Annotated in this window: 51 protein-coding genes and 1 tRNA gene (2 of these 52 only partly in view); 36 read left to right on the forward strand and 16 right to left on the reverse strand. The window is 66.4% G+C overall.

Features of this window, described 5'->3' with window-relative positions; all coding sequences use genetic code 11:
• The 3 genes in view from ACAM54_RS10760 to dusA are tightly spaced (at most 51 nt apart) and all read left to right on the forward strand, a layout consistent with a single transcriptional unit that may run on beyond the window.
• On the forward strand, positions 1–50 hold the 3' end of the coding sequence (locus ACAM54_RS10760) for a PhnE/PtxC family ABC transporter permease (protein ID WP_369650672.1). It extends 790 nt beyond the left edge of the window; the window shows 50 of its 840 coding nt (coding positions 791–840); its start codon lies beyond the left edge, outside the window; its stop codon occupies positions 48–50.
• 10 nt (positions 51–60) lie between these two features.
• On the forward strand, positions 61–900 hold the full coding sequence (gene phnE / locus ACAM54_RS10765) for a phosphonate ABC transporter, permease protein PhnE (protein WP_369650673.1): 840 nt from the start codon (positions 61–63) through the stop codon (positions 898–900).
• A gap of 51 nt (positions 901–951) precedes the next feature.
• A complete protein-coding gene (gene dusA / locus ACAM54_RS10770) occupies positions 952–1,953 on the forward strand; it encodes a tRNA dihydrouridine(20/20a) synthase DusA (protein WP_369650674.1) in 1,002 nt (333 codons plus the stop codon).
• Positions 1,954–1,965: 12 nt separating this feature from the next.
• Here dusA and ACAM54_RS10775 read toward each other — a convergent pair whose 3' ends face one another.
• Both ACAM54_RS10775 and ACAM54_RS10780 read right to left on the reverse strand, forming a co-directional pair.
• Positions 1,966–2,844, reverse strand: a complete 879-nt coding sequence (locus tag ACAM54_RS10775) for a TauD/TfdA dioxygenase family protein (protein WP_369650675.1) — start codon at positions 2,842–2,844, stop codon at positions 1,966–1,968.
• Positions 2,845–2,881: 37 nt separating this feature from the next.
• On the reverse strand, positions 2,882–3,886 hold the full coding sequence (locus ACAM54_RS10780; protein ID WP_369650676.1) for a tripartite tricarboxylate transporter substrate binding protein: 1,005 nt from the start codon (positions 3,884–3,886) through the stop codon (positions 2,882–2,884).
• Positions 3,887–4,018: 132 nt separating this feature from the next.
• Here ACAM54_RS10780 and ACAM54_RS10785 point away from each other — a divergent pair, with 132 nt between their 5' ends.
• The gene (locus ACAM54_RS10785; RefSeq protein ID WP_209502986.1) at positions 4,019–4,804 is read left to right on the forward strand and encodes an IclR family transcriptional regulator; all 786 of its coding nucleotides are present in this window, start codon (positions 4,019–4,021) and stop codon (positions 4,802–4,804) included.
• A 130-nt stretch (positions 4,805–4,934) separates the two neighbouring features.
• On the opposite strand, the gene ACAM54_RS10790 is transcribed toward ACAM54_RS10785, so the two are convergent.
• Positions 4,935–5,582 carry a GntR family transcriptional regulator gene (locus ACAM54_RS10790; protein ID WP_145743340.1) on the reverse strand — a complete coding sequence of 216 codons (648 nt, stop codon included), beginning with the start codon at positions 5,580–5,582 and terminating at the stop codon, positions 4,935–4,937.
• A 126-nt stretch (positions 5,583–5,708) separates the two neighbouring features.
• Between ACAM54_RS10790 and scpA the strand changes: the two genes are divergently transcribed.
• The 8 genes from scpA to ACAM54_RS10830 all read left to right on the forward strand — a co-directional run bounded on the left by scpA (position 5,709) and on the right by ACAM54_RS10830 (position 15,271).
• Positions 5,709–7,871, forward strand: a complete 2,163-nt coding sequence (scpA, locus tag ACAM54_RS10795; protein ID WP_369650677.1) for a methylmalonyl-CoA mutase — start codon at positions 5,709–5,711, stop codon at positions 7,869–7,871.
• A 10-nt stretch (positions 7,872–7,881) separates the two neighbouring features.
• The gene (locus ACAM54_RS10800; protein ID WP_369650678.1) at positions 7,882–8,358 is read left to right on the forward strand and encodes a GNAT family N-acetyltransferase; all 477 of its coding nucleotides are present in this window, start codon (positions 7,882–7,884) and stop codon (positions 8,356–8,358) included.
• A gap of 47 nt (positions 8,359–8,405) precedes the next feature.
• On the forward strand, positions 8,406–9,404 hold the full coding sequence (gene meaB, locus ACAM54_RS10805; RefSeq protein WP_369650966.1) for a methylmalonyl Co-A mutase-associated GTPase MeaB: 999 nt from the start codon (positions 8,406–8,408) through the stop codon (positions 9,402–9,404).
• Between the two features lie 46 nt (positions 9,405–9,450).
• Entirely contained in the window at positions 9,451–10,995 is a 1,545-nt protein-coding gene (locus tag ACAM54_RS10810) for an acyl-CoA carboxylase subunit beta (protein WP_145743348.1), read from the forward strand.
• 128 nt (positions 10,996–11,123) lie between these two features.
• Positions 11,124–11,687, forward strand: a complete 564-nt coding sequence (locus ACAM54_RS10815) for a hypothetical protein (protein WP_369650679.1) — start codon at positions 11,124–11,126, stop codon at positions 11,685–11,687.
• A gap of 19 nt (positions 11,688–11,706) precedes the next feature.
• Complete coding sequence (accC, locus tag ACAM54_RS10820) at positions 11,707–13,755, forward strand: acetyl-CoA carboxylase biotin carboxylase subunit (RefSeq protein ID WP_369650680.1); 2,049 nt, start codon at positions 11,707–11,709, stop codon at positions 13,753–13,755.
• Positions 13,755–14,783: a biotin synthase BioB gene (gene bioB / locus ACAM54_RS10825; RefSeq protein ID WP_369650681.1), complete on the forward strand. Its 1,029-nt coding sequence runs from the start codon at positions 13,755–13,757 to the stop codon at positions 14,781–14,783. Before accC ends, bioB begins: the two co-directional genes overlap by 1 nt.
• A complete protein-coding gene (locus ACAM54_RS10830; protein ID WP_369650682.1) occupies positions 14,780–15,271 on the forward strand; it encodes a VOC family protein in 492 nt (163 codons plus the stop codon). The genes bioB and ACAM54_RS10830 overlap by 4 nt, the downstream gene beginning before the upstream one ends.
• On the opposite strand, the gene ACAM54_RS10835 is transcribed toward ACAM54_RS10830, so the two are convergent.
• Positions 15,261–15,758 (reverse strand): Lrp/AsnC family transcriptional regulator, encoded by a 498-nt coding sequence (locus ACAM54_RS10835; RefSeq protein WP_145743357.1) that lies wholly within the window; start codon positions 15,756–15,758, stop codon positions 15,261–15,263. The two genes, ACAM54_RS10830 and ACAM54_RS10835, sit on opposite strands and share 11 nt — an antisense overlap.
• Positions 15,759–15,873: 115 nt before the next feature.
• Between ACAM54_RS10835 and yedA the strand changes: the two genes are divergently transcribed.
• Positions 15,874–16,800: a drug/metabolite exporter YedA gene (yedA, locus tag ACAM54_RS10840; RefSeq protein WP_145743359.1), complete on the forward strand. Its 927-nt coding sequence runs from the start codon at positions 15,874–15,876 to the stop codon at positions 16,798–16,800.
• A 12-nt stretch (positions 16,801–16,812) separates the two neighbouring features.
• Here yedA and ACAM54_RS10845 read toward each other — a convergent pair whose 3' ends face one another.
• The 4 genes from ACAM54_RS10845 to ACAM54_RS10860 form a co-directional block, all read right to left on the reverse strand.
• A complete protein-coding gene (locus ACAM54_RS10845; protein WP_369650683.1) occupies positions 16,813–17,451 on the reverse strand; it encodes a LysE family translocator in 639 nt (212 codons plus the stop codon).
• Positions 17,448–18,086: an RnfABCDGE type electron transport complex subunit B gene (locus ACAM54_RS10850; protein ID WP_192327643.1), complete on the reverse strand. Its 639-nt coding sequence runs from the start codon at positions 18,084–18,086 to the stop codon at positions 17,448–17,450. The genes ACAM54_RS10845 and ACAM54_RS10850 overlap by 4 nt, the downstream gene beginning before the upstream one ends.
• On the reverse strand, positions 18,083–19,498 hold the full coding sequence (locus tag ACAM54_RS10855) for a polyhydroxyalkanoate depolymerase (protein ID WP_192327640.1): 1,416 nt from the start codon (positions 19,496–19,498) through the stop codon (positions 18,083–18,085). The genes ACAM54_RS10850 and ACAM54_RS10855 overlap by 4 nt, the downstream gene beginning before the upstream one ends.
• A 157-nt stretch (positions 19,499–19,655) precedes the next feature.
• Positions 19,656–20,852 (reverse strand): amino acid aminotransferase, encoded by a 1,197-nt coding sequence (locus ACAM54_RS10860; protein WP_369650684.1) that lies wholly within the window; start codon positions 20,850–20,852, stop codon positions 19,656–19,658.
• A gap of 105 nt (positions 20,853–20,957) precedes the next feature.
• On the opposite strand from ACAM54_RS10860, the gene uvrB reads away from it, so the two are divergent.
• From uvrB to ACAM54_RS10930, 14 genes are all read left to right on the forward strand, one after another.
• The gene (gene uvrB, locus ACAM54_RS10865; protein WP_369650685.1) at positions 20,958–23,075 is read left to right on the forward strand and encodes an excinuclease ABC subunit UvrB; all 2,118 of its coding nucleotides are present in this window, start codon (positions 20,958–20,960) and stop codon (positions 23,073–23,075) included.
• 231 nt (positions 23,076–23,306) lie between these two features.
• Complete coding sequence (iscR, locus tag ACAM54_RS10870) at positions 23,307–23,843, forward strand: Fe-S cluster assembly transcriptional regulator IscR (RefSeq protein ID WP_007828186.1); 537 nt, start codon at positions 23,307–23,309, stop codon at positions 23,841–23,843.
• A 78-nt stretch (positions 23,844–23,921) separates the two neighbouring features.
• Positions 23,922–25,142 carry an IscS subfamily cysteine desulfurase gene (locus tag ACAM54_RS10875; RefSeq protein ID WP_369650686.1) on the forward strand — a complete coding sequence of 407 codons (1,221 nt, stop codon included), beginning with the start codon at positions 23,922–23,924 and terminating at the stop codon, positions 25,140–25,142.
• Between the two features lie 29 nt (positions 25,143–25,171).
• Positions 25,172–25,591: a Fe-S cluster assembly scaffold IscU gene (gene iscU / locus ACAM54_RS10880; RefSeq protein ID WP_012747262.1), complete on the forward strand. Its 420-nt coding sequence runs from the start codon at positions 25,172–25,174 to the stop codon at positions 25,589–25,591.
• 1 nt (position 25,592) lies between these two features.
• On the forward strand, positions 25,593–25,916 hold the full coding sequence (iscA, locus tag ACAM54_RS10885; protein ID WP_012747263.1) for an iron-sulfur cluster assembly protein IscA: 324 nt from the start codon (positions 25,593–25,595) through the stop codon (positions 25,914–25,916).
• 90 nt (positions 25,917–26,006) lie between these two features.
• The gene (hscB, locus tag ACAM54_RS10890) at positions 26,007–26,525 is read left to right on the forward strand and encodes a Fe-S protein assembly co-chaperone HscB (protein WP_369650687.1); all 519 of its coding nucleotides are present in this window, start codon (positions 26,007–26,009) and stop codon (positions 26,523–26,525) included.
• A 92-nt stretch (positions 26,526–26,617) separates the two neighbouring features.
• Positions 26,618–28,474: a Fe-S protein assembly chaperone HscA gene (hscA, locus tag ACAM54_RS10895; protein ID WP_369650688.1), complete on the forward strand. Its 1,857-nt coding sequence runs from the start codon at positions 26,618–26,620 to the stop codon at positions 28,472–28,474.
• 7 nt (positions 28,475–28,481) lie between these two features.
• Positions 28,482–28,820 carry an ISC system 2Fe-2S type ferredoxin gene (gene fdx / locus ACAM54_RS10900; RefSeq protein WP_124957638.1) on the forward strand — a complete coding sequence of 113 codons (339 nt, stop codon included), beginning with the start codon at positions 28,482–28,484 and terminating at the stop codon, positions 28,818–28,820.
• A 12-nt stretch (positions 28,821–28,832) separates the two neighbouring features.
• Entirely contained in the window at positions 28,833–29,540 is a 708-nt protein-coding gene (dnaQ, locus tag ACAM54_RS10905) for a DNA polymerase III subunit epsilon (RefSeq protein ID WP_012747267.1), read from the forward strand.
• Between the two features lie 69 nt (positions 29,541–29,609).
• Positions 29,610–29,684, forward strand: a tRNA-Val gene (locus ACAM54_RS10910).
• A 148-nt stretch (positions 29,685–29,832) separates the two neighbouring features.
• Complete coding sequence (locus ACAM54_RS10915) at positions 29,833–29,955, forward strand: hypothetical protein (RefSeq protein ID WP_012747270.1); 123 nt, start codon at positions 29,833–29,835, stop codon at positions 29,953–29,955.
• A gap of 35 nt (positions 29,956–29,990) precedes the next feature.
• Entirely contained in the window at positions 29,991–31,094 is a 1,104-nt protein-coding gene (locus tag ACAM54_RS10920) for an NAD(P)/FAD-dependent oxidoreductase (RefSeq protein WP_369650689.1), read from the forward strand.
• Positions 31,095–31,243: 149 nt separating this feature from the next.
• On the forward strand, positions 31,244–31,540 hold the full coding sequence (locus ACAM54_RS10925) for a DUF883 family protein (RefSeq protein ID WP_012747272.1): 297 nt from the start codon (positions 31,244–31,246) through the stop codon (positions 31,538–31,540).
• A gap of 48 nt (positions 31,541–31,588) precedes the next feature.
• Positions 31,589–32,311, forward strand: a complete 723-nt coding sequence (locus tag ACAM54_RS10930; RefSeq protein WP_369650690.1) for a phage holin family protein — start codon at positions 31,589–31,591, stop codon at positions 32,309–32,311.
• A gap of 24 nt (positions 32,312–32,335) precedes the next feature.
• Here ACAM54_RS10930 and ACAM54_RS10935 read toward each other — a convergent pair whose 3' ends face one another.
• Positions 32,336–33,409, reverse strand: coding sequence for a quinone-dependent dihydroorotate dehydrogenase (locus ACAM54_RS10935; RefSeq protein WP_369650691.1), 1,074 nt, complete (start codon positions 33,407–33,409; stop codon positions 32,336–32,338).
• A 40-nt stretch (positions 33,410–33,449) separates the two neighbouring features.
• On the opposite strand from ACAM54_RS10935, the gene rpiA reads away from it, so the two are divergent.
• Positions 33,450–34,181: a ribose-5-phosphate isomerase RpiA gene (gene rpiA / locus ACAM54_RS10940; RefSeq protein ID WP_145743379.1), complete on the forward strand. Its 732-nt coding sequence runs from the start codon at positions 33,450–33,452 to the stop codon at positions 34,179–34,181.
• 42 nt (positions 34,182–34,223) lie between these two features.
• On the opposite strand, the gene ACAM54_RS10945 is transcribed toward rpiA, so the two are convergent.
• The 5 genes from ACAM54_RS10945 to ACAM54_RS10965 all read right to left on the reverse strand — a co-directional run bounded on the left by ACAM54_RS10945 (position 34,224) and on the right by ACAM54_RS10965 (position 41,062).
• Positions 34,224–34,871 (reverse strand): glutaredoxin family protein, encoded by a 648-nt coding sequence (locus ACAM54_RS10945; RefSeq protein ID WP_369650692.1) that lies wholly within the window; start codon positions 34,869–34,871, stop codon positions 34,224–34,226.
• A gap of 30 nt (positions 34,872–34,901) precedes the next feature.
• Entirely contained in the window at positions 34,902–36,959 is a 2,058-nt protein-coding gene (locus tag ACAM54_RS10950) for a M3 family metallopeptidase (protein WP_369650693.1), read from the reverse strand.
• Positions 36,960–36,964: 5 nt separating this feature from the next.
• A complete protein-coding gene (folD, locus tag ACAM54_RS10955) occupies positions 36,965–37,816 on the reverse strand; it encodes a bifunctional methylenetetrahydrofolate dehydrogenase/methenyltetrahydrofolate cyclohydrolase FolD (protein ID WP_369650694.1) in 852 nt (283 codons plus the stop codon).
• A gap of 76 nt (positions 37,817–37,892) precedes the next feature.
• Complete coding sequence (locus ACAM54_RS10960) at positions 37,893–38,525, reverse strand: response regulator transcription factor (RefSeq protein WP_012747279.1); 633 nt, start codon at positions 38,523–38,525, stop codon at positions 37,893–37,895.
• Complete coding sequence (locus ACAM54_RS10965; RefSeq protein ID WP_145743387.1) at positions 38,522–41,062, reverse strand: PAS domain S-box protein; 2,541 nt, start codon at positions 41,060–41,062, stop codon at positions 38,522–38,524. The genes ACAM54_RS10960 and ACAM54_RS10965 overlap by 4 nt, the downstream gene beginning before the upstream one ends.
• A 205-nt stretch (positions 41,063–41,267) precedes the next feature.
• Between ACAM54_RS10965 and aceE the strand changes: the two genes are divergently transcribed.
• The 4 genes from aceE to lpdA are packed head-to-tail and all read left to right on the forward strand — an operon-like array spanning position 41,268 to position 48,118.
• Complete coding sequence (gene aceE / locus ACAM54_RS10970; RefSeq protein WP_369650695.1) at positions 41,268–43,982, forward strand: pyruvate dehydrogenase (acetyl-transferring), homodimeric type; 2,715 nt, start codon at positions 41,268–41,270, stop codon at positions 43,980–43,982.
• Positions 43,983–44,031: 49 nt separating this feature from the next.
• A complete protein-coding gene (gene aceF, locus ACAM54_RS10975; RefSeq protein WP_369650696.1) occupies positions 44,032–45,705 on the forward strand; it encodes a dihydrolipoyllysine-residue acetyltransferase in 1,674 nt (557 codons plus the stop codon).
• Positions 45,702–46,295: an MFS transporter gene (locus tag ACAM54_RS10980; protein WP_124957650.1), complete on the forward strand. Its 594-nt coding sequence runs from the start codon at positions 45,702–45,704 to the stop codon at positions 46,293–46,295. Before aceF ends, ACAM54_RS10980 begins: the two co-directional genes overlap by 4 nt.
• On the forward strand, positions 46,292–48,118 hold the full coding sequence (gene lpdA, locus ACAM54_RS10985) for a dihydrolipoyl dehydrogenase (protein ID WP_369650697.1): 1,827 nt from the start codon (positions 46,292–46,294) through the stop codon (positions 48,116–48,118). The genes ACAM54_RS10980 and lpdA overlap by 4 nt, the downstream gene beginning before the upstream one ends.
• Before the next feature lie 85 nt (positions 48,119–48,203).
• On the opposite strand, the gene ACAM54_RS10990 is transcribed toward lpdA, so the two are convergent.
• The gene (locus ACAM54_RS10990) at positions 48,204–48,788 is read right to left on the reverse strand and encodes a C40 family peptidase (protein ID WP_012747285.1); all 585 of its coding nucleotides are present in this window, start codon (positions 48,786–48,788) and stop codon (positions 48,204–48,206) included.
• A 241-nt stretch (positions 48,789–49,029) separates the two neighbouring features.
• Between ACAM54_RS10990 and ACAM54_RS10995 the strand changes: the two genes are divergently transcribed.
• Entirely contained in the window at positions 49,030–50,163 is a 1,134-nt protein-coding gene (locus ACAM54_RS10995; protein ID WP_369650698.1) for a PQQ-dependent sugar dehydrogenase, read from the forward strand.
• 16 nt (positions 50,164–50,179) lie between these two features.
• Here the strand turns inward: ACAM54_RS10995 and ACAM54_RS11000 are convergent, their stop codons facing one another.
• Positions 50,180–50,977 (reverse strand): alpha/beta hydrolase, encoded by a 798-nt coding sequence (locus ACAM54_RS11000; protein WP_369650699.1) that lies wholly within the window; start codon positions 50,975–50,977, stop codon positions 50,180–50,182.
• 83 nt (positions 50,978–51,060) lie between these two features.
• On the opposite strand from ACAM54_RS11000, the gene ACAM54_RS11005 reads away from it, so the two are divergent.
• The 3 genes from ACAM54_RS11005 to ACAM54_RS11015 all read left to right on the forward strand — a co-directional run.
• Entirely contained in the window at positions 51,061–51,663 is a 603-nt protein-coding gene (locus tag ACAM54_RS11005) for an isochorismatase family protein (protein WP_369650700.1), read from the forward strand.
• A gap of 137 nt (positions 51,664–51,800) precedes the next feature.
• Positions 51,801–53,714, forward strand: a complete 1,914-nt coding sequence (locus ACAM54_RS11010; protein ID WP_369650701.1) for a propionate--CoA ligase — start codon at positions 51,801–51,803, stop codon at positions 53,712–53,714.
• A 178-nt stretch (positions 53,715–53,892) separates the two neighbouring features.
• A protein-coding gene (locus ACAM54_RS11015; protein WP_369650702.1) for a 2-oxoglutarate dehydrogenase E1 component crosses the window boundary here: on the forward strand, positions 53,893–56,554 show its 5' portion. The gene runs 215 nt beyond the window's last position; only the first 2,662 of its 2,877 coding nucleotides appear in the window; the start codon lies at positions 53,893–53,895; its stop codon lies off the right edge, out of view.

Genomic DNA, 56,554 nt, shown 5'->3' on the forward strand with positions numbered 1-56,554 from the left:
TCGCCGCCACCGACCGGTTGAGCGCCTGGCTGCGGCGCGCCCTGGCCTGAGAGTCTCGCCATGCCGGAGATCGAATCGAAACCACGCGCGGCCAACGAGGTCTACCGGCTGCCGCCGCCGCTGTTCGACGCGCGCTGCCGCGCCTGCTGGATGGTCGTTGCCATGGTGGCACTGGTTGTCGCGAGCTTCTGGTCGCTCGACCTGCAGTGGGCGCGTTTCTTCTCGATCGATTCGATGGCCCGCATGGGCCGCTTTGCCGGCGAACTCGCGAAGCCGGCCCTTGGCGCGGCCTTCCTGCAGAAGCTGCTGCCGGCCGCGCTCGAGACGCTGGCGATGTCGGTCGTCGGCACCTTGCTGGCCGTGGCGGCCGGCCTGCTGCTCGCACTGCCCGCGAGCAAGCTGCACGCCGGCGATCCGGCGCGCTGGCGCGGCCCGACACGGCTGCTGCTCAATGCCTTGCGCAGCGTGCCGGAACTGATGTGGGCCGCGCTGCTGCTGATCGCCGCCGGTCTCGGGCCCTTCGCGGGCACGCTGGCGCTGGCGGTGCACACCTCTGGCGTGCTGGGCCGCCTGTTCGCCGAGAGCATCGAGAACGCGGCGCAGGGCCCCGCCTTTGCGCTGCGCGTGCGCGGCGTGCCGGAAGGGCGGGTGTTCCTTTATGCGACGCTGCCGCAGGTGCTGCCGCAGCTGATGAGCTATGCGCTCTACCGGTGGGAGAACAACATCCGCGCCGCGGCCGTGCTGGGCGTGGTCGGCGCCGGCGGGCTGGGCCAGATGCTGGCCTTCCACCTCGGGCTGTTCCAGATGCGCGAGACCAGCGCGGTGCTGCTCGCAATGATCGTGCTGGTCGCCCTGGTGGATGCCGCGAGCTACGTCGCGCGGCGCCTGATGGGTCGGTGAGCCGCGCCCGGGCGGCCGCTGCATGAGAAACTACAGCGGAAGGCCCTCTGTATGAACGAAAGCGCCAAGCTGTTGAACTTGAAAGAAAAAGTCGTTTCGGTTGCGCCGATGATGGATTGGACGGATCGCCATTGCCGTTACTTCCATCGCCTGATGTCGCGCCACGCGCTGCTCTACACCGAGATGGTGACCACCGGCGCGCTGGTGCATGGCGACGTTCCCCGGCACCTGCGCTTCAACGAGGAAGAGCACCCCGTGGCCCTGCAGCTGGGCGGCAGCGAGCCGGCCGACCTCGCGCATTGCGCCAGGCTTGGCGAGGAGTGGGGCTACGACGAGATCAACCTCAACTGCGGCTGCCCCAGCGAGCGCGTGCAGCGCGGCGCCTTCGGCGCCTGCCTGATGAACGAGCCGCAGCTGGTGGCCGACTGCGTGAAAGCGATGGTCGATGTGGTGAGCGTGCCCGTCACGGTCAAGCACCGCATCGGCATCGACAAGATCGAGAGCTACGAGTTCGTGCGCGACTTTGTCGGTGCGGTGAGCGAGGCCGGCTGCAGGACGTTCATCGTGCATGCACGCAACGCGTGGCTGCAGGGCCTGAGTCCCAAGCAGAACCGCGAGATTCCGCCGCTGCGCTACGAGCTCGTGCACCGCCTGAAGCACGAATTTCCGGAGCTGGACTTCTCGATCAATGGCGGCATTTCGGCCAACGCGCAGGTGCATGAGCACCTGCGGCTGCTCGACGGCGTGATGGTAGGCCGCGAGGCCTACCACAACCCCTGGTGGCTGGCCGAATGGGACGCGGAGTTCTACGGCGCTGCGCCGCAGCCGCTCACGCGCGAGGACGTGGAATCGCTGATGTGCGACTACATGGTGCGCGAAGCGGCCGAACACGGCACGCAGTGGTCGTCGATTGCGCGGCACATGCTGGGCCTGCGCAACGGCCTGCCCGGCGCGCGCCGCTGGCGCCAGGTCTGGAGCGACCATCGGCTCAAGACGCGTCCGCCGCACGAGGTGATGGCGCTGGCGCACGAGCCCGCCGCGCAGGAGGCCTGAAGCGCGGCCGCGTCAAGCGGCCATCAGCGTGGCTCCGGGCACGTCCTCGATGGTGGTGCGGCGCAGCTCGCGGCGCTCGCCGATGTCGTAGCGACGGCCGCGGTGCAGGGTGCTGCGGTTGTCCCACATCACGAGGTCGCCCACCTGCCATTCGTGCGTGTAGACGAACTCGCGGCGGGTTGCGTGCTCGAGCAGGTCCGAAAGGAACATGCGCCCCTCGGCCACCGGCCAGCCGATGATCTCGCGTGCATGCACGCCCACGAACAGCAGCTTGCGCCCCGAGCCCGGATGTGTCTGCGCGAGTGGCCACACGGCGGGTGGAATGGCTTTCTTCTGGTCGTCGGTGTAGGCCTCGTCGCCCAGCAGGATGCGGGTATGCAGCGCATAGTGCTCGGCGCACAGGCCTTCGATCTCCGACCGGGTGCGCTCGGGCAGCGCGTCGTAGGCGGCGCGAAGATCCGCGAACTCGGTGTTGCCGCCCCAGCTCGGCAGCACCAGCGCATGCAGCATCGAATAGGCGGCGCGCGGATTCTGGAAGGAGCTGTCGCTGTGCCAGAGCTGGTTGGCGAAGTTCGACAGGTTCTTGGGCGAATCGCGGCGAGCCACCTTGCCTTCTGCATCGACGTTCGAGATGTCGATCAGCCGTTCGTCCTCCAGCCGCTCGGGGCGTTTGAAGACCTTCTTCAGGCCCAGGTCGAGCGGGCCGAACGACTTGGCGAAATCGATCTGCTGCCGGCCCGTGAGCGGCTGTCCGCGCCACACCAGCACGGCATATCGGTTCATGGCCGCGTTGATCTGCTTCACCTCGGAGGGCGACAGCGGCTGCGTGATGTCGATGCCGCGCGCCTCGGCGGCGAAGAGCGGGTGCAAGGGGGTGAGTTCAAGGGACATGAGCGGTCTTGCCAATGACGATGGGAAATGGCGAGGCCTATTCGGCCTGGATGCCGGCTTCGGCGATCACGCGCGACCAGCGCTTCATCTCGCTCTGGACGAACGCGTCGAACTGTGCGGGCGTGGAAGCCACCACTTCCATGCCCTGTTCCTCGACACGGCGGCGCATCTCGGGCTCGCGCAGCACTTTTGCGGTGTCGGCGTGGATCTTCGCGACCACCGCAGGCGGCGTGGCGCGCGGCGCGACGAAGCCGAGCAGCGCGCTCACATGGAATCCCGGCAGGATTTCGGCCACGGTCGGATAGCCGTAGCCCGGAACCCGCTTCTCGCCGAGCGTGGCGATCATCTTCATCCGGCCCGCCTTGACGTACGGCAGTACCGAGAGAAAGGGGTCGAACACGAGGTCGAGGCGCCCGCCCAACAGTTCGGTGTGCGCCGGCGCGCTGCCCTTGAAGGGCGCGTGCAGCATGTCGAAACCCGCTTCGCGCTTGAGCAGTTCGGCACCCAGGTGCGTGGTGCTGCCGGCGCCGGGCGTGCCGTAGCTGAGCTTGCCCGGGTTCCTCTTCGCGTAGGCGATGAGTTCGGCCAGCGTGCTGAAGGGCGCGTCGGGCCGCGCGACGATCGCGAGCTGCAGGTTGGCGATCTGCGTGATGCCCGCCAGGTCTTTCACCGTGTCGTAGGGCAAGCTCTTGCGCAGCGACGGATTGACCGCGAAGGACGAGTTCACCATGCCGAAGGTCAGCCCGTCGGCCGGGGCCTTGGCGACGAAGTCGACGCCGATGGCCGTGCCGGCCCCCGGCTTGTAGTCGACGAGCACCGGCTGGCCCCACATCTCCTGCAGCTTGAGCGAGATCAGGCGCGCGACCGTGTCGGTGGGCCCGCCGGGCGCAAAGGGGACGATGAGCTTGACGGGGGCCTTGGGATAGTCGCCCGCGCCACCCGCGCTTGCAGATGGGGCGGCGGCCGCAAACCCCGACAGCGCCAGGCCGCTTCCCGCCAGCAGCAGCAGGCGGCGGTCCTGCGATGGGAGAAGGGGCTTCATCCCGGATGCATCGTGCCTTGTTCTTCTATATAAATGAAACATTGTTCCGAAATAATGATTCCCGAGCACCGGCACGTCAACCGTTTTTTGCTGAAGAATGAACGAACATCAAAAAAATAAGGGTTTGGATACATGAATGACGCGATTGGCGGCAAAGAAGAAGTCAGCGCGCTTGCCAGGGGGCTGGCCTTGCTCAAGGTCATCGGAATGGCAGCCGCACCCATCAGCAATCGCGACCTCGCCGAGACCACCGGCATCCCCAAGGCCACCGTGTCCCGCCTCACGGCCACGCTCGTCGGCGCGGGCTACCTGAAGCAGTCGCAGGACAGCGACCGCTTCAGCCTCGGGCCGGCGCTGCTCGACATGAGCAGCCGCTACCTTCGCCATTTCGATTTGCGGACGGTGGCCCGGCCGCATCTTGCGGAACTGTCCGAATTTGCCGGGGCCAGCGTCCACATGGGCGTTCGCGACGAACTCGACATGCTCATCATCGATTCGCTGCGCCCCCGCTCCGCGCTGATCAGTTCGCGCATCGAAGTGGGCTCGCGCATGACCATCGCCACCTCGGCCGCAGGCCGCGCCTACCTCGGCGCGCTACCCGCTGCCGAGCAGGCCGAGGTGCTCGACCAGATCCGCCTGGAGAGCGGCGAGAACTGGCCCTCGATCGAACCGCGCCTGACGGCCGGGCTCGACGAATACGCGCGCCTGGGCTATTGCAGCTCGTTCGGCGAGTGGCATCCGCACATCCACGCCCTGGGCTTCGCGCTCAAGGGCCCGCGCGGCGAGCGCTACGGCGTGAGCTGCGGCGGCCCCGCCTACCTGCTGCCCAAGGACGTCATGCTCGGCCGCGTGGCCCCCAGGCTGCTGGAAATCGCCCAGCGAATCTCCCGGGAAACCGGAACCGTCAGCACCGACTGACGCCGCAGCGCCCCGAATCCCCGGATTTGTTCGTGAAACACCGGGGATCCGGCTCCGCCGGTCCCCTGGTGTTGCCCCCGGAAGGGGGAAGGCGCGCGCGACACGAAGTGCGCGAAGACTGGGGGAGAGCCTAATTAGCGGCCTCAAGGCCGTTCTTGAAGTGCTCGCGCATCCGCGCCATCGCGGCCGCGGCATCCCGCGCCTCGATGGCCGCCATCACCGACCGGTGCTCCGCGAGCGATTCCGCGATGCGCCCCGCCTTCAGCAGCGAGTTGTGCCGGTTGAGCTTCATCACCTTGCGCAGGTCGGCCACCATCTGGTCGCGCCATTTGTTGTTCGCAATGGCCAGGAGGCGCATGTGGAAGCGCTCGTTGACCGCAAAGAAATGCTCGCGGTCTTCCTTGCCGGGGGCGCCTGCCGCTTCGAGTTCGGCATGCAGCGCCTTGAGTTCCGCGCGCTGGGCCTCGCTCGCGCGCTCGGCCACCACGCCGGCCGCATCGCTTTCCAGCAGCGAAAGCAGGTGGTAGACATCCGCCAGGTCCTGCTCGGACACCTCGGTGACGTAGGCGCCGCGCCGCACTTTCATGGTCACCAGGCCTTCGGCCGCCAGCACCTTCAGGGCTTCGCGCAGCGGCGTGCGGCTGATGCCGTATTCCTCGGCCAGCTTGAGTTCGTCGATCCAGCTGCCCGGCTCGAGCTCGCGGCGGAAGATCCGCTGGCGCAGCAGTTCGGCCACTTCTTCATAGAGGGCGCGCGGGGTGAGGGTGAGGGCGGACATGGGGCGGACTGTACCGCAAAAACGGGTTTGAATTAATAATTATGGATCGGTTAGACTCGCGGCCGGCTTGCAAATCCCTGCAGGCGAATTTGCGACTACCCTGCAAGACACTGCGAAAAGCCCCTCATGAGCAGCACACCCGAACCCACCTTCAAGCCGGCCAACCTCGACGACTGGGCCAAGGCCGCCGCCAAGTCGGCGCCGGGCGGCGACCTGGGCGCACTCAACTGGCTCACGCCGGACGGCATCACCGTGAAGCCGCTCTACACCGCGGCCGACCTGCAGGGCCTGAAGTACACCGACACGCTGCCCGGCTTCGAGCCCTACCTGCGCGGGCCGCAGGCCACCATGTACGCGGTGCGCCCCTGGACCATCCGACAGTACGCGGGCTTCTCGACCGCCGAGGAATCCAACGCCTTCTATCGCAAGGCGCTGGCCGCCGGCGGGCAGGGCGTGAGCGTGGCCTTCGACCTGGCCACCCACCGCGGCTACGACAGCGACCATCCGCGCGTGACGGGCGACGTCGGCAAGGCCGGCGTGGCCATCGATTCGGTCGAGGACATGAAGATCCTGTTCGACCAGATCCCGCTCGACAAGGTCAGCGTGTCCATGACGATGAACGGCGCCGTGCTGCCGGTGCTCGCGGGCTACGTGGTCGCGGCCGAAGAGCAGGGCGTGAGCCAGGACCAATTGAGCGGAACCATCCAGAACGACATTCTCAAGGAGTTCATGGTCCGCAACACCTACATCTTCCCGCCCGCGCCGAGCATGCGGATCATCGGCGACATCATCGAGTACACGGCGCAGAAGATGCCCAAGTTCAACTCGATCTCGATCAGCGGCTACCACATGCAGGAAGCCGGCGCCAACCAGGCGCTGGAACTGGCCTTCACGCTGGCCGACGGCAAGGAGTACGTGAAGACCGCGCTGGCCAAGGGCCTGGACGTCGACGGCTTTGCGGGGCGCCTGTCCTTCTTCTGGGCCATCGGCATGAACTTCTATCTCGAAGTGGCCAAGATGCGCGCGGCGCGCCTGCTGTGGTGCCGCATCATGAAGGAGTTCAACCCGAAGAACCCCAAGAGCCTGATGCTGCGCACGCATTGCCAGACCTCGGGCTGGTCGCTCACCGAGCAGGACCCGTACAACAACATCGTGCGCACCACCATCGAGGCCATGGCCGCGGTGTTCGGCGGCACGCAGAGCCTGCACACCAACGCGCTCGACGAAGCGATCGCGCTGCCCACGGAGTTCAGCTCGCGCATCGCGCGCAACACGCAGCTCATCATCCAGGAAGAGACGCACATCACGAACGTGGTCGACCCCTGGGCCGGCAGCTACATGATGGAGAAGCTCACGCAGGACATGGCCGATGCGGCCTGGGCCATCATCGAAGAGGTCGAGGCCATGGGCGGAATGACCAAGGCGGTGGACAGCGGCTGGGCCAAGCTCAAGATCGAGGCGGCCGCCGCCGAGAAGCAGGCGCGCATCGACTCGGGCAGGGACGTGATCGTGGGCGTCAACAAGTACAAGCTCAAGAGCGAGGATGCGATCGACAGCCTCTCCATCGACAACGTGATGGTGCGCGAGCAGCAGGTGGCGCGGCTGCAGAAGATCCGCGCCTCGCGCGACGGCGCCAAGGTGCAGGCCGCGCTCGACGCGCTGACCGAAGCCGCGCAGAACGGCACCGGCAACCTGCTCGCACTCAGCATCGATGCGGTGCGCCTGCGCGCCACGGTGGGCGAGATTTCGGATGCACTCGAAAAATCATTCGGCCGCCATCGGGCCGACACGCAAAAAGTGACCGGTGTGTACGCAGCTGCCTACGACTCGGCCGAAGGCTGGGAAGCCCTCAAGACCGAAATCAACGCCTTCGCCGAGGAACAGGGCCGACGCCCGCGCGTGATGATCTCCAAGCTTGGGCAGGACGGGCACGACCGCGGCGCCAAGGTGGTGGCCACTGCATTTGCCGACCTGGGCTTCGACGTCGACATGGGGCCGCTGTTCCAGACCCCCGAGGAATGCGCGCGCCAAGCCATCGAGAACGACGTGCATGCCGTCGGTGTGAGCACGCTCGCGGCCGGCCACAAGACGCTGGTGCCTGCCATCATCAACGAACTGAAGAAGCAGGGCGCGGACGACATCATCGTGTTCGTCGGCGGCGTGATTCCGCGGCAGGACTACGACTTTCTCTACGAAGCCGGCGTCAAGGGCATCTACGGTCCGGGCACGCCCATTCCGGCCAGCGCCAAGGACGTGCTGGAACAGATCCGCGCGGCGGTCTCGGCCTGAGAAGCAGAGCGTGGGCGATCTCTTGTCGCGGCTGTCGCTGCAGCCGGTGGAATCCAGCGATTTCGAGGCCATGCTGGCCCTGCGCGTCGATGCGATGCGCCCCAGCCTGGAGCGCGTGGGGCGCTTCGATCCCGCGCGCTCGCGCGAACGGCTGCAGGCCGGTTTCGTCGTGCCCTTCATGCATCACATCGTGCTCGACGGCGAGCTGCGCGTCGGCTTCGTCACGCTCAAGCCCGAGGGCACCGACGCCCTTCGGCTCGACCACCTTTACCTGCGCACGGGCTTCCAGGGCCTGGGCATCGGCGAATGGGTGCTCGAGTGGGCCAAGGCGCAGGCGCGCCAGCAGCAACTGGACATCAAGCTCACCGCGCTCGTGCAGAGCGACGCCAACCGCTTCTACCTGCGCCATGGCTTCGTGCTCGAAGGCGAGGAGGGCGTCGACCTGCACTACCGCTGGCGCGTGTCGTCCCCGGAGGGCGCGTGCTGAACAAGCCGGCCGCCGCACTGGAGCGCGCAATTGCCGAATCGGACGGCATGGTGCAGCGCCGCGCCATCGCCAAGGCGATCACGCTGCTCGAATCGACCCGTGCCGATCACCGCGCGCAGGCCGACGAGCTGCTCACCGCGCTGCTGCCGCGCACCGGCAAATCGTTTCGCCTGGGCATCTCGGGCGTGCCGGGCGTCGGCAAGTCGACCTTCATCGAAACGCTGGGCCTGCTGCTGATCGGCAAGGGTCACCGCGTCGCGGTGCTCACCATCGACCCGTCGTCCACCGTGTCGGGCGGCTCCATCCTCGGCGACAAGACGCGCATGGAGCACCTCTCGGTGCACGAGCGCGCCTACATCCGGCCCAGCCCGTCGAGCGGCACGCTCGGCGGCGTGGCCGAGAAGACGCGCGAGGCGATGCTGGTGTGCGAGGCCGCGGGCTACGACATCGTGATCGTCGAGACCGTGGGCGTGGGCCAGAGCGAAACGGCGGTGGCTGGCATGACCGACATGTTCGTGCTGATGCAGCTGCCCAACGCGGGCGACGACCTGCAGGCCATCAAGAAGGGCGTGATGGAGCTCGCTGACCTTGTCGTCATCAACAAGGCCGACATCGACAAGGACGCCGCCACGCGCGCGCAGGCGCAGATCACCTCGGCGCTGCGCCTTTTCGGCCACCAGGGCAACCCGGACCACGCGCATGCGGTGCATGACGTGCACAGCGGCACGGAGGTGCGCTTCTGGCTGCCGAGGGTGCTGCAGCTCAGCGCGTTGGCAGGCACGGGCGTCGACGCGTTCTGGGACGCCGTCACACAATTCAGGCAACTGCAGACGGCCAACGGCAAGCTCGCCAGGCGCCGCGAGAAGCAGGCCACCGCGTGGATGTGGGAGCGCATCGACGCCGGGCTCAAGCACGCCTTCAGGCATCACCCGCAGGTGCGCGAGCTGCTGCCGCAGCTCACGCAGCAGGTGGCCGAGGGCGCGCTGCCTGCATCGACGGCAGCGCGCCAGCTGCTTGCAGCGGCCGCCATCACCGCCAGGCCATGACCAAGACCACAAACGAAATTCAGGACCACAGCTTCGGAAGCACACCATGCAAGAACTGATCGAACAACTCGAAAAGCGCCGCGCCCAGGCGCGCCTCGGCGGCGGGCAGAAGCGCATCGACGCGCAGCACGCCAAGGGCAAGCTCACGGCGCGTGAGCGCATCGAGCTACTGCTGGACGACGGCACTTTTGAAGAATGGGACATGTTCGTCGAGCACCGTTCGGTCGACTTCGGCATGGCCGAGCAGAAGATCCCCGGCGACGGCGTGGTCACAGGCTACGGGATGATCAACGGCCGCCTGGTGTTCGTGTTCAGCCAGGACTTCACCGTGTTCGGCGGCGCGCTCAGCGAAGCGCATGCCGAAAAGATCTGCAAGGTGATGGACCAGGCCATGAAGGTCGGCGCCCCCGTCATCGGCCTCAACGACTCGGGCGGCGCGCGCATCCAGGAAGGCGTGGCCTCGCTCGGCGGCTATGCCGACGTGTTCCAGCGCAACGTGATGGCCTCGGGCGTGGTGCCGCAAATCAGCCTGATCATGGGCCCGTGCGCGGGCGGCGCGGTGTATTCGCCGGCCATGACCGACTTCATCTTCATGGTGAAGGACTCCAGCTACATGTTCGTCACCGGCCCCGAGGTGGTGAAGACCGTGACGCACGAGAGCGTCACCGCCGAGGAGCTCGGCGGCGCCGTCACCCACACCACGCGCAGCGGCGTGGCCGACATGGCGTTCGAGAACGACGTCGAGGCGCTGATGATGCTGCGCCGCCTGTACAACTACCTGCCGCTCAACAACCGCGAGAAGCCGCCGGTGCGCCTGGGCAACAACGGCCAGGGCGATCCGGCCGACCGGCCCGACTATTCGCTCGACACGCTGGTGCCTGACAACCCGAACAAGCCCTACGACATCAAGGAGCTGATCCTGAAGGTGGTGGACGATGGCGATTTCTTCGAGCTGCAGCCCGACTATGCGAAGAACATCGTGATCGGCTTCGCCCGCATGGAAGGCCAGACCATCGGCATCGTGGCCAACCAGCCGCTGGTGCTGGCGGGCTGCCTGGACATCAAGAGCAGCATCAAGGCCGCGCGCTTCGTGCGCTTCTGCGATGCCTTCAACATCCCGGTCGTCACCTTCGTCGACGTGCCCGGCTTCATGCCCGGCACGGGGCAGGAGTACGGCGGCATCATCAAGCACGGCGCCAAGCTGCTCTATGCGTATGCGGAGTGCACGGTGCCGAAGATCACCGTCATCACGCGCAAGGCCTACGGCGGCGCCTACGACGTGATGGCCTCCAAGCACCTGCGCGGCGACGTCAACCTGGCCTGGCCGCGCGCCGAGATCGCGGTGATGGGCGCCAAGGGCGCGGTGGAAATCATCTTCCGCGAGGACAAGAACGATCCCGAGAAGCTCGCAGCGCGCGAGGCCGAGTACAAGGCGCGCTTCGCCAACCCGTACGTGGCGGGTGCGCGCGGCTACATCGACGACGTGATCCTGCCGCACGAAACGCGCAAGCGCATCTGCCGCTCGCTCGTGATGCTGCGCGAGAAGAAGCTCGAGAACCCGTGGCGCAAGCACGGCAACATTCCGCTCTGAGCCGTATGCGCAGCCACTACCCCCAGTTCCGCGAGGGTGCGGAACCTGGACTGGTGCCCAAGCTGGGCGGTCCGCCCTGGGGACTGCCCCGTCGTTTGTGGCCGGTCTGCCGCGAATGCAATCGCGCCATGAGCCACCTCGCGCAGCTGCCCGCGGATGGCGACGCGCTGCCGCTCGCAGATGGCGAGGTGCTGTTCCTGTTCAAGTGCGAGTGGGACAGCATCTGCAGTTTCTGGGAGCCCGACGGAGGCGCGAACGCCGCGTTCGTCGTGCAGCGCGCCGAGCTGGGGACCGGGCCCACTGCGCCGCCTTCGGATCCTGTCGAAGGATCGCCCGCCTTGCTGCGCGAAATCGCCATCACGGGATGGCGTGCCGACGACGATGGCGCGCCTTCGGAACTCGAAGAGGCCTTCTACGACTACCAGGCCCATTCCGAACTGCCGGAGGAGATCGCGCACCCCCACGACTGGGCGAGCGCATGGCGTACCAAGAGCGGCGGTGTGCCGTACTGGACGGCCAACGGCGCGCAGCAGATGCCCGCCGGGCGCCTGTTCCTGCAGATCGACAACTGGGTCGATCTCGCCGATGGCGGCGGTGCCGAAGTGGCGAACTTCTGCTCCGACGGTACGGCCTACGTGTTCGTCGACCGCGCGCAGGCGCCGCCGGTGTATTCGATGTTTATCAACCGCTGAGACCCCGCGGAGACCCTAGATGTTCAAGAAAATACTCATTGCCAACCGCGGGGAAATCGCCTGCCGCGTGATCCAGACCGCGAAGAAGATGGGCATCCTCACCGTCGCCGTCTACTCCGACGCCGACAGGGAAGCCCGCCACGTCGAGCTCGCCGACGAGGCCGTGCACATCGGCGCCGCGCCCAGCCGCGAGAGCTACCTGCAGGCCGACCGCATCATCGCGGCATGCAAGAAGACCGGCGCCGAGGCCGTGCATCCGGGCTACGGCTTCCTGTCGGAGAACGAAGCCTTCGCGCGCAAGGTCGAGGAAGAAGGCATCGCCTTCATTGGCCCGAAGCACTATTCGATCGCCGCCATGGGCGACAAGATCGCCTCCAAGAAGCTCGCGAACGAGGCCAAGGTCAACACCATTCCGGGCTGGAACGATGCCATCGAGACGGCCGAGCGCGCGGTCGAGATCGCGAAGGACATCGGCTATCCCGTGATGATCAAGGCTTCGGCCGGGGGCGGCGGCAAGGGCCTGCGCGTGGCCTACAACGACAAGGAAGCTTTCGAGGGTTTCACCTCGTGCCGCAACGAGGCGCTCGCCAGCTTCGGCGACGACCGCGTGTTCATCGAGAAGTTCGTCGAGGAGCCGCGCCACATCGAGATCCAGGTGCTGGGCGACTCGCACGGCAACGTGATCTACCTGAACGAGCGCGAATGCTCGATCCAGCGCCGCCATCAGAAGGTGATCGAGGAAGCGCCTTCCCCCTTCATCAGCGATGCCACGCGCCGCGCGATGGGCGAGCAGGCGGTGCAGCTGGCCAAGGCCGTGAAGTACCGGAGCGCGGGCACGGTGGAGTTCGTGGTCGGCAAGGACCAGAGCTTCTACTTCCTGGAAATGAACACGCGGCTGCAGGTGGAGCACCCGGTCACGGAGTGCATCACCGGCCTCGACCTGGTGGAGCTGATGATCCGCGTGGCGGCCGGTGAGCAGCTGCCGCTCACGCAGGAGCAGGTGAAGCGCAACGGCTGGGCCATCGAGTGCCGCATCAATGCCGAGGACCCGTTCCGCAGCTTCCTGCCTTCGACCGGCCGCCTGGTGAAGTTCCAGCCGCCGGCCGAGACCATGTTCGCCGCCGACACCGAGCACCTGAACGGCGTGCGCGTGGACACCGGCGTGTATGACGGCGGCGAGATCCCGATGTACTACGACTCGATGATCGCCAAGCTCATCGTGCACGGCAAGGATCGGCAGCACGCGATTGCACGCATGCGCGAGGCGCTCAACGGCTTCGTGATTCGCGGCATCAGCAGCAACATCCCGTTCCAGGCCGCGCTGCTCGCGCATCCGAAATTCGTGGCGGGCGACTTCAACACAGGCTTCATCGCCGAGCACTACGGCAAGGGCTTCCACGCCGAGGACGTGCCGCATGCCGATCCTTCGTTCCTGATTGCGCTCGCAGCCTATGTGCACCGCCGCTATCGCGCGCGCGCTTCGGGCATCAGCGGGCAGCTCGAAGGCCACGGCGTGAAGGTGGGCGAGCAGTTCGTGGTGGTGGAGCTGGGGCCGGAGGGCAAGCATGTGCACCATCCGGTGTCGGTCACCGATTTCCATGGCAAGACCGGCGCCAGCGCCGTGGCCGTGGGCGGCAAGAGCTACAAGATCGACAGCGGCTTTGCGCTCGGCGCCATCCGCGTGCAGGGCATGGTCAACGACCGGCCCTTCACCGCGCAGGTGGAGCGCGGGGCCGGCAAGAACCCGCTGGCGCTGCGCGTGTCGCACGACGGCACGCAGATCGAGGCGATGGTGCTGTCGCCCCTGGGGGCGCGCCTGCTCGAACTGATGCCCTACAAGGCGCCGCCGGACCTGAGCAAGTTCCTGATGTCGCCGATGCCGGGCCTGCTGGTCGAGGTATCGGTGCAGCCGGGGCAGCAGGTGCGCGCCGGCGAGAAGCTGGCCGTGATCGAGGCCATGAAGATGGAAAACGTGCTGTTCGCTTCGCAGGACGGCGTGGTGGGCAAGATTTCGGCGGAAAAGGGCGAGTCGCTCGCCGTCGATCAGATCATTCTGGAGTTCAACTGATGGGTGCCAACGACCTGCAACAAACGATCACGCTGCACCGGCCTGCGAAGGCCGCGGCGCCGCAAGGGCCATGGACGGTCGAAGCGATACAGGCGCTGCTCGACAAGCCGCTGATGGACCTGCTGTTCGAGGCGCAGACCGTGCACCGCCAGCACTTCCCGGAAGGCGACATCGAACTGGCGACGCTGCTCTCGGTCAAGACCGGTGGCTGTCCCGAGAACTGCGGCTACTGCCCGCAGTCGGCCGAGTTCGACACCGGCGTGAAGGCGCAGAAGCTCATGGAAGTCGACGAGGTGGTGCGCGCCGCGCAGGCCGCCAAGGACGCCGGCGCCACGCGCTTCTGCATGGGCGCCGCGTGGCGCGCGCCGAAGGACCGCGACGTCGAGAAGGTGGCGGTGCTGGTCGAGGCCGTGAAGGGGCTGGGCCTGCAGACCTGCGCCACGCTCGGCATGCTGGAGCCGCACCACGCGCACCAGCTCAAGGCCGCGGGCCTGGACTACTACAACCACAACCTCGACACCGCGCCCGAGTACTACACCGACGTGGTCGACACGCGCACCTACCAGGACCGGCTCGACACCCTGGCCCATGTGCGCAGCGCCGGCATCAGCGTGTGCTGCGGCGGCATCGTCGGCATGGGCGAGCAGCCGGTGCACCGCGCGGGACTGATCGCGCAGCTGGCCAACCTGAGTCCGTACCCGGAGTCGGTGCCGATCAACAGCCTGGTGCGCGTGCCGGGCACGCCGCTGGCCGATTCGGAGCCGGTCGATCCCTTCGATTTCGTGCGCATGATCGCGGTCGCGCGCATCACGATGCCGACCGCGCGCGTGCGCCTGTCGGCGGGCCGCCAGCAGATGGGCGATGCAGTGCAGGCGCTGTGCTTCATGGCCGGCGCGAATTCGATCTTCTACGGCGACAAGCTGCTGGTCACCGGCAACCCCGACGTCGAGGCCGACACGGTGCTGCTGCGCAAGCTCGGGCTCAATGCGCGGCAGGTGCAGGAGCAGCCCGAAGGTTGCGCCGCATGACCGCCGCCGCCGCACGCCCCTTCAAGGTCCTGGGCATCCAGCAGATCGCCATCGGCGGACCCGACAAGCTGCGCCTGCAGAAGCTCTGGGTCGACATGCTGGGGCTCGAAGTCACGGGCACCTTCAAGAGCGAGCGCGAGAACGTCGACGAGGACATCTGTTCGATGGGCAGCGGGCCTTTCAAGGTCGAGGTCGACCTGATGCAGCCGCTGGACCCCGAGAAGAAGCCGGCCGTCCACGCCACGCCGCTCAACCATGTGGGCCTGTGGATCGACGACCTGCCCAGGGCCGTCGAGTGGCTCAGCGCGCAGGGCGTGCGCTTTGCGCCCGGCGGCATCCGCAAGGGCGCGGCGGGTTTCGACATCTGCTTCCTGCACCCGAAGGCGAACGACGAGTTTCCGATCGCGGGCGAGGGCGTGCTGATCGAGATGGTGCAGGCGCCGCCCGAGGTGGTGGCGGCCTTCAGCGCGCTGGCCGCTACGCGTTAAGTACTTTCTTGATCGGCGGCCTGACGTCCGAACGCTGAGGCGGCAGCATCGGCTGATGCTCGCGCGCCGGGTTCAGGATGATCGAGGTGGCCGTCTCGGTGAGGATGCAGAACTTGGTGACCACCGCATCGAGGTGGCTGACGTCGATCACCGCGATTTCGAGAATCCAGCTGTCGTCGCCGGTCACGTTGTAGGCATTGACGCATTCGGGCGTCTGCTGCACCAGTTCCACCACGCGCGCATAGTCGGCGCGGCCCACGCGGATGATCGCGCGGATGCCGTAGCCGAGCTTGCCGAGGTTCACGGTCGCGCGGTAGCCGCTGATGACGCCTGCCGCTTCGAGCTTCTTTACGCGCTCGGTCACGGCCGGCTGGCTCAGGTGCACGCGGCGGCCGAGTTCGGCCATGGTGAGCCGCGCATCGGCCTGCAGTTCGGCCAGGATGCGGGTGTCGTGGGCATCCAGCGCGGGGTTCAAGGTGAAGTCCATGCAACTCCTTCAAATTGACGGTATGGAGCGAAAAGAACCATGAGATATGCATGGTTGCGAGAAGATCGCTTTCATACCATGGACGGCGTTTCCATACCAACAAGACAACATCCCCATGCCCACTCTCGCGTCCCCCGCCCAAGCTGCATCCGGTTCCGCGCGCACCGCGCTGCCGCCGCTGCTGTGGCTCTGCCTGGCCGCCACCTGGCTGGTCTGGGGCTCGACCTATCTGGCGATCAAGTACGCGCTGATCAGCTTTGCGCCCTTTCTCCAGATGGGCTCGCGTTTCCTGTTCGCGGGCGTGCTGCTCGCCGCCTGGATGCGCTGGCGCGGGGCCGCCTGGCCCTCGCGCCTGCAGTGGCGCAATGCGCTCGTGGTCGGCACGTTGATGCTGGGCGGCGGCATGGGCGGCACGGCCCATGCCGAGCTGTCGATCGGCTCCGGGCTGGTGGTGGCCTTCATCGCGGTGGTGCCGCTGCTGATCGCGCTGCTCAACCTGATCTGGGGCGTGAAGCCGACGCGGCTGGAGGCGGCGGGCATTGCGCTCGGGCTCATCGGCGTGCTGATGCTGACGCAGGGCAGCGGCTTCCAGTCGTCGCCTGCGGGCCTGGTGGCGATTTCCATTGCCTGCATCTGCTGGTCGATGGGCAGCGTGCTGAGCCAGCGCAGCCTGCCGCTCGCGCCCGGCGCGATGGGCTTCGCAAGCGAAATGATCTGCGGCGGCGTGGTGCTGCTGATGCTCTCGGCGCTCTCGGGCGAACAGCTGGTGTGGCCGCCGCAGCCCGAGGCCGCTGCGGCCTGGCTGTACCTCGTGGTGTTCGGCTCGTTGATCGCGTTCAATGCCTACATGGTGCTGCTGGCGAAAGCGCCCGCCGCCTTGGCCGCGAGCTACACCTTCGTCAATCCGGTGATCGCGATGCTGCTGGGCGTGTGGATTGCCAACGAGACCGTCACGCGCTTCGAGTGGTATGCGGTGGCCGTGGTGCTGGCCGGTGTCTTGCTGCTGCTCTTCAAGCGCCCGCAGAAGGCGCAAGAAAACTGAACCCCGCGCCGTTCAGGTGCCCGGACGGCGCCAGAAGGCCAGCGTGGCCGCCAGCAGCCACATGCCGGCCGCGCAGCTGCGGTTCAGCGCCCTGAGGCCGCGGCGCGAAAGCCAGCGCACGGCCTGCGTTCCGGCGGCCGCGTAGGCCAGCATCACGCAGGTGTCGAGCGCCACGAAGATCGAGCCGAGCAGCAGGTACTGCGCGCCCTGCGGCCGGGTGATGTCAATGAACTGCGGCAAAAAGGCCGCGAAGAACAGCACGGTCTTGGGGTTCGACAGCGCCACGAGCAGGCTGCGCATGAGCGCGACGCGGCCGTGCGGGCGGACCTCGATGGCCGACTTGGCCAGCGCCGCGCCGAGGTCGGCCGCTTCGCTGCGCCACAGCTTGACGCCGAGCCAGACCAGGTAGGCGACACCCGCCGCACGGATCGCATTGAAGAGCAGTTCCGATGCGGCCAGCAGCGAACCGAGTCCGAGCGCTACCACCGCGATCAGCGTGACGCTCCCGAGCGACGCACCGGCAATGCCCCAGCTCGCGCGGCGCATGCCCCCGTCGATGCCGTTGGACAGCGCCAGCAGCATCGTCGGGCCGGGGATCACGGCCAGGGCGAGCGAGGCGACGACGTAGATGAGCAGGGTGTCGAGGGTCATGGCTTGGCGGCGGGTGGCCGTTGTTGTTGCGAGGCGGCGCGGGCGCGCGCCAGCGCGGCTTCGACGATGGAGCGCTTGCGTGTGTCGGCGGCCTGCGGCTGCGCGACGGCGGGCGCTTCTTGCTCCCCCTTGCGCTTGTCTGCGCGGCGGTGCTCGCCATGCAGCTTGTAGCGCCGCAGCGCGGCCTCGGCCTGGGCCTGCGACCAGGCCTGCCAGCCGCTGCGGCCCGGCGTCTCGACTTCGAGCGAGATGCAATCGACAGGGCAGGCCGGAATGCAGAGCTCGCAGCCCGTGCAGTGTGCTTCGATCACGGTGTGCATGCGCTTGTGGATGCCCACGATGGCGTCGGTCGGGCAGGCATCGAGGCAGAGCGTGCAGCCGATGCACCAGGCTTCGTCGATGACCGCCATGGCGCGCGGGCCTTCGGTGCCGAACTGCGGGTCGAGCGGAAGCGCCTCGCGGCCGGTGAGCCGCGCCAGCCTGGCCACGCCTTCGGCGCCGCCGGGCGGGCACTGGTTGATGCCCGCATTGCCGTCGGCCACGGCTTGCGCATACCCGGCGCAGTCGGGGTAGCCGCAACGTGTGCACTGCGTCTGCGGCAGTGCATCGTGGATGCGTGCGGCCAGTCCGTTCACTTCCTGCGTGCCGCGGGCTTCTTGGCAGGGGCAGCCGCCACCGCTTTCCTGGCCGAGGTGCTCTTCGTGGCTGCAACGGCCGCCGTGTTCCGGCCCGGCTTGATCCGGTCTTCGGCCGGCAGGCTTTCGCGTGCGCCGGCGCGGCGCTGGGGCTGGTCGTGGGCCGCGATGAATTTCTGCACCTTGGGGTAGACCAGTTCGCGCCAGCGGCGGCCGCTGAAGATGCCGTAGTGGCCCGCGCCCTTGACTTCATAGTGCTCGCGCTGCGAATCGGCAATGCCGGTGCACAGGCTGTGCGCGGCCTCGGTCTGGCCCGAGCCCGAAATGTCGTCGAGCTCGCCCTCGACCGTGAGCAGGGCGGTCGAATGGATGTCCTGCGGACGCACGCGTTCGATCTGGCCCTTCGGGTTCCTGACGTCCCAGGTGCCGTTCACGAGTTCGAACTCCTGGAACACGGTGCGGATGGTGTCCAGGTAGTAATCGGCGTCCATGTCGAGCACGGCGTTGTACTCGTCATAGAACTTGCGGTGGGCCTCGGCGCTGGCGTCGTCGCCCTTGATGAGGTCCTTGAAGTAGTCGTAGTGGCTGGAGGCGTGGCGGTCGGGGTTCATGGCCACGAAGCCCGTGTGCTGCAGGAAGCCCGGGTACACGCGGCGGCCTTCGCCCGGGAAGCCCTGCGGCACGCGGTAGATCACGTTGTTCTCGAACCACTCGAAGCTCTTGTTCATCGCAAGGTTGTTCACCGCGGTGGGCGACTTGCGCGCATCGATCGGGCCGCCCATCATCGTCATGGTGAGGGGCAGCGGCTCGCCGCGGCTGGCCATCAGCGACACGGCGGCCAGCACCGGCACGGTCGGCTGGCACACGCTCACGACGTGGCAGTTGCCGTATTCGGCCTGCAGGCGGCGGATGAATTCCTGCACGTAGTTGATGTAGTCGTCCAGGTGGAACTCGCCTTCCGACAGCGGCACGAGGCGCGCATTCTTCCAGTCGGTGATGTAGACCTTGTGGTCCTGCAGCATGGTGCGCACCGTGTCGCGCAGCAGCGTGGCGTAGTGGCCCGACAGCGGCGCCACGATCAGCACGACGGGCTGGCTCTTGAGCGTCTTGAGGATGTGCGGCTCGTCGGTGAAGCGCTTGAAGCGGCGCAGCTCGCAGAAGGGCTTGTCGAGTTCGACGGCCTCCTGGATGACCACGTCTTCGCCCTCGACCTTCACGGACTTGATGTTGAACTCGGGCTTCTCGTAGTCCTTGCCCAGGCGGTAGAGCAGGTCGTAGCCCGCAGCCATGCGCTGGGCCATGGGCAACTGGCCCCACACTGCGCCCTGGCCATAAAGCTTGGAAGCCGCTTGCGCGAAGTCCGAGAACGGCTCCATGAGGGAACGCTGGGCTTCGTAGAGTTGATAGAGCATCGCTGGTCTTGGAGTGGAATGTTGCAATGCAATATATCAGCGCATTCGCTGACTTGCAGGGGGCCTAACCCCTACATCGGCCCTGCGGGAAGGGCCGTTTTGAGCCAGCAATGTGAAGGAATCGTAAAACTCGGATTCCCTCACACCTTGCTGACGCCTAGATGACCTTGGCGATCGACGCGCAGACGTAGTCGATGTTCTTGCTGTTGAGCGCGGCCACGCACATGCGGCCGGTGTCGGTGCCGTACACGCCGAATTCATTGCGCAGGCGCACCATCTGGTCCTTGCTGAGACCCGAGTAGCTGAACATGCCGATCTGGGTGGTGATGAAGCTCATGTCTTCCTTCACGCCGGCGGCCTTGAGGCCGTCGACCAGCTTCTGGCGCATGGCCTTGATGCGCACGCGCATCTCGCCGAGTTCCTTTTCCCACAGAGCGCGCAGTTCGGGGTTGCCGAGCACCGCGGCCACCACGGCGCCGCCGTGGATCGGCGGGTTGCTGTAGTTGGTGCGGATCGCGATCTTGAGTTGCGACAGCACGCGGCCGGCTTCTTCCTTGTTCTCGCACAGCACCGAGAGGGCGCCCACGCGTTCGCCATACAGGCTGAAGCTCTTCGAGAACGAGGTCGAGACGAAGAAGGTCAGGCCCGCATCGACGAACTTGGCCACGGCGGCGCCGTCTTCCTTCAGGCCGTAGCCGAAGCCCTGGTAGGCCATGTCGAGGAAGGGCACCAGGCCCTTGGCCTTGACCGTGGCGACGACCTGGTCCCACTGCTCGGGCGTGATGTCATAGCCGGTCGGGTTGTGGCAGCAGGCGTGCAGCACGACGATGGTGCCGGCCGGCGCTGTGTTCAGGGCGGCCAGCATGCCGTCGAAGTTGATGCCGCGCCTGGCGGCGTCGTAGTAGGGATAGCTTTCGACTTCGAAGCCCGCGTTGGTGAACAGGGCGCGGTGGTTTTCCCAGCTCGGGTCGCTGATCAGCACCTTGGCCTTGGGGTTGAGCTTCTTCAGGAAGTCGGCGCCGACCTTGAGGCCGCCGGTGCCGCCGATGGCCTGGATGGTGGCCACGCGGCCCGATTGCACCGGCTCGCTGTCGACGCCGAAGACCAGGCCCTTGACTGCGTTGTCATACGCCACGATGCCGTCGATCGGCAGGTAGCCGCGCGCCGAAGGCGTTTTCATCATGTTCTGTTCGGCGGCCTGCACGCACTGCAAAAGCGGCAGCTTGCCGTTGTCGTCGTAGTAGACGCCGACGCCGAGGTTGACCTTGTTGGGGTTGGTATCGGCTGCAAACTGCTCGTTGAGGCCGAGGATCGGGTCGCGCGGTGCCATTTCGACCGCGGTGAACATAGACATGGAAAGGTCCTTTGGGATGAAAGCTTCGCTGCAACCGGAGGAGGCTTTATCCTTTCCGGTTGCCTTGAATTTTACCGGCGCCATCGCCACCTGTCGGGAACAGCCATGCCAGAGAACAACGAAGCCATAGCAGACCTGAAGAAACTGGACCCGATCGGGCCGGCCAAGCAGGGCGAATTCATCAAGTACCCCGGTTCGCCTTTCGAACTTTTCCAGCCCTATCCGCCGGCCGGGGACCAGCCGAAGGCGATCGACGGGCTGGTCGAGGGCGTGCTCGACGGCGAAGTGTTCCAGACGCTGCTGGGCGTCACGGGCTCGGGCAAGACCTTCACCATGGCCAACGTGATCGCGCGGCTGGGCCGCCCAGCCATCGTGTTCGCACCCAACAAGACGCTGGCGGCGCAGCTCTACAGCGAATTCCGCGAGTTCTTTCCCAAGAACGCCGTCGAGTACTTCGTGAGCTACTACGACTACTACCAGCCCGAGGCCTACGTGCCCCAGCGCGACCTGTTCATCGAGAAGGACTCCTCGATCAACGAGCACATCGAGCAGATGCGCCTGTCGGCCACCAAGAGCGTGCTGGAGCGGCGCGACACGGTCATCGTGGCCACGGTGAGTGCCATCTACGGCATCGGCACGCCCGAGGACTACACGCAGATGCGTTTCATCATGCGGGTGGGCGACAAGATCGGCCAGCGCGACGTGATCGGGCGGCTGATCCGCATGCAGTACACCCGCAACGAGCAGGATTTCTCGCGCGGCACCTTCCGCGTGCGCGGCGACACCATCGACGTGTTTCCGGCCGAGCACAGCGAGCTGGCCATCCGCATCGAGCTGTTCGACGACGAGATCGAGACCCTGCAGCTGTTCGACCCGCTCACGGGCCGCATCCGCCAGAAGATCCCGCGCTTCACCGTGTACCCGTCGAGCCACTACGTGACGCCGCGCGACAAGGTGCTGAGCGCGGTCGAAACCATCAAGATCGAGCTGGCCGAGCGGCTCAAGGAGTTCGTGAGCCAGGGCAAGCTGGTGGAGGCGCAGCGGCTGGAGCAGCGCACCCGCTTCGACCTCGAGATGCTGGCCGAGATCGGCCACTGCAAGGGCATCGAGAACTACACGCGGCACCTCTCTGGCGCAGCGCCCGGCGAGCCGCCGGCCACGCTGACCGACTACCTGCCGAAGGACGCGCTGATGTTCCTCGACGAGAGCCACCAGATGGTCGGCCAGCTCGGCGGCATGTACAACGGCGACCGGGCGCGCAAGACCACGCTGGTCGAGTACGGCTTCCGGCTGCCGAGCGCGCTGGACAACCGGCCGCTCAAGCTGGAGGAGTTCGAGACGCGCATGCGCCAGTGCATCTTCGTCTCCGCCACGCCGGCGCAGTACGAGAAGGACCATGCCGGCAACGTGGTCGAGCAGCTGGTGCGCCCGACCGGCCTGATCGACCCCGAGGTCGAGGTGCGCCCCGCAACCCATCAGGTGGACGACGTGCTGGGCGAGATCCGCATCCGCGTCGACAAGAACGAGCGCGTGCTGATCACCACGCTGACCAAGCGCATGGCCGAGCAGCTGACCGACTACCTGGGCGACAACGGCGTGAAGGTGCGCTACCTGCACAGCGACGTCGACACGGTCGAACGGGTCGAGATCCTGCGCGACCTGCGCCTGGGGAGCTTCGACGTGCTGGTGGGCATCAACCTGCTGCGCGAGGGCCTGGACATCCCCGAGGTGTCGCTGGTGGCCATCCTCGACGCCGACAAGGAGGGCTTCCTGCGCGCCGAACGCTCGCTGATCCAGACCATCGGCCGCGCGGCGCGCAACCTGAACGGCAAGGCCATCCTCTATGCCGACCGGATGACCGACTCGATGAAGAAGGCCATCGACGAGACCGAGCGCCGCCGCGCCCGGCAGATCGCCTACAACGAGGCCAACGGCATCACGCCGCGCAGCATCGTCAAGCAGGTGCGCGACCTGATCGACGGCGTCTACAGCGAAAAGACGGGCAAGGAAATGGCCAAGCTCGACCTGGAGCGCGCCAAGGTCGAGGACATGAGCGAAAAGGACATCGCCCGAGAGATCAAGCGGCTCGAAAAGCTCATGATGGAGCACGCCCGGAACCTCGAATTCGAGAAGGCGGCCCGGGTGCGCGACCAGCTGGCGCTGCTGCGGGAGCAGGCTTTTGGCGCCTCCGGCGGGGACAATATCGCCGTGCTGCCGTCCTAGGACGGGGTTCCGGTTCCTTCAAGCGGTTTCCGCTGGGGTTTACCCGAGCAGGCTCCAAGGTCTTCTGCTATACTTGAGCGAAATACTCAACAACAAAAAAGAACTTCGCGATGAAGAACCGATCCCACCGGCTGGTTCACCAGCGCCAGGGGTCGGGCAGGGCGGAGACGAAGTCACCGCGGCCTCGGGCCAAGGTGTCATTTCAACGGTAAGCACTTGAAGGAGCTTGCGATGCGTCTCACTACCAAAGGCCGTTTTGCGGTCACAGCAATGATCGATCTGGCGCTGCGTCAGAACACCGGTCCGGTCACGCTGGCTGCGATCAGCCAGCGGCAGCAGATTTCGTTGTCGTATCTCGAACAGCTGTTCGGCAAACTGCGCCGCCACGAGCTGGTCGAGTCGACCCGCGGCCCCGGCGGCGGCTACAGCCTCGGCCGCAAGGCTGCAGATATCACCGTCGCAGACATCATTGTTTCCGTCGATGAGCCCATCGATGCCACGCAGTGCGGCGGCAAGGAAAACTGCCTGGGCGAAGCCGGCCGCTGCATGACGCATGAGCTCTGGGCCTCGCTGAACCAGCGCATGGTCGAGTTCCTCGATTCCGTCACGCTGCAGAAGCTGGTCGACGACCAGATCGCCAAGGGCGTGCAGATCGAGAACAAGCCGGTCGTCAAGCGCGCCATTTCCGCGCAGCCGGTGGTCAAGCCGATTCGCGTGAACGCGCCGAATTCGGTGTTTGCCCTCGGCAACGCCTTCGCGAAGTCCTGAGAAGCCGTGGAGCGCCTCCGGGCGCTGCCACCAGAAGCCCAGATCAAAGAAACAACCCCACGCCAGCCCGAGCCAGCCATGGACGTCACTCCTCATTTCCCGATCTATCTCGATTACGGCGCCACCACGCCGGTCGACCCGCGTGTGGTCGACGCCATGATCCCCTGGTTGCGCGAGCACTTCGGCAACCCGGCGTCGCGCAGCCACGCCTGGGGCTGGGAGGCTGAAGAGGCGGTCGAGAAGGCGCGCGGCTACGTGGCCGAGCTGATCGGAGCCGACCCGCGCGAGATCGTCTGGACCTCCGGCGCCACCGAGTCGAACAACCTCGCGCTCAAGGGCGCGGCCCATTTCTACAAGGGCAAGGGCAAGCACCTCATCACGGTGAAGACCGAGCACAAGGCCGTGCTCGACACCATGCGCGAGCTCGAACGCCAGGGCTTCGAAGTCACCTACATGGACGTCGAGGAAAACGGCCTGCTGGACCTCGACAAGTTCAAGGCGGCGATCCGCCCCGACACCATCCTTGCGAGCGTGATGTACGTCAACAACGAGATCGGCGTCATCCAGGACGTGGTCGCGCTCGGCAACGCCTGCCGCGAAAAAGGCGTGATCTTCCATGTCGACGCGGCCCAGGCCACCGGCAAGGTCGAGATCGACATCGCCAAGCTGCCCATCGACCTGATGAGCCTGGCTTCGCACAAGACCTACGGCCCCAAGGGCATCGGCGCGCTGTACGTGCGCCGCAAGCCGCGTGTGCGGCTCGAGGCACAGATGCACGGCGGCGGCCACGAGCGCGGCATGCGTTCGGGCACGCTGCCCACGCACCAGATCGTGGGCATGGGCGAGGCCTTCCGTATCGCCAAGCTCGAAATGAAGGAAGACATCGCCAAGGCGGCGCGCCTGCAGAAGCGCCTGCTCGACGGCCTGAAGGATGTCGAGCAGGTGTTCATCAACGGCGACCTCGCGCAGCGTGTGCCGCACAACCTGAACATGAGCTTCAACTACGTCGAAGGTGAGTCGCTGATCATGGGCATCAAGGGCCTGGCGGTGTCGTCGGGTTCGGCCTGCACCTCGGCCAGCCTGGAGCCCAGCTATGTGCTGCGCGCCCTGGGCCGCAGCGACGAGCTGGCCCACAGCAGCCTGCGCATGACCATCGGCCGTTTCACGACCGAGGAAGAAATCGACTACGCCATCTCGACCATCAAGCACAACGTCGCCAAGCTGCGCGAGCTGAGCCCCCTGTGGGAGATGTTCCAGGACGGCGTCGACATCAGCACGATCCAGTGGTCGGCCCACTGACGCATTGAACAAAGTTTGAGAGGTACACCATGGCATATTCATCCAAGGTCATCGACCATTACGAAAATCCCCGCAACGTCGGTTCCTTCGAAAAGGGCGACGACTCGGTCGGCACCGGCATGGTCGGCGCGCCGGCCTGCGGCGACGTCATGAAGCTGCAGATCAAGGTCAACCCCGAAACCGGCGTGATCGAAGACGCGCGCTTCAAGACCTACGGCTGCGGCTCGGCCATTGCGTCGTCCTCGCTCGTCACCGAATGGGTCAAGGGCAAGACGCTCGACGAAGCCGCGGCGCTCAAGAACGCGCAGATCGCCGAGGAACTGGCGCTGCCGCCCGTCAAGATCCACTGCTCGATCCTGGCCGAAGACGCCATCAAGGCCGCCGTGAGCGACTACAAGGCCAAGCACGGCGCCAAGACGGCGGAAGCCGAACCATCGGCAGTCCACTGACATGGCCGTGACGCTGACCGAAGCCGCTGCGCGCCACGTCACCCGCTACCTCGGAAAACGGGGCAAGGGCGTGGGCGTGCGGCTGGGCGTGAAGACCACCGGCTGCTCTGGCCTGGCCTACAAGCTGGAGTATGTGGACGAATTCGCGCCTGAAGACGTGGTGTTCGAAGACCATGGCGTGAAGGTGCTGGTCGACCCCAAGAGCCTGGCCTACATCGACGGCACGCAGCTCGACTTCGTGCGCGAAGGCCTGAACGAAGGCTTCAAGTTCATCAATCCGAACGAGCGCGATCGCTGCGGTTGCGGAGAGAGTTTCCGCATCTGATGCGCCGTCGCTGACAGCGACCACAGCCGCCACCATGTCATGTGCTGGCGGTTTTTTCTTGATCCGCCCTCCGAGGGCGCAGGCCGCCTGATGAACCTCAACGACACCGACTTTCAACTGTTCGACGTCCCCGCGACCTTCGCGCAGGACCGTGCCGTGCTCGACGCCCGGTGGAAGGAACTGCAGCGCGAGGCCCATCCGGACCGCTTTGCCGCGCAGGGCGCCGCGGCGCAGCGCGTGGCGATGCAATGGTCGGTGCGCATCAACGAGGCCTACCAGCGGCTCAAGGACCCGATCCGCCGGGCCAGCTACATCTGCGAACTCCATGGTGCACCGCTGAACGCCGAGAACAACACGGCCATGCCGCCTGATTTCCTGATGCAGCAGATGGAATGGCGCGAAACGCTCGACGACGCCGGCGACATTGCCGCGGTCGAGCAGCTGCAGGCCGAAGTCGAGGCCGGGCGCGCCCGCGCGCTGTCGTCGCTCGACTGGCTGATCGACGAGAAGGGCGACTACCCCGCCGCTGCGCAGCAGGTGAGAGCCCTCATGTTCATTGAGCGCTTCGGACAGGACGTCGAAGCCAAATTCGATCAGTTGGGACAATAGCCAGATATGAACCCCCACGCTCATCACTTCGTGTATTCGCTGCCCCCCGAGGGGGCGCAGGCCTCCCTTGGGGCGGCCCGGCGGGAGGCCTGATGGCTCTTCTTCAGATTTCCGAACCCGGCCAGGCGCCCGATCCGCATCAGCGCCGCATCGCCGTGGGCATCGACCTGGGCACCACGCATTCGCTGGTGGCCGCGGTGCGCAATGGCGTGGCCGAATGCCTGCCCGACGACCAGGGCCGCGTGATCCTGCCTTCGGCCGTGCGCTATCTCGACAAGGAGCGGCGCCAGATCGGCTTCGATGCGCTGGCCGCACGCGCGCAGGACGCCGCAAACACCATCACCTCGGTCAAGCGGCTCATGGGCCGCGGGCTGGCCGACATCGCCAACCGCGAGTCGATGTCTTACCGCCTGGTGGACGAGGGCGGCATGGTCAAGGTGCAGACGGCCGCCGGGATCAAGTCGCCGGTGGAGATCAGCGCCGAGATCCTGGCCACCTTGCGCTACCGCGCCGAAGACACCTTCGACGACGAGCTCTACGGCGCCGTCATCACCGTGCCGGCCTACTTCGACGAAGGCCAGCGCCAGGCCACCAAGGACGCGGCGCAGCTCGCCGGCCTCAACGTGCTGCGGCTGATCAGCGAGCCTACGGCCGCGGCCATTGCCTACGGCCTGGACAATGCGAGCGAGGGCGTCTACGCGGTCTACGACCTGGGCGGCGGCACCTTCGACATCTCGATCCTGCGGCTCACGCAGGGCGTGTTCGAAGTCATTGCCACCGGCGGCGATTCCGCCCTGGGCGGCGACGACTACGACCACGCGCTCGCCGATTTCGTGCTCGCGCAAACCGGCCTGCAAGTGGGCAGCGACGCCGACAAGGCCGCCATGCTGGTGGCCGCCCGTGCGGCCAAGGAGGCGCTGACCGAAGCCGATTCCGTGGCGTTCCACGCCGAGCTTGCCGGCGGCGCCGCCCGATTCGACCTGGCGCGAGCGCAATTCGATGCCGCCACCAAAGCGCTCACCGACCGCACGATCGCAGCGGTTCGCAAGGCGCTGCGCGATGCGAAGCTCAAGCCCGACGACCTGCAGGGCATCGTGCTGGTGGGCGGCTCCACCCGCATGCCGCAGATCCGCCGCGCCGTCGCCGAATTCTTCGGCCGGGAGCCGCTCATCAACCTGAACCCCGACGAAGTCGTGGCCCTTGGCGCGGCCATCCAGGCCAACCAGCTGGCCGGCAACAACGGCGCGGGCGATCTGCTGCTTCTCGACGTGATCCCGCTGTCGCTGGGCATCGAGACCATGGGCGGCCTGGTCGAGCGCATCGTGCCGCGCAACCAGACCATTCCGACGGCCATGGCGCAGGACTTCACCACCTACCAGGACGGCCAGACGGCGCTTGCGCTGCACGTGGTGCAGGGCGAGCGCGACCTTGTCGCCGACTGCCGCAGCCTCGCGCGCTTCACGCTGCGCGGCATCCCGCCCATGGCGGCGGGCGCGGCGCGCATCCGCGTGACCTTCACCGTCGATGCCGATGGGCTGCTGAGCGTCAGCGCCAGGGAGCAGGGCAGCGGCGTGGAGGCCAGCGTGGCGGTCAAGCCATCGTACGGACTCTCGGACGACCAGATCGCGCGCATGCTGCAGGAGAGCTTTTCCACCGCGCAGCAGGACATGCAGGCGCGGGCGCTGGTGGAGGCGCGCGTCGATGCCGAGCGCATGCTGCTTGCGACGCAGAGCGCGCTCGACGCCGACGGCGACCTGCTGGGCGAAGAAGAGCGCGCAGTCATCGATGCGTCGATGGCGCAGTTGCGCGAAGCTGCCAAGGGCAATGACGCCGCGGCCATCGAAGGCGCCACCAAGGCGCTGGCCAATGACACCGAGGCCTTTGCCGCCCAGCGCATGAACGCGGGCATTGCGCGCGCGCTGTCGGGCCGCAAGCTCGAATCCCTCTGAGAACCACATGCCCACCATCAAGATATTTCCGCATCCCGAGTACTGCCCGCAGGGTGCAGAAATCACGGCGCCGGCCGGCACCTCGATCTGCGAGGCGCTGCTGGACAACCACATCAACATCGAGCATGCCTGCGAGATGAGCTGCGCCTGCACCACCTGCCACGTGGTCGTGCGCCAGGGCTTCAATTCGCTGAACGAGGCCGAGGAGGGCGAGGAAGACCTGCTCGACCGAGCCTGGGGCCTGGAGCCACAATCGCGCCTGAGCTGCCAGGCGATCCTGGCGCAGGAAGACGTGACGATCGAGATTCCCAAGTACTCGATCAACCACGCCAAAGAGAACCATTGAAAGAGCCACCGCATGTCGCGCCAGATCGTCCTCGATACTGAAACCACCGGCCTGTCCGCCGAGAACGGCGACCGCATCATCGAGCTCGGCTGCGTGGAACTGTTTGCCCGCAAGCTCACCGGCAACGACCTGCACATCTATTTCAACCCCGAGCGCGAGAGCCATGAAGACGCGCTCAAGGTGCACGGCCTGACAACCGACTTCCTGCGCGACAAGCCGAAGTTCGCCACGCTGGCCAACGACATCGTCGAGTACCTGCGCGGCGCCGAGCTGATCATCCACAACGCGGCCTTCGACGTCGGCTTCCTCAACAAGGAGCTCGAGCTGGCCGGCCTGCCGCCGCTGCGCAGCTTCGTGGGCGAGGTGACCGACACGCTGGCCATGGCCAAGCAGGTCTACCCGGGCAAGCGCAATTCGCTCGACGCGCTGTGCGACCGCTTCGGCGTCGACCGCTCCAACCGTACCTTCCACGGCGCCAAGCTCGACGCGCAGCTGCTGGCCGACGTCTACATCAATCTCACGCGCGGCCAGGACGCCCTGCTGATCGACGTGGCCTCGAACGAGCCGGCGCAGGGCACCACGGTGGTGGCCATCGACCTGAGCCAGTTCGACCTGCCGGTGATCATGGCCGCAGAGCAGGAGCTCGCAGCGCACGAGGCCGTGTTGTCGCAGCTCGACAAATCCAGCAACGGGCGCACGCTGTTTCGGCAAAACAGCTGAAATCCTGTGGCATAATCGAAGGCTTCGCGCAACGCGATTAATTCCACGGCACTGCACTCGCGGTGCCACGGGCGGTTAGCTCAGGGGTAGAGCACAGCATTCACACTGCTGGGGTCGGAGGTTCGAAGCCTCCACCGCCCACCAATTCCAAATAAAAAGCGACCTGGCTGTCCAGGTCGCTTTTTTGTTTGCGCGGACGCACTGTCGGCTCGTGCTGACGCCAACTGCCGCCGCGCGCCGGCTGCATTCCTGAAGTAACCGCGTAGAACCGGGACAAAGGAGAGCATCCGCCATGGCCACCCATCCCGATCTTCCGCCTCCGATCACACCGGATCTGCCCGTGGAGCCCGACGAAGGGCCGAGCACGCCGCCGGACGAGCCGACCGATCCCGAGCCGCCCCCCACCACGTCCTGATGAAATCTGCCCGCGAGCCGCGATAAGCTCGCACGATGGATGAACTCGATTGCGCCGTCATCGGCGGCGGTGTGGTGGGACTGGCGGTGGCGCGCGCCTTGGCGCTCGCGGGCCGGGAGGTGGTGGTGCTGGAAGCCGAAGGTGCCATTGGCACCGGCACCAGTTCGCGCAACAGCGAGGTGATTCATGCGGGCATCTACTACCCGCAGGGCTCGCTCAAGGCCAGGCTTTGCGTCGAGGGCAAGGAGGCGCTCTATGCCTATGCGGCAGAGCGCGGCGTGCCCTACCGGCGCTGCGGCAAGCTGATCGTCGCGACTTCGGCCGAGCAGGTGGCGCAGCTCGAAGTGATCCGTGCCAAGGCGGCCGCCAACGGCGTCGGCGACCTCGTGTTGCTGACCGCGCAGCAGGCCATGGAAATGGAGCCGCAGCTCCATTGCGTGGCGGCATTGCATTCGCCGAGCACCGGCATCGTCGACAGCCATGCCTTGATGCTGAGCCTGCTCGGCGATGTGGAGAACGCGGGCGGCATGCTGGCGCTGAAATCGCCCATCGCACGCGCGGAATGCGGCCAGGACGCTATCGTCCTGGTAGCGGAAGACGGAACGGCACTGCGCTGCAACACCGTGGTCAATGCGGCCGGGCTGCTTGCGCCCGAACTGGCCCGCCGCTTCGAAGGCTTGCCGTCCGCGGCCGTGCCCACCGCCTACTTTGCCAAGGGCAGCTATTTCACGCTGTCGGGCCGCGCGCCTTTCAGCCGCCTCGTCTATCCGGTGCCCGAACCCGGCGGACTGGGTGTGCACCTGACGATCGACCTGGGCGGGCAAGCCAAGTTCGGCCCCGACGTGCAATGGGTGCAATCGGCCGACGACCTGGTGGTGGACCCGGCGCGTGGCGATGGCTTCTACGCCGAGGTGCGCAAGTACTGGCCCGCCCTGCCCGACGGGGCGCTGATTCCCGGCTACGCGGGCATGCGGCCCAAGATCTCGGGCCCCGACGAGCCGGCGCGCGACTTCATGATCGGCGGACCCGAATCGCACGGCGTGCGGGGCCTGGTCAATCTCTTTGGCATCGAGTCGCCCGGGCTCACAAGCAGCCTGGCCATCGGGCGCTACGTGGAGCGACTGCTCGCGGCGGGCTGACGGCGAAGGCACATCAGGGCCCATCGCGTGCAGAAGTCTGCACAACAGCTGTGCCCGAGAGGCTTTTGTGCCTGTAACATGACACCACGCCATTTGCTGGCGTGAAGCCGCCGGCGCGGTGCCGGTGCCATCACGGAGGAAAGATTCCAATGAGTGCATCCAACAATATCGAAGCGGCAGCCGAAGACATCGCAAGCGACGTGCGCGGCGTGCTGGCCAGCAAGGACCTGGATTCGGTTCCCCACATCAAGGCGCTGCGCCAGCGCATCGACACCAAGCTCGCCATTGCGCGCGAGCTTGCCGCGGAAAAGAGCAAGCTGGCCGCCAAGAAGGCCCGCGAAGCGGCCAACTCTGCCAACGCCTACGCCCACGACGAACCGTGGCAGATTGCCGGCGCTGCGCTGGCCGTCGGCGTGCTGGTGGGCCTGCTGCTTGGCCGCCGCTGACCTGAACGCAAGCCGCCGCGCCGTTCCTCGCCGAGCCGGAGTCGGCGCATGAGATTGCTGTCCCTGTTCGGGCTCAATGCCCGTTTGCGGCGGCTGCGGATCGCTGCGGCCGAAGGTGCGCTGGCGGCCGAAGACCGCGTGCAGCTCCTGCGCATGGCGTGGGAGGACGAGAAGCAGCGCCTCAAGCTGATGCTCGTGCTGGTGGTGGCCGTGCTCGGCCTGACCACGGTGGCGGTGGCATTGCTGTCGATGGCGGTGGTGGTGCATTTCTGGGAAACACCGCACCGCATCGCTGCAGCGTGGTCGGTGGCCGGCGTGTGGGTCCTGCTCTGGCTGGGTGCGGCGCTGGGGCTGTTCCTGACCCTTCGCAATGCCTCGAACAGCTTCACTCCGGCGCGCCGCGAATTCGAACGTGACTGGGCCTGGGTGCAGGACAGCTTCGGCCTCGGCAAGGATCCCGACCAGGACGAAGAAGCGCCGCGTCCCCGGCGGCCCGCCACGCGCGAGGAACTGCTCGCCCGCATGGAGCGCCAGCGCGAACGCATTGCCACCATGCAGGGGGCAGGTCCGGCACGGCCCGCCGGTGCAACGGGTGCTTCCTCCGAAGCACCGCCGGCCGACGAATCGGCGGCAGCCGCGGCCTTGCGCATTGCGCGGGAGCACCCCGTGGCCACCGGCGTTGCCGCCGCGGTGGCCGTGGTGGTGATCCGGCCCAAGCGGCTGCTGCGCTGGGCCGCGTTCATTGCGCCAGTGCTCTGGCGCATGCGCTGAGAAGAAAAGAGAAAGAGCGAAGGCTCAGGCGGCGCTGCGGCTTTGCAGCAAGGCCTGCGCCGCCTCGCGGACCAGCGCCGGGCCGCGGTAGATGAGGCCTGTGTAGATCTGTACCACGTCCGCGCCCGCGGCAATCTTGGCCTTGGCATCGGCCGCGCTGAGGATTCCCCCCACCCCGATGATCGGAAAACCCGGCCCCAGCGCCGCGCGCAGCTGCGAGACCACGCGGTTGCTCGCCTCGCGCACGGGCGCGCCCGAGAGCCCGCCCGCTTCGTCGGCATGCGGCAGGCCGGCGACCGCGTCTCGTGCCAGCGTGGTGTTGGTGGCGATCACGCCGTCCATGCCGTGGCGCTGCAGCGTGGCGGCGATCACGGCGACCTGGCTCTCGTCCAGATCGGGAGCGATCTTCACGAACAGCGGCACGCGCCGATGGCTGTGCTCGGCCAGCGCATGGCGGCGTTCCGCGATGGCGCCCAGCAGGGCGTCGAGCGCCTCGTCGCTCTGCAGTGTCCGCAGGTTGGCGGTGTTGGGACTCGAGATGTTGATGGTCACGTAGTCGGCATGCGGGTACACGCCGTCCAGGCAGGCCAGGTAGTCGTCCACGGCCTTTTCGATGGGCGTGGCGGCGTTCTTGCCGATGTTGAGTCCGAGCAGCATCGGCTTCTTGCCGCCGCCGCTCCTGCGGAAGCGCGCCTTCTGCACGTTGGCAAGAAAGGCGTCGAGCCCTTCGTTGTTGAATCCGAGCCGATTGATGAGCGCGTCGCGCTGGGGCAGGCGGAACATGCGCGGCTTGGGGTTGCCCGGTTGCGCCTTGGGCGTGACCGTGCCGACTTCGACGAAGCCGAAGCCCATGGCGGCAAAGGCGTCGATGCAGCGGGCGTTCTTGTCGAGGCCGGCGGCCAGGCCCACGCGGTTGGGAAACTCCAGCCCCGCCAGCGTGACCGGATCATCGACGCGCGGCGCGGCGTAGGCGCAGGCCAGCGGCGTGTTCTGCGTGCGGGCCAGCCCGTCGAGCGTGAGTTCGTGGGCATGCTCCGGGTCGAAGCCGAACAGAAAGGGCCGGGCCAGGCCGTAGAGCGAAGAGGGGAGCAGGGGCATCGGATAATTCTCGACTTCAATGAGCCAAGGATTCTCCGCGATGACTGCACCCGTTTCCCCTTCTTCCGCCTCCGGCGCCGCGAACGGCGCGGGCGCCATCTCCCAGGACGAACTCAAGGCCCAGGTCGGCCGCGCCGCGCTGGCCTACGTGGCCAAGGGTGAAATCGTCGGCGTGGGCACGGGTTCCACCGTGAACAAGTTCATCGACGCGCTGGCCACCATCAAGGACCAGATCAAGGGGGCGGTGTCCAGCTCTGTGGCCTCGACCGAACGCCTGCGTGCCCTGGGAATTCCGGTGTTCGACAGCAACGAGGTCGACGAACTGGGGGTCTACATCGACGGTGCCGACGAGATCGACCACCACGGCTTCATGGTGAAGGGCGGCGGTGCGGCGCTCACGCGCGAAAAGATCGTGGCGGCGCAGTCGCGGCGCTTCGTCTGCATTGCCGATGCTTCCAAGCTGGTAGACACGCTCGGCGCCTTTCCGCTGCCGGTGGAGGTGATTCCGATGGCAGCGCGCCGGGTGATGCGGCAGTTCGAGGCCATGGGCGGCATCGCACAGGTGCGCGAGAAGGACGGATTGCCGCTCGTGACCGACAACGGCCAGCACATCGTCGACGTGACGGGACTGCGGATCAGCGATCCGCTCGCCTTCGAATCCGAAGTGAGCCAGTGGCCCGGCGTGGTCACGGTCGGCGTGTTTGCGCATCAGAAGGCCGACGTGTGCCTGCTGGGTACGCCCTCGGGCGTGCAGACGATGCAGTTCGACTGAAGAAGGAAGGCCGCGTGCTCTTCTGGCCGGCGGCCGGCCGGTTCAGAACTTGATGCCTGCCGGATTGCTCGGGCTCGGACCGCTCGGGGCGGGCGTGGGCGGTTGTGGCGCTGGCTGCGCAACGGGCGCGGGCTCGGATGCGGCGGGCGCCGGCTGCAGCGCGACCAGCGGCCGCGCCGGCGGATTGCGGTAGCCCGCGGGCAGGCTGTTGCTCTTCGGATAGCCCGCGGCGTCGAGGTAACGCGACCATTCGGCGTCCGAGTAGCCCTTGAGCTGCTGCGAGCCGATCGTCAGCAGCGGCAGCGAGGCCTGGTTGCTCAAGCGCTGCAATGCCTCCACATCCTGGCTGCTCTTGACGGTGCGCTCCTCGAACGGAATGCCGCGCGTGACGAGCAGCGAACGGGCGGTGCCACAGGGCGCGCATTCCTCGCTGCTGTAGAGCGTCACGGGATAGCGCTGCGCCACTTGCCGCAATTCGTAGGGCAGCCCGGCATTGGCGGGAGGCGTGATGCCGGCCTGCGGGGCCGCGGCCGGTTCCGTGCTTGCGGTGGGCGCGCGGTCCGAGAAGGTGACCTTGCCGTTCTTGTCGACGTTGCGGTAGATCGGCTGGGCCATTGCCCCTGCGGCGATCAGCAGCAGGGCGAAGCCGGACAGGCGATGCAAGGAGGATTTCTGGTGGATCGAATGCATCGCCCGAGTATCGCAAGCTTCAGGCGCGCATCAAGCGGGCCGGGTCTGTGCCATGCCCTGGTGTCGCAGCAGCGCATCAAGCTGTGGCTCGCGGCCGCGGAAGGCCTTGAACGAATCCATGGCGCTGCGGCTGCCGCCGGCTTCGAGGATGGCCTGGCGGTACCTGCGGCCGGTTTCGATGTTCGGCTGGCCGTCGGCGCCCACGGTTTCCTCGAAGGCGGCATAGGCGTCGGCGCTGAGCACCTCGGCCCACTTGTAGCTGTAGTAGCCGGCCGCGTAGCCGCCCGAGAAGATATGGCTGAAGGTGTTCGGCGTGCGGCTGAAAGGAGGCGAGGGCATCACGGCCACCTCGGTGCGCACCTTGCCCAGCAGCGCGAGCACGCCGCCCGGCTGTGCGGCGGCGGCCTGGTATTCGGTGTGCAGCAGCATGTCGAACAGCGAGAACTCGATCTGGCGCAGCGTCTGCAGGCCGCTCTGGAAGTTCTTGGCGGCGGTCATCTTGTCGAACAGCGCCCGCGGCAGCGGCTCGCCGGTATCGACGTGGGCCGTCATGTGCCTGAGCACGTCCCACTCCCAGCAGAAGTTTTCCATGAACTGGCTCGGCAGCTCGACCGCGTCCCACTCGACGCCGCTGATGCCCGACACGTCGCGCTCGTTCACCTGCGTGAGCATGTGGTGCAGGCCGTGGCCGAATTCGTGGAACAGGGTGGTCACGTCGTCGTGCGTGAGCAGCGGCGGCTTGCCGTCGACGCCGCTCGCGAAGTTGCACACGAGCTGGGCGACGGGTGTTTGCAGCATGCCGTCGTCCGGGCGCAGCCAGCGCGCGCGCACGTCGTCCATCCAGGCGCCGCCGCGCTTGGCGGCGCGGGCGGAAGGATCGAGGTAGAACTGGCCGACCTTCTGCCCGGCGCGCTCGATGCGATAGACCTCGACGCTGGGGTGCCAGGTGGGCGCGCTGTCGCGGCGAATCGAAACCTCGAACAGCGTCTCGACGATCTTGAACAGGCCGGCCATCACCTTGGGCGCCGGGAAGTACTGCTTGACCTCCAGCTCGCTGAAGGCATAGCGCGCCTCCTTGAGTTTTTCGCCGATGTAGCTCCAGTCCCACGCCTGCGGATCGGTGATGCCCAATTGGTCCGCAGCGAAGGCGCGCAGGTCGGCCAGGTCGCGTTCGCCGTACGGCTTGGCCTTGGCCGCGAGATCGCGCAGGAACTTGATCACCTGCTCGGGCGACTCGGCCATCTTGGGCACGACCGAGAGTTCGCCAAAATTCCTGTAGCCGAGCAGTTTGGCTTCTTCCTCCCGCAGCGCGAGGATCTCGTTGATCAGCGCCGTGTTGTCGAAGGCCGGATCGCCAAGCTCGCTGGCGCGGGTGACGTAGGCCCGGTAGAGCGTTTCGCGCAGCGCGCTGCTCCTGGCGAACTGCATCACGGGCAGGTAGCAGGGCATCTTGAGCGTGAGCTTGTAGCCCTGCTTGCCCTCGGCTTCGGCTGCTCCGCGGGCCGCGCTCACCACGTCTTCGGGCACGCCCTCGAGCTCGCCCAGCGCCGCGTAGTACGAGAAGGCGTCGGTGGCATCGAGCGCGTTCTCGCTGAATTTCTGGCTCAGTTCGGCCTGGCGTTCCTGGATGTCGGCAAAGCGCTTCTTCGCCTCGCCCTGCAGTTCCGCGCCGCCCAGCACGAAGTTGCGCATGGCATTCTTGTGCGCCTGGCGCTGCTCGGGGTTGAGGGTGGCCACGTCGATGGCCTTGTACTTGGCATAGAGGCGCTCGTCGGAACCCAGGCGGGTCCAGAAGGCGGTCACGCGCGGCATGGCCTCGTTGTAGGCGGCACGCAGTTCCGGCGTGTCGGCCACGGCGTTGAGATGGCCCACGGCGCCCCAGGCGCGGCTGAAGCGTTCGGACGCCACGTCGAGCACCTTGGAGATCGCGTTCCAGTCGGCGGGAAAGTCGGCCGCCGTCACGGTCTGCAGCGCTGCCTCGGCTTCGGCCAGCAGGATGTCGACCGCGGGCGCAACGTGTTCGGGCTCGATGCGGTCGAACAGCGGGAGATCGGTGAAGTCGAGGAGGGGGTTGTTCTTTGTGGCCATGGAAATCACTTGGCGGCGCGTTCCGCGGCTTCAAGGGTGTTGACGAGCAGCATGGCGCGCGTCATGGGGCCGACGCCGCCGGGCACGGGCGTGATCCAACCGGCCACTTCCTTGACGCCGTCGAAGTCGACGTCGCCGGCGAGCTTGCCGTCTTCCTTGCGGTTCATGCCCACGTCGATCACGACCGCGCCGGGCTTCACCATGCCGGCCGTCAGGATGTTGCGCTTGCCCACCGCGGCCACGATCACGTCGGCCTGGCGCGTGAGGGCGCCCAGGTCTTGCGTCGCGCTGTGGCAGATGGTCACGGTGGCGTTCCTGGCCAGCAGCATCATGGCCATCGGCTTGCCGACGATGTTGCTGCGGCCGATGACCACCGCATGCTTGCCGCGCAGGTCGTAGCCGATGGATTCGAGCATCTTCATGCAGCCGTAGGGCGTGCAGGGCCAGAAGCCCGGCGCGCCGGTCATGAGCGCGCCGGCGCTGGCCACGTGGAAGCCGTCCACGTCCTTGGCGGGCGAGATCGTCTCGATGACCTTCTGGCTGTCCATGTGCTTTGGCAGCGGCAGCTGAACCAGGATGCCGTGCACCTTGGGGTCGTCGTTGAGGGCGCGGATGCGGTCCAGCAGCGCGGCCTCGCTCATGTCGGCAGGATAGGTTTCGAGGGTGGCCGCGAGGCCGGTTTCGGTGCTGTCGTTGACCTTGTGCTTCGTGTAGACCTGGCTGGCCGGGTCGCTGCCCACGAGGATGATGGAAAGGGCCGGGTCCACGCCCTTGGCCTTCAGTGCGGCGGTGCGGCCGGCAACCTCGGCGCGAATGGTTTTGGCGAGGGCGTTGCCATCGATCAGTTGGGCGGTCATCGGTTTCGATTTTCCAAGTAAAAACGCCCGCTTGCGCAGGCGTGAGAGTCATTCATTGCTATCGGGGGGATAGCTTCTAGGCTTTGGCGGCCGGCGCCGCCTGCCCGAGCGCGATCTTGAGCAGATCGGCCACGGTGTTGGCGTTGAGCTTTTCCATGATGTTGGCGCGGTGCGCCTCGACCGTCTTGATGCTGATGCCCAGGTCGTCGGCAATCTGCTTGTTCAGGCGGCCGGCGACGATGCGCTCGAGCACCTGGGCCTCGCGGCCGGTGAGCTTGGACAGCAGCGCGTCGCGGCTGGCCGACTGCTGGTGCTGGGTGAAGGCGCCGCGCGCGTGCTCGAGCATGCGCTCGACCAGCGTGACGAGCTCTTCGTCGTTGAAAGGCTTCTGGATGAAATCCATGGCGCCTTTTTTCATGCTGTCGACCGCCATCGGCACGTCGCCGTGGCCGGTGATCACCACGATGGGCAGCGGGGAACGCCGTTCGATCAGCCGGTCCTGCAGCTCGAGGCCGGTCATGCCGGCCATGCGGATGTCGACGATCAGACAGGCGACTTCGCGCGGGTCGTATCGGGAGAGGAAGGACTCGGCCGAATCGAAGCAGCGAACCCTGTAGTCCTTGCCTTCGAGCAGCCATTGCAGCGAATCTCGCACGGCTTCGTCGTCGTCGACGACATAGACAGTGCCCTTCTTCGGAATCAAACTCATGCAGGTACCTTTGCCTCGTCGCTTGCTACGGAACTGGGAGCGTCCAACACCGGAATCCAGAAGGAAAAACGGCATCCGATCACATCCGGACCATTGTAGATGTTCTCCGCCTGCATCCTGCCCCGATGGGACTCGACGATGGTGCGGCACAGATTCAGCCCGATGCCCATGCCTTCCGGCTTGGTGGAGAAGAAGGCTTCGTACAGGCGGTCCATCACCTCGGGCGCCAGGCCCTTGCCGGTGTCCTGCACCGAGAACTCGATGGCGTTGTGGCCCTCGATCACCTTGGGCAGCACGCGCAGCTCGACGCTGCGGCGCGCGAGCGGACGCTCGGCAATGTCGATGGACTCGGCCGCGTTCTTCAGCAGGTTGACCATCACCTGCTCGATCAGGATCGGGTCCACTTGCACCACCGGCAGCCGCGCGGCCACGTAGTGGTTGAGCCGCACGTTGCGCCGCCGCAGCTCGATGCCCGCGAGCTCGACCGCTTCGCTGACCATGGTGGACACGTCGGCGGCCGTGCGGTTGGGCTCGCTGCGCTTCACGAAGGAGCGGATGCGCTGGATGATCTGCCCCGCGCGCTGCGCCTGCTTGGAGGTCTTCTCCAGCGCCGCGAGCAGCGCCTCGGTGTCGATGGCCTGCCCCTTGAGGCGCGACATCATTCCGTTGCAGTAGTTGGTGATGGCCGTGAGCGGCTGGTTGAGTTCGTGCGCCACGCTGGACGCCATCTCGCCCATCGTGATCAGGCGGCTCGCGGCCTGCGCGCGGTCGGCCTGCGCCGCGGCCTGCTCTTCGGCGTCGCGCCGCGGCGTGATGTCGGTGGCGATCACCAGCTGCGCCAGCCGGCCGTCGACCCACGTCAGGTAGCGCGAACGCACCTCGAGCCACTTGCCCAGGTGCGGCACGAAGATCTCGTTGTTGGCCGTCTGGGCGGCGGTCAGGGTGTCGATCGGCAGGCCGGCGTAGGGGTCGACGTCGTCCAGGCCCTCGTCATGCGCATTGGAGGCGGGCACGCCGGCCTGCGCCACCATGCCCAGGTGGCCCACGGTGTCGGAGCCGAACCAGAGGCGGTACAGCTTGTTGGCGAACAGCAGCTCCTCGCTGCCGATGGGCGCAACCGACACGGCAGCGTCGAGCGCCTCCAGCACCGTGGTGAAGCGCTCATAAGAGGCCGACAGCTGCTCGCGGATGCGCGTGGGCTCGGTGATGTCGGTCATCGAGGTCATCCAGCCGGTCTGGTGGCCGCGCGCGTCGATCAGCGGCGATACATAGAGCCGGGCGTTGAAAACGCTGCCGTTCTTGCGCTTCACGCGCACCTGGAAGCCGCCGGGCAGGGCGCGACCGTGCAGCTCTTCCTCGAGCCGCTCGTTCATCACTTCGCGGTCCGACTCCAGCCAGTAGGGGAAGGGCGGCGACTGGCCCACCAGTTCGGCCTCGCTCCAGCCCGTCATCGCGCAGAAGGCGGCATTCACGTAGGTGATGCGGCCCTGCAGGTCGAGCACGCGCATGCCGGTGAGCATGGAGTTTTCCATCGCACGACGGAAGTTGGTTTCGGCGACCAGCCGCTGCTGGGCCTGCTGGCGCCGCCGGGTATGGCGCCAGGTGCCGATCAGCATCCAGCTGGTCAGCACGCTGAGTGCGCAGACCAGCCAGAACAGGCCGTTGCCGACCACCCCCTGCGAAGTGCGGTAGGCCTGGGCGCGCAGCACCAGCGCATTGCCGACGGGCGAAACCGGCACCTCGTACTCGTTGGTTCTTTCGGGCCAGGGGAGGAGCCGCCTGCCGCTTTCCCTCAGGTTGACCGTATTGCCCGCAAGCACGTCGCCCTTGGCGTCGAGCAGCGAGACCGCGTAGCGCGCCTGTACTTCCGACGGCATGCCGTAGCGCAGCAGGCCATCGACCGAAAATTCGCCGAGCACCACGCCCGCGAACAGGCCCTGGTCGAAGAGAGGAATATGCAACTGCAGCATCGCCGCGGGATCGCCGCCCGCCACCGGCTGGGAGAAAACCGGCTGGCGCAGCTCGCGCGCCAGGGCGTAGTTGCTTTCCACGTCGCCCGGGCGCAGCACGTCGCCGATCAGGTGCTGTTGCGCGGGATGCACGCTCGGCGCCGAATAGCCGGCCTTGAAGCGCCGCCGGTCGTCGATCCAGGTGACGGTCTGCAGCTCGGGGAACTGGCTCACCAGCGATTCTGCGCGGCTCGCGAATTCGATCGGGTCGATCTCGCGATTGGAGGCGTCGCGCGCGATGCGCATCAGCTGTTCCTGGCGCTCGAGCAGGCGCAGGCGCATGCGCTGCTGCGCGTATTCGACATCGCGCCGCACGGATTCCTGCTCGCGCTCGACCTCCTCGGTGCGCAAATACCAGAACGCCGAAACGATGGCCGCCAGGAACAGCAGCACCGCCGCGATCGGCGCCAGCATGGCGACCGCATCTTGCAGCACCGGCGTTTGCTGGCGCCACCAGCGGCGCCACCACGAGAGCGGAGACGCATTCACGGCGCTGCGGGCAACCGCCAGCGGAGAGGAAAAAGGCATGCTGCGAGTTTAGGTGATGGCCCCTGCGCCAAGGAGAGAAGGGCTGCAGTGCCATTGATTCCGGCGCGGGCGACTTTGTTTCCAAAATATCACAATAAGAAATTCGCATGCACCATTTGAAATATAAGTATTTCTATGAGAAACTCCCGCCCGGTGATCGAAGAGCGCACTAAATTACAGCCACAGCCCTAAAGGAGAGACAAGCATGTCGGCAAATCCCGAGAACCTGTTCGGCTCGGCCGCGAACGACGCGGACGCCCAGGAAACCCGTGAATGGATGGATGCACTGTCCTCCGTGATTCAAAGCGAGGGACCTGAACGGGCCCACTTCCTTCTCGAGCAACTGCTCGAACATGCGCGGCAGCACAGCATCGACAAGCCGTTCTCCGCCAATACGGCCTACGTCAACACCATCGAGCCCGACCAGGAAGAGCGCTGCCCCGGCAACCTCGAGATCGAGGAGCGCCTGCGCGCCTACATGCGCTGGAACGCCATGGCGATGGTGGTCAAGGCCAACCGCCACCACCCCGCCGAAGGCGGCGACCTGGGCGGCCACATCGGCTCCTTTGCCTCGCTGGCCAACATGTTCGGTGCCGGCTTCAACCACTTCTGGCATGCCGAGAGCGAAAACCACGGCGGCGACTGCCTCTACATCCAGGGCCACGTCTCGCCCGGCATCTATGCCCGCGCCTACCTCGAAGGCCGCCTGAGCGAAGAGCAGCTGCTCAACTTCCGCCAGGAAGTCGACGGCAAGGGCCTGTCCAGCTACCCGCATCCGAAGCTGATGCCCGAGTTCTGGCAATTCCCGACCGTCTCGATGGGCCTCGGCCCGCTGATGGCCATCTACCAGGCGCGCTTCCTCAAGTACCTGCATGCCCGCGGCATCGCCAACACCGAGAACCGCAAGGTCTGGGTGTTCTGCGGCGACGGCGAAATGGACGAGGTCGAATCGCTGGGCGCCATCGGCCTGGCCGCGCGCGAAGGCCTCGACAACCTGATCTTCGTCATCAACTGCAACCTGCAGCGCCTGGACGGCCCGGTGCGCGGCAACGGCAAGATCATCCAGGAGCTCGAAGGCGAGTTCCGCGGCTCGGGCTGGAATGTCATCAAGCTGATCTGGGGCAGCAGCTGGGATCCGCTGCTTGCGCGCGACAAGGACGGCGCGCTGCGCAAGATCATGATGGAGACCAACGACGGCGACTACCAGGCCTTCAAGGCCAACGACGGCGCCTACGTGCGCAAGCACTTCTTCGGCCGTGACCCGCGCACGCTCGAAATGGTGTCCAAGATGAGCGACGACGACATCTGGCAGCTGCGCCGCGGCGGCCACGATTCGCAAAAGGTCTATGCGGCCTTCGACGCGGCCGTGAAGCACAAGGGCCAGCCGACGGTGCTCCTGATCAAGACGGTCAAGGGCTTCGGCATGGGCAAGATCGGCGAGGGCAAGAACACGGTCCACCAGACCAAGAAGCTCGGCGACGAGGACATCAAGGCCTTCCGCGACCGCTTCAACATCCCGATCCCCGACAGCCAGATCTCCGAGCTGCCGTTCTACAGGCCGGCCGACGACACGCCGGAAATGAAGTACCTGCACGAGCGCCGCAAGGCCCTCGGCGGCTACCTGCCGCACCGCCGCACCAAGGCCGACGAGAGCTTCACGGTGCCTTCGCTCGACGTCTTCAAGTCGGTGATGGAGCCCACGGCCGAAGGCCGCGAGATCTCGACCACGCAGGCCTACGTGCGCTTCCTCACGCAGCTCTTGCGCGACAAGGCGCTGGGCCCGCGCGTCGTTCCCATCCTGGTGGACGAAGCCCGCACTTTCGGCATGGAAGGGTTGTTCCGCCAGATCGGCATCTACAATCCCGCAGGCCAGCAGTACACCCCGGTCGACAAGGACCAGGTCATGTACTACAAGGAAGACAAGGCCGGCCAGATCCTGCAGGAAGGCATCAACGAAGCCGGCGGCATGTCGAGCTGGATCGCGGCGGCCACGTCGTACAGCACGAACAACCGCATCATGGTGCCGTTCTATGTGTACTACTCGATGTTCGGCTTCCAGCGCATCGGCGACCTGGCCTGGGCGGCCGGCGACATGCAGGCGCGCGGCTTCCTGCTGGGCGGCACCTCGGGGCGCACCACGCTCAACGGCGAAGGCCTGCAGCACGAAGACGGCCACAGCCACATCCTGGCCAACACCATCCCGAACTGCGTGAGCTACGACCCGACCTTCGCGCATGAGGTGGGCGTGATCCTGCACCACGGCCTCAAGCGCATGGTCGAGCGTCAGGACAATGTCTACTACTACCTCACGCTGCTCAACGAGAACTACCCGATGCCCGGCCTGCAGCCCGGCACCGAAGAGCAGATCATCAAGGGCATGTACCTGTCGAAGCAGGGGCCGGCACTGAAGGCCAAGTCGCCCACCGTGCAACTGCTGGGCAGCGGCACGATCCTGCGCGAAAGCTTCGCTGCGCAGGATCTGCTCGAAAAGGACTGGGGCGTTTCCGCCTCGGTGTGGAGTTGCCCGAGCTTCAACGAGCTGACGCGCGACGGCCAGGACGCCGACCGCTGGAACCTGCTGCACCCGGACCAGGCGCCGCGCGTGCCCTTCGTGGCCGAGCAGCTCGCGCCCACGACCGGCCCGGTGGTGGCATCGACCGACTACATGAAGGCCTATGCCGAGCAGATCCGTCCCTTCATCCCGAAGGGCCGCAACTACAAGGTACTGGGCACCGACGGCTTCGGCCGCAGCGATTTCCGCAACAAGCTGCGCGAGCACTTCGAGGTCAACCGCCACTACATCGTGGTGGCAGCGCTCAAGGCATTGAGCGAAGATGGCACGGTGCCGGTGGCCAAGGTGGTCGAGGCGATCAAGAAGTACGGCATCAATGTCGACAAGGTCAACCCGCTTTACGCCTGAACATCAATCAACAACCAACGAACGGCGCCTTACGGCGGGAGACAACGATATGGCAGCAGTGGAAGTGAAGGTGCCGGACATCGGCGATTTCGATGAAGTCGCGGTGATCGAGGTGCTCGTGAAGGTGGGCGACACGGTCAAGGCCGAGCAGTCGCTCATCACCGTGGAATCGGACAAGGCGTCGATGGAGATTCCTTCGTCGACCGCCGGTGTGGTCAAGGAGCTGAAGGTCGAGGTCGGCAGCAAGGTGAAGGAGGGCTCGGTGGTGCTCGTGCTCGAGGCCGAGGGAGCGGGTGCTGCTGCAGCGCCGGCCCCGGCGCCTGCTGCGGCCCCCGCAGCTGCCGCGTCCGCGCCGGCCGCGGCGGCGCCTGCCCCGGCGGCTGCACCGGCCGCCTCGGGCCCGGTCGACGTCAAGGTACCGGACATCGGCGACTTCAAGGACGTCGCCGTCATCGAGCTGCTGGTGAAACCCGGCGACACGATCGCGGCCGACCAGTCGCTGATCACGGTGGAGTCGGACAAGGCCTCGATGGAAATCCCGTCGTCGGCGGCCGGCGTGCTCAAGGAACTCAAGGTCAAGGTCGGCGATACCGTCAACATCGGTGACCTGATCGCCGTGCTCGAAGGTGCTGCGGGTGCCGCGGCCCCTGCGCCCGCGCAAGCGGCCGCAGCCGCACCGGCCGCCGCGACCGCCAGCGCCCCCGCGCCGGCGCCTGCTTCGCCGGCACCCGCCGCAAGCCCGGCCGCGGCCGCGCCGCACGATCCCACCACGGCGCCCAGCGGCAACCTGCCGCATGCCTCCCCCTCGGTGCGCAAGTTCGCCCGCGAACTCGGCGTGCCGCTCGAGGAGGTCAACGGCTCCGGTCCCAAGGGCCGCATCACGCAGGAAGACGTCCAGAGCTTCACCAAGGCCGTGATGAGCGGCCAGGCCAGCACCAAGGCCTCGGCGGCCAAGGCGCCGGCCGGTGGCGGCGGCGCGGATGGCGCCGCGCTGGGCCTCATTCCCTGGCCCAAGGTCGACTTCACGAAGTTCGGCGCGGTCGAGCGCAAGGACCTCTCGCGCATCAAGAAGCTCAGCGGCGCCAACCTGCATCGCAACTGGGTGATGATCCCGCACGTCACCAACAACGACGAAGCCGACATCACGGAGCTCGAGGCCTTCCGCGTCTCCACCAACAAGGAGAACGAGAAGTCGGGCATCAAGGTCACGATGCTGGCCTTCGTGATCAAGGCCGTGGTGGCGGCGCTGAAGAAATTCCCCGACTTCAACGCCAGCCTCGACGGCGACCAGCTGGTCTACAAGCAGTACTTCCACATCGGCTTCGCGGCCGACACGCCCAACGGGCTGGTGGTGCCGGTGCTCAAGGATGCCGATAAGAAGGGCATCCTGCAGATCAGCCAGGAGATGGGCGAACTCGCCAAAAAGGCGCGCGACGGCAAGCTCGGCTCAGCCGACATGCAGGGCGGCTGCTTCTCGATCAGCTCGCTCGGCGGCATCGGCGGCACGCATTTCACGCCCATCATCAACGCCCCCGAAGTGGCCATCCTCGGCCTCTCCAAGGGCCAGATGAAGCCGGTGTGGGACGGCAAGCAGTTCGTGCCGCGCCTGACGCTGCCGCTGTCGCTGTCGTACGACCACCGCGTGATCGATGGTGCCCTGGCCGCGCGCTTCAACGCCTACCTGGGGCAAGTGCTCGCGGACTATCGCCGAATCCTGCTATGACCACCGTAGTGGCCGTCCGCAAGGGCGGCCAGGTCACGATGGCGGCGGATTCACTGGTGACCTTCGGCGACACGCGGCTTTCGCACCGCGCCGAGGCAAACCAGAAGATCTTCACCGTCGAGGACGCGGCGGGGCAGAGCCTGTTCGCCGTGGCCGGCGCCGCTGCGCACTTCCTGGTGCTGCAGCATGCGCTGGCCGCGCAGCCGCGCGAGGCGCTGCTGTTCGGCAGCAAGCACGAGATCTTCCGCACCTTCACGCTGCTGCATCCGGTGCTGAAGGACTCGTTCTTCATGCAGACCAAGGAAGACGAGCACGAGCCCTACGAGTCGAGCCAGTTCACGATGCTGATGGCCAACCAGAGCGGCATCTACGGCATCTACAGCTACCGCGAGGTGTTCGAGTTCAAGCAGTTCTGGAGCATCGGCTCGGGACGCAGCTTTGCGCTCGGCGCCATGCACGCGGCCTATGACATCAAGTCGCGCACATCGCGCGACGTGGCGGAGGCGGGCATCGCCGCCGCCTGCGAATTCGATCGCAATTCGGCCCCACCGGTCGACGTTCTCACACTCAAACTGAAAGTGTCCAAATGAGCGAACAACAAATCAAGGTGCCCGACATCGGCGACTTCGACGAAGTGGCAGTGATCGAGGTGCTGGTCAACGTCGGCGACACGGTCAAGGCCGAGCAGTCGCTGATCACGGTCGAATCGGACAAGGCCTCGATGGAAATTCCGTCGTCGGCGGCCGGCGTGGTGAAGGCGCTGGCCGTCAAGGTGGGCGACAAGGTCAGCGAAGGCTCGGTCGTGCTGACGCTGGAAGTCGACGGTGCTGCCGCGTCCGCGCCCGCAGCGGCCGCACCGGCGCCCGCAGCCGCGGCTCCCGCACCCAAGGCGGCACCCGCGCCGGCTCCCGCTTCGGCGGCCGTGGCGGTGTCGAGCTATGGCGGCAAGGTCGATGTCGAATGCGACGTGATCGTGCTCGGCGCCGGCCCCGGCGGTTACTCGGCCGCCTTCCGCGCGGCCGACCTGGGCCTCAAGGTGGTGCTGATCGAACGCTACGCCACGCTCGGCGGCGTGTGCCTGAACGTCGGCTGCATCCCGTCGAAGGCGCTGCTGCACGTGGCCTCGGTCATGGACGAAGTGAAGCACTTCGCCGACCTCGGCGTGAGCTTTGCCGCGCCCACGGTCGATCGCGCCAAGCTGCTCGGCCACAAGAACAAGGTGGTGGGCAAGCTCACCGGCGGCCTCACGGCCATGGCCAAGATGCGCAAGGTGACGGTGCTGCGCGGCGTCGGCAACTTCATCGACCCGTATCACCTCGAGGTGGAAGAAACCTCGGGCACCAGTTGGGACACCACCGGCAAGAAGCAGACCGTCAAGTTCCGCAACGCGATCATCGCGGCCGGCTCGCAGGCCGTGAGCCTGCCCTTCATGCCGAAGGACCCGCGCGTGGTCGATTCCACCGGCGCGCTCGAGATGGGCACCGACCCCAAGCGCATGCTGATCCTGGGCGGCGGCATCATCGGCCTCGAAATGGGCACGGTGTATTCCACGCTGGGCGCGCGGCTGGACGTGGTCGAGATGCTCGACGGCCTGATGCAGGGCGCAGATCGCGACCTCGTGAAGGTCTGGCAGAAGATGAATGCGCCGCGCTTCGACAACATCATGCTCAAGACCAAGACGGTGGGCGCCGAGGCCACGAAGGAGGGCATCAAGGTGAGCTTCGAGGGCGAGCAGGCACCCAAGGAGCCGCAGGTCTATGACCTGGTGCTGCAGGCGGTGGGCCGCAGCCCGAATGGCAAGAAGATCGGCGCGGAGAAGGCCGGCGTCGCGGTGAGCGACCGCGGCTTCATTCCGGTCGACATCCAGATGCGCACCAACGTGCCCCACATCTTCGCCATCGGCGACATCGTCGGCCAGCCCATGCTGGCGCACAAGGCGGTGCACGAGGCGCATGTGGCGGCCGAGGTGATTGCCGGCGAGCAGAAGGGCGACAAGGAGCTGTCGAGCGCCGCCTTCAATGCCCGCGTGATCCCGAGCGTGGCCTATACCGACCCCGAGGTGGCGTGGGTCGGGCTCACCGAGGACCAGGCCAAGGCCGAAGGCATCAAGATCAAGAAGGGCCATTTCCCGTGGACCGCTTCGGGCCGCGCCATCGCCAACGGCCGCGACGAGGGCTTCACCAAGCTGCTGTTCGACGCCCAGACGCATCGCATCCTGGGCGGCGGCATCGTCGGCACGCATGCCGGCGACATGATCGGGGAGATTGCGCTGGCCATCGAGATGGGCGCCGACGAGATCGACATCGGCAAGACCATCCATCCGCATCCGACGCTGGGCGAGAGCATCGGCATGGCGGCCGAGGTGGCGCACGGGACCTGTACCGACCTGCCGCCGGCCAAGAAGGCGGCCTGACCGGGGTTTCGGCCGGCCACAAAAAATCCCGCCGCGGCGGGATTTTTTTCGTCCTGATGGAGGACGCGAAGATCCGGGGAAAGGCTCAGTTGCCGGTGTGGGTTGCCGCAGTTGCCGCGGCCTTGATCTCGTCGTTCTGGGCGCCGCCGAGCACGCGCCGCGCGCCGTCGAAGCGGCGGCTCCAGTAGCTGCCGTTCATGTCTTCCACACGCACCTGGGCGCCCGTGCGCGGCGAGTGGATGAACTTGCCTTCGCCGACATAGATGCCGACATGGCTGAAGGCACGGCGCATGGTGTTGAAGAAGACCAAGTCGCCCGGCTTGAGCTGGCTGGGATCGATCTTCTCGGTGGCGGCTGCCTGCTCTTCGGCGCGGCGCGGCAGCACATGGCCGAGCGTCTGGTTGTACATCGCGCGAACGAAGCCGCTGCAATCAAAGCCGGATTCGGCCGAGTTGCCGCCGCGGCGATAGGGCACGCCGAGGAAGCCGATGGCGGTAACCACCAGGTCGGAGGTTCGTTCAGCGACGGTTTGGCGGACCTGCCTGAGTTGTCCGATGATGCCCTTGTCGGCCAGCAACCGGGCCAGTTCGTCGTCGGTTCGGTCCTGTTGGGGGGCGGCCTGGACGGCGACGGCAAACAGGAGAGACGCGGGTAGGACGAAAAAACGCATGGCGCGTAGGATATTGATGACGCGCAGTTATGTCAACCTCATCCGAATTGGTGAATGTATCTTCAAGTCTTTGATTTGTTTTATTTTTTTTGATTCGATCGAAGAAAAAATGTAACGGTCGATCTTTATGAACCATAAGCGATTGGCTGAAAGCGAACTTTCGTACTCGCATTGGAGGGGCGAACAGCCTGGATTCGCACTCCATTTCACGTCAAGATCGCACCAACTACCCGGAAAAGACATGAACCTGCGAATTCAGGAAGTTGGGCGCCTCCTGGGAAGGGCGGCCCTCGCGGCGGTTCTGGCCGTCGGGGGGGCCGCCACGGCGCAGATACGGCCGGAAACCATTTCAACCGGCCTCGAGAACCCGTGGGGCGTGGCCTTCTTGCCGGGCGGCCGTTTCGTGGTCACGGAGCGGGCCGGCCGGTTGCGGCTGATCGCTGCGGACGGCAAGATCGGCGCGCCCATTGCCGGCCTGCCGGCCATCGCGGCCGGAGGGCAGGGCGGCTTGCTCGACGTGCTGGCCGATTCGGGCTTCGACAAGAACCGCACGCTCTATTTCTGCTTCTCGGAACCTGCAGCCGGCGGCGGTGCGGGCAACGGCACGGCACTGGCCAGCACCCAGCTTTCGGCCGACGGCACGCGGCTCGAGAACCTGAAAATCATCTTCAGCCAGCAGCCCAAGGTGGCCAGCCGCCACCATTTCGGCTGCCGCATCGTCGAGGCGCGCGACGGCACGCTGTTTCTCACGCTGGGCGAGCGGTTCAGCCGCAAGGAAGATGCGCAGAAGCTCGACAACCACCTTGGCAAGGTGGTGCGCATCGCCAAGGACGGATCGGCGCCCGGGGACAACCCCTTCGTCGGCCGGGCGGGCGCGCTGCCCGAGATCTGGAGCTATGGCCACCGCAACGGACAGGGCGCAGCGCTCGCGCCCGATGGCCGCTTCTGGATGACCGAGCACGGTCCGCAGGGCGGCGACGAGATCAACATCCCGCAGGCCGGCCGCAACTACGGCTGGCCGGTGATCACCTACGGCGAGAACTATGGCGGCGGAAAGATCGGCGAGGGCATCACGGCGAGGGATGGCATGGAACAGCCGTTGCACTACTGGGTGCCGTCGATCGCGCCCTCGGGCATGGCTTTTCTTGCCAGCGACCGCTACGGTGCGGCATGGAAGGGCAACCTGTTCGTGGGTTCGCTCAAGTTCGGCTATCTCGACCGCATCGAGCTGAAGGACGGCAAGGTGGTGGCCGAGCACAAACTGCTGGCCGACGACCGGGCCCGCATTCGCGATGTGAAGCAGGGGCCGGACGGCCTGCTCTACGTGCTGACTGACGAATCCGACGGCAAGCTGCTGCGCCTGCGGCCGAACTGAGGCCCGCCTCCAGCCCTCAGCCGGGGCAGCCCGGCAGCGGCAAAGTCGGCAGCATGCGGCGCCAGAGCCGCGTCCACTCGGGCCAGTCGTGGCCGCCTTCGGTCGTGAAGACGCGGCCCGCGGGCAGCGCGGCCGCCAGCAGCCGATGGCTGAAGGCAAAGCGGTCGTCGGTGCCATAGCCCAGGTAGAGCGGCGGCCGCGGCCCGAAGGTGGTGGTGGCGCCGACGTAGCCGCGCAGCCACTGCCACAGCTGGGTTTCGTTCGGCGTTCGCGGGTCGCTGCCCGGCGGATCGCCCAGCGGCCCGGTCCAGCGGGCAAGGCCGCCGGCATTGGCAATGTCGGTGCCCAGCGTGCGTTCTCCGAGATAGGGCGCAATGGCGACGATGCCCGCGAGTTCGCCGGGATGGGTCTGCGCGTAGAGCAGCCCGCCGAAGCCGCCGACCGAAATGCCGACGATCCAGATGGCCTTGTAGCCCTGGCTGCGCGCCGGCGCGATCACGTCCCGCTGCAGGCGGTCGAGGATGGTCTTGCCGTTGTAGTAGCCAAGATGCGCGTCGACCCGCACCACGTCCACCGCGAGCCTGTTGTCGTTCAGGGCCTCGATGAAGCCTTCGCGCTCGAATTCGTCCGGGTGCGAGTACGCGCCGGGCAGCATCACGATCAGCGTGTCGGCGTTCGGCGTGCAGCTGCTCTTTTCGAGCGTGCGCTCCAGCGGCGCCTTGGCGGTGCGCAGGCCGCCGCATCCGGTCGCCACGAGCGCCGCGCCAAGGGCCAGAATCGGCAAATGGCGCCGGGCCGAAAAGAAGATCCGCATCCGACCGGAGTCTAGAGAGATACGTGCCCTTTCGGTGGTACGGTCTGGCCCCATCAATTCCATCTGAATGAAAGAACCGGTTCATGCTGCTCGACGCCTCGCTTTCCCAACTCGTCCTGGTCGACTTCCAGGCGCGGCTGATGCCGTCGATCTTCGAGGGCGAAGCGGTCGCGCAGAACGCGGTGCGGCTCGGCAGGATGGCCCAGCTGTTCCAGGTGCCGGTGTGGGGCACCGAGCACAACCCCTCCAAGCTCGGTGAAAACGTGCCCGACATCCGCGTGCTGTGCCAGCGCACCCTGTCGAAGATGCATTTCAGCGGCGTGGAGGAAGGCCTCGGCGAATGGCTGCGCGTGCCGGCGAAGGCGCCGCAGGGCAATGCCCGCAGCCTGCCCAAGCACCTGCAGAAGCCTGCGGCGGCCGCCGAAGAGCGCAATTCCATCGTGATTGCCGGCTGCGAAGCCCATGTCTGCCTGCTGCAGACCGCGCTCGACCTGCTGGAGGATGAATTCGAAGTCTGGGTCGTCACCGACGCCTGCAGCTCGCGCACCGAGCGCAACCGCGACGCCGCCTTCGACCGGCTGGCCGGTGCGGGGGCTGAACTCGTGACGACCGAGATGGTCGGCTTCGAATGGCTGCGCACGGCGGAGCACCCCGCGTTTTCCGAACTGCTCGCGCTGATCCGATAGCCGCGGCCGGCGGCGCACCACAAGGGCTCGGCCGGATTGTTCAGGCCGTCAGCTTGCTGCAAGATCGGTCTCCATAATTATGAATTCAGTTTTGGCGATGCCGCCAGGGCCGGATGAATAACAGGAGACATATCCAGATGAGCCGCTACGAAGAGTTCTATCGCCAGTCCGTCGATGCGCCCGAGGCCTTCTGGGCCGAGCAGGCGAAGCTGATCGACTGGCAGACCCCCGCAGAGCAGATCCTCGACGCGAGCCAGCCGCCCTTTGCGCGCTGGTTCGTGGGCGGCACCACCAATCTGTGCCACAACGCGGTCGACCGGCACCTGGCCACGCGCGGCGACCAGCCTGCGCTGATCTTCGTTTCCACCGAAACCGGGGTGGAGAAGAGCTACAGCTTCAAGGAACTGCACGCCGAAGTGCAGCGCACCGCCGCCAGCCTGATCGAACTGGGCGTGGGGAAGGGCGACCGCGTGCTCATCTACATGCCGATGATTCCCGAGGCCGCCTTCGCGATGCTGGCCTGCGCGCGCATCGGCGCCATCCACTGCGTGGTGTTCGGCGGATTCGCGAGCGGCTCGCTGGCCACGCGCATCGAGGACGCCGAGCCCAAGGTGGTGGTGAGCGCCGACGCCGGCTCGCGCGGCGGCAAGGTCATTGCGTACAAGCCGCTGCTCGACGAGGCGATCCGGCTGTCGAAGTACAAGCCGGCCGCGCTGCTGCTCACCGACCGCGGCCTGGCCCCCATGGACCTGACGGCCGGCCGCGACCACCTGGCCGGCGAACTCCGGCAAAAGCATCTCGACGCCGAGGTGCCATGCACCTGGCTGGCCGCCACCGACATCAGCTACACCATCTACACCAGCGGCACCACCGGCAAGCCCAAGGGTGTGCAGCGCGACGTCGGCGGCTATGCCGTGGCGCTGGCCGCGAGCATGAAGCACATCTTCGACGGCCGGCCTGGCGAAACCTACTTCTCGACCAGCGATATCGGCTGGGTGGTGGGCCACAGCTACATCGTCTACGGCCCCCTGATCGCCGGCATGGCCACCCTCATGTACGAGGGCCTGCCCACGCAAGGCATCGACCGGCAGCCCGACGGCGGCATCTGGTGGCGCCTGGTCGAGAAATACAAGGTGACGGTGATGTTCAGCGCACCCACCGCGGTGCGCGTGCTCAAGAAGCAGGATCCGGCGCTGCTGAAGAAATACGACCTGTCGAGCCTGCGCGCGCTGTTCCTTGCCGGCGAGCCGCTCGACGAGCCCACCGCGCGCTGGATCAGCGAAGGTCTGGGCGTGCCGATCATCGACAACTACTGGCAGACCGAGTCGGGCTGGCCGATGATCACCATTGCCAACGGGGTCGAGGCCAAGCCCAGCAAGTTCGGCAGCCCCGGTGTTCCGATGTACGGCTACCGCATCAAGATCCTGCACGAATCGACCGGCGAGGAATTGACCGCCCCCAACGAAAAGGGCGTGGTCGTGGTCGAAGGCCCGACCCCGCCCGGCTTCATGCAGACGGTGTGGAAGGACGATGCGCGCTTCGTCGACACCTACTGGAAGAGCGTGCCGGGCAGGATGGTCTATTCGACCTTCGACTGGGGCATTCGCGACGAAGACGGCTACTTCTACATCCTCGGGCGCACCGACGACGTGATCAACGTGGCCGGCCACCGCCTGGGTACCCGCGAGATCGAGGAGAGCATCTCGGGCCACGCCAACGTGGCCGAAGTGGCGGTGGTGGGTGTGGCCGATGCGCTCAAGGGCCAGGTGGCAATGGCTTTCGTGGTGCCGAAGGACGGCATCGCCGTGACCGACGCCGACGCGGCGCTGAAGCTCGAAGGCGAGCTCATGAAGGTGGTGGCCGACCAGCTCGGTGCGCTGGCGCGGCCCGCGCGGGTGCGCTTCGTCTCGGGCCTGCCCAAGACCCGCAGCGGCAAGCTGCTGCGGCGTGCCATCCAGGCCGTGTGCGAACAGCGCGATCCGGGCGACCTGACCACCATCGACGACCCTGCCACCCTGCAGCAGATCAGGCAGCTGGTTTCTTCCGCCTGAGTGAGCAAAGCGGGCCTTGCGAAGCCGCGTCGAGCCGTCATATGTTTGACGTGGCACAATGCGAAGGTACTCAGGCCCTTCCCCAGCCACAGTCGCATCCGCCAACCGGTTCAGCCGTGTCGCGGAAGGTTTCTTAACCAGCTAGTGCTTCCTTCAGGGAAGCGAAGGTCAGCGGATCATGAGCGATTCCTCAAAGCCCACGGCGTATGCCGCGTATCAGGGCAACACGTACCTCTTCGGCGGCAATGCGCCCTATGTCGAGGAGATGTACGAAAACTACCTTTCCAATCCCGGCAGCGTGCCTGACAACTGGCGTTCGTATTTCGACGCCCTGCAGAACGTGCCCGCGGTCGATGGCTCCAACACCAGGGACGTTCCGCACCAGCCGGTGATCAACGCTTTCGCCGAACGCGCGAAGCAGGGCACCACCAAGGTCGTGCAGGCCAGCGGCGCGGATTCCGAGCTCGGCCGCAAGCGCACCGCCGTCCAGCAGCTGATCGCCGCCTACCGCAACGTCGGCGCCCGCTGGGCCGACCTGGATCCCCTCAAGCGCGCCGAGCGCCCGGCCATCCCGGAACTCGAGCCCTCGTTCTACGGCTTCACCGATGCCGACCTCGAGACGGTGTTCAACACCAGCAACACCTTCTTCGGCAAGGAGACCATGTCGCTGCGCGACCTGCTCAATGCCTTGCGCGAAACGTACTGCGGCACCATCGGCGCCGAGTACATGTACACCACCGACCAGAATCACAAGCGCTGGTGGCAGCAGAAGCTCGAAAGCGCCCGCACCAATCCGCAGCTGACCGCCGAGCAGAAGAAGCACGTGCTCAACCGGCTGACCGCGGCCGAAGGCCTCGAGCGCTTCCTGCACACCAAGTACGTGGGCCAGAAGCGCTTCTCCCTCGAAGGCGGCGAGAGCTTCATCGTCTCGATGGACGAGCTGATCAACCAGGCCGGCATCAAGGGCGTGCAGGAAATCGTGATCGGCATGGCCCACCGCGGCCGCCTCAACGTGCTGGTCAACTCGCTCGGCAAGATGCCGGCCGACCTGTTCGCCGAGTTCGACCACACCGCTCCTGAAGACCTGCCCAGCGGCGACGTCAAGTACCACCAGGGCTTCAGCTCGGACGTGACCACGCCCGGCGGACCGGTGCACCTGAGCCTGGCCTTCAACCCCTCGCACCTCGAGATCGTGAACCCCGTGGTCGAAGGCTCGGTGCGCGCCCGCATGGACCGCCGCGCCGACCCGCAGGGCAAGCAGGTGCTGCCCGTGCTCGTGCACGGCGACGCCGCCTTCGCGGGCCAGGGCGTCGTGATGGAAACGCTGGCGCTGGCCGAGACCCGTGGCTACTTCACGGGCGGCACGGTGCACATCGTGATCAACAACCAGATCGGCTTCACCACCAGCGACCCGCGCGACAGCCGCTCGACGCTGTATTGCTCGGACATCGTCAAGATGATCGAGGCGCCGGTGCTGCACGTGAACGGCGACGATCCCGAGGCCGTGGTGCTCGCCACCCAGCTCGCCCTCGAATTCCGCATGGAGTTCCAGAAGGACGTGGTGGTCGACATCATCTGCTTCCGCAAGCTCGGCCACAACGAGCAGGACACGCCTTCGCTCACCCAGCCGCTGATGTACAAGAAGATCGCCCAGCACCCCGGCACGCGCAAGCTGTACGCTGACAAGCTGGCGACGCAGGGCCTGGGCGAAACGCTCGGCGACGACATGGTCAAGGCCCAGCGCGCCGCCTTCGACGAAGGCCGCAACACGGTCGACCCGGTGCTCACGAACTTCAAGAGCAAGTACGCCGTCGACTGGAATCCGTACCTCAACAAGAAGTGGACCGACGCCGGCGACACCGCCATTCCGTCCAGCGAGTGGAAGCGCCTGGCCGAGAAGATCACCACGGTGCCGGCCGGCTTCACGGTGCACCCGCTCGTGAAGAAGGTGCTGGACGACCGCGCCGCCATGGGCCGCGGCGACGTGAACGTCGACTGGGGCATGGGCGAGCACATGGCCTTTGCCTCGCTGGTGGCCAGCGGCTACCCGGTGCGCCTGTCGGGCGAGGACAGCGGCCGCGGCACGTTCACGCACCGCCACGCCGTGCTGCACGACCAGAACCGCGAGAAGTTCGACGAAGGCACCTACACGCCGCTGCAGAACGTGGCCGAGAACCAGGCACCGTTCGTCGTGATCGACTCGATCCTGTCGGAAGAAGCCGTGCTCGCGTTCGAATACGGCTACGCCTCGAACGACCCGAACACGCTCGTGATCTGGGAAGCCCAGTTCGGCGACTTCGTGAACGGCGCGCAAGTGGTGATCGACCAGTTCATCGCCTCGGGCGAAGTGAAGTGGGGCCGCGTCAACGGCCTGACCATGATGCTGCCGCACGGCTACGAAGGCCAGGGCCCCGAGCACAGCTCGGCACGCCTCGAACGCTTCATGCAACTGAGCGCCGACACCAACATGCAGGTGGTGCAGCCGACCACGGCCAGCCAGATCTTCCACGTGCTGCGCCGCCAGATGGTGCGCAACCTGCGCAAGCCGCTGATCATCATGACGCCGAAGTCGCTGCTGCGTAACAAGGACGCGACCTCGCCGCTGTCCGAGTTCACCAAGGGCGGCTTCCAGACGGTCATTCCGGACAGCAAGGGCCTGAAGGCCGAGAAGGTCAAGCGCCTGATCGCCTGCTCGGGCAAGGTCTACTACGACCTGGCCAAGAAGCGCGAAGAAAAGGGCGACGACGACGTGGCGATCATCCGCGTCGAGCAGCTCTATCCGTTCCCGCACAAGGCCTTTGCGGCCGAGATCAAGAAGTACCCGAATCTCGTCGACGTGG

Origin of the sequence: Variovorax sp. V93, from assembly GCF_041154485.1 — a bacterium.
Lineage (GTDB): Bacteria > Pseudomonadota > Gammaproteobacteria > Burkholderiales > Burkholderiaceae_C > Variovorax > Variovorax beijingensis_A.

Coding starts and splice junctions, on each gene's coding strand:
- phnE (WP_369650673.1), top strand. CDS start 61: ATGCCGGAGATCGAATCGAAACCACGCGCGGCCAACGAGGTCTACCGG.
- dusA (WP_369650674.1), top strand. CDS start 952: ATGAACGAAAGCGCCAAGCTGTTGAACTTGAAAGAAAAAGTCGTTTCG.
- ACAM54_RS10775 (WP_369650675.1), bottom strand. CDS start 2,844: ATGTCCCTTGAACTCACCCCCTTGCACCCGCTCTTCGCCGCCGAGGCG.
- ACAM54_RS10780 (WP_369650676.1), bottom strand. CDS start 3,886: ATGAAGCCCCTTCTCCCATCGCAGGACCGCCGCCTGCTGCTGCTGGCG.
- ACAM54_RS10785 (WP_209502986.1), top strand. CDS start 4,019: ATGAATGACGCGATTGGCGGCAAAGAAGAAGTCAGCGCGCTTGCCAGG.
- ACAM54_RS10790 (WP_145743340.1), bottom strand. CDS start 5,582: ATGTCCGCCCTCACCCTCACCCCGCGCGCCCTCTATGAAGAAGTGGCC.
- scpA (WP_369650677.1), top strand. CDS start 5,709: ATGAGCAGCACACCCGAACCCACCTTCAAGCCGGCCAACCTCGACGAC.
- meaB (WP_369650966.1), top strand. CDS start 8,406: ATGGTGCAGCGCCGCGCCATCGCCAAGGCGATCACGCTGCTCGAATCG.
- ACAM54_RS10810 (WP_145743348.1), top strand. CDS start 9,451: ATGCAAGAACTGATCGAACAACTCGAAAAGCGCCGCGCCCAGGCGCGC.
- ACAM54_RS10815 (WP_369650679.1), top strand. CDS start 11,124: ATGAGCCACCTCGCGCAGCTGCCCGCGGATGGCGACGCGCTGCCGCTC.
- accC (WP_369650680.1), top strand. CDS start 11,707: ATGTTCAAGAAAATACTCATTGCCAACCGCGGGGAAATCGCCTGCCGC.
- bioB (WP_369650681.1), top strand. CDS start 13,755: ATGGGTGCCAACGACCTGCAACAAACGATCACGCTGCACCGGCCTGCG.
- ACAM54_RS10830 (WP_369650682.1), top strand. CDS start 14,780: ATGACCGCCGCCGCCGCACGCCCCTTCAAGGTCCTGGGCATCCAGCAG.
- ACAM54_RS10835 (WP_145743357.1), bottom strand. CDS start 15,758: ATGGACTTCACCTTGAACCCCGCGCTGGATGCCCACGACACCCGCATC.
- yedA (WP_145743359.1), top strand. CDS start 15,874: ATGCCCACTCTCGCGTCCCCCGCCCAAGCTGCATCCGGTTCCGCGCGC.
- ACAM54_RS10845 (WP_369650683.1), bottom strand. CDS start 17,451: ATGACCCTCGACACCCTGCTCATCTACGTCGTCGCCTCGCTCGCCCTG.
- ACAM54_RS10855 (WP_192327640.1), bottom strand. CDS start 19,498: ATGCTCTATCAACTCTACGAAGCCCAGCGTTCCCTCATGGAGCCGTTC.
- ACAM54_RS10860 (WP_369650684.1), bottom strand. CDS start 20,852: ATGTCTATGTTCACCGCGGTCGAAATGGCACCGCGCGACCCGATCCTC.
- uvrB (WP_369650685.1), top strand. CDS start 20,958: ATGCCAGAGAACAACGAAGCCATAGCAGACCTGAAGAAACTGGACCCG.
- iscR (WP_007828186.1), top strand. CDS start 23,307: ATGCGTCTCACTACCAAAGGCCGTTTTGCGGTCACAGCAATGATCGAT.
- ACAM54_RS10875 (WP_369650686.1), top strand. CDS start 23,922: ATGGACGTCACTCCTCATTTCCCGATCTATCTCGATTACGGCGCCACC.
- iscU (WP_012747262.1), top strand. CDS start 25,172: ATGGCATATTCATCCAAGGTCATCGACCATTACGAAAATCCCCGCAAC.
- iscA (WP_012747263.1), top strand. CDS start 25,593: ATGGCCGTGACGCTGACCGAAGCCGCTGCGCGCCACGTCACCCGCTAC.
- hscB (WP_369650687.1), top strand. CDS start 26,007: ATGAACCTCAACGACACCGACTTTCAACTGTTCGACGTCCCCGCGACC.
- hscA (WP_369650688.1), top strand. CDS start 26,618: ATGGCTCTTCTTCAGATTTCCGAACCCGGCCAGGCGCCCGATCCGCAT.
- fdx (WP_124957638.1), top strand. CDS start 28,482: ATGCCCACCATCAAGATATTTCCGCATCCCGAGTACTGCCCGCAGGGT.
- dnaQ (WP_012747267.1), top strand. CDS start 28,833: ATGTCGCGCCAGATCGTCCTCGATACTGAAACCACCGGCCTGTCCGCC.
- ACAM54_RS10915 (WP_012747270.1), top strand. CDS start 29,833: ATGGCCACCCATCCCGATCTTCCGCCTCCGATCACACCGGATCTGCCC.
- ACAM54_RS10920 (WP_369650689.1), top strand. CDS start 29,991: ATGGATGAACTCGATTGCGCCGTCATCGGCGGCGGTGTGGTGGGACTG.
- ACAM54_RS10925 (WP_012747272.1), top strand. CDS start 31,244: ATGAGTGCATCCAACAATATCGAAGCGGCAGCCGAAGACATCGCAAGC.
- ACAM54_RS10930 (WP_369650690.1), top strand. CDS start 31,589: ATGAGATTGCTGTCCCTGTTCGGGCTCAATGCCCGTTTGCGGCGGCTG.
- ACAM54_RS10935 (WP_369650691.1), bottom strand. CDS start 33,409: ATGCCCCTGCTCCCCTCTTCGCTCTACGGCCTGGCCCGGCCCTTTCTG.
- rpiA (WP_145743379.1), top strand. CDS start 33,450: ATGACTGCACCCGTTTCCCCTTCTTCCGCCTCCGGCGCCGCGAACGGC.
- ACAM54_RS10945 (WP_369650692.1), bottom strand. CDS start 34,871: ATGCATTCGATCCACCAGAAATCCTCCTTGCATCGCCTGTCCGGCTTC.
- ACAM54_RS10950 (WP_369650693.1), bottom strand. CDS start 36,959: ATGGCCACAAAGAACAACCCCCTCCTCGACTTCACCGATCTCCCGCTG.
- folD (WP_369650694.1), bottom strand. CDS start 37,816: ATGACCGCCCAACTGATCGATGGCAACGCCCTCGCCAAAACCATTCGC.
- ACAM54_RS10960 (WP_012747279.1), bottom strand. CDS start 38,525: ATGAGTTTGATTCCGAAGAAGGGCACTGTCTATGTCGTCGACGACGAC.
- ACAM54_RS10965 (WP_145743387.1), bottom strand. CDS start 41,062: ATGCCTTTTTCCTCTCCGCTGGCGGTTGCCCGCAGCGCCGTGAATGCG.
- aceE (WP_369650695.1), top strand. CDS start 41,268: ATGTCGGCAAATCCCGAGAACCTGTTCGGCTCGGCCGCGAACGACGCG.
- aceF (WP_369650696.1), top strand. CDS start 44,032: ATGGCAGCAGTGGAAGTGAAGGTGCCGGACATCGGCGATTTCGATGAA.
- ACAM54_RS10980 (WP_124957650.1), top strand. CDS start 45,702: ATGACCACCGTAGTGGCCGTCCGCAAGGGCGGCCAGGTCACGATGGCG.
- lpdA (WP_369650697.1), top strand. CDS start 46,292: ATGAGCGAACAACAAATCAAGGTGCCCGACATCGGCGACTTCGACGAA.
- ACAM54_RS10990 (WP_012747285.1), bottom strand. CDS start 48,788: ATGCGTTTTTTCGTCCTACCCGCGTCTCTCCTGTTTGCCGTCGCCGTC.
- ACAM54_RS10995 (WP_369650698.1), top strand. CDS start 49,030: ATGAACCTGCGAATTCAGGAAGTTGGGCGCCTCCTGGGAAGGGCGGCC.
- ACAM54_RS11000 (WP_369650699.1), bottom strand. CDS start 50,977: ATGCGGATCTTCTTTTCGGCCCGGCGCCATTTGCCGATTCTGGCCCTT.
- ACAM54_RS11005 (WP_369650700.1), top strand. CDS start 51,061: ATGCTGCTCGACGCCTCGCTTTCCCAACTCGTCCTGGTCGACTTCCAG.
- ACAM54_RS11010 (WP_369650701.1), top strand. CDS start 51,801: ATGAGCCGCTACGAAGAGTTCTATCGCCAGTCCGTCGATGCGCCCGAG.